This window comes from Sphingorhabdus sp. 109, from assembly GCF_902506555.1.
Classification (GTDB): Bacteria; Pseudomonadota; Alphaproteobacteria; order Sphingomonadales; family Sphingomonadaceae; genus Parasphingorhabdus.
The window spans coordinates 1,126,290-1,183,960 of the sequence record NZ_LR732707.1 but is presented as its reverse complement, the minus strand read 5'-3'; the positions used below and the strand labels follow the sequence as shown (position 1 = coordinate 1,183,960).

Sequence of the window (57,671 nt, the reverse complement as noted above, 5' to 3'; positions counted from 1 at the left end):
CGTTGAAGGCCGGCCAGCCGGTGATCCAGCCACCGACAAAACCCATGGCGTGGGTGGCGTGGAGAATATTCATGACAAAAGCGCCGCAGCTGAGTTCCTGTTCCCACAGCGGAATCTTGGTTGATTCTACCGGAGAATACATCACGACCAGCAGCGTCGGCGCGAGGCAGGCCATGGATTCCAGAGATTCCAGTTCCATCCGTCCCGCTTCCGGCCGTTCTTTCAGATAGGCGTTGTGGATCCCATTGGCGAACAGGCTGCGCTGATCGTCGCCGACTGCAACCACGCGCCACGGCGCCAGCTTGCCATGGTCCGGCGTGCGCAGGGCAATAGTGACAATCTCTTCAATCTGCGCCTTGCTGGGTCCGGGTGCGATCATGTCGCGCGGCCGTCCGGAGCGGCGGGAAGGGAGGTAGCTGGCGAGGCTGCTGAGATCGTTGAATTGCTTTTCGGTCATATTCGTCACTTCGGAAGAGATGCACGCGATTGCAAGGCGAATTTGCGGAAAACCGGTCTCGCTTGAAACAATATGCTTCACTTGCGCATTTTTATCATTAGTGTGCGGGGCAACCGGGCCGGATTATGCGGCCCAAATCTATTGCCGGGGAGTATTTATATGGCGGGAGCGTATCTGGAATCGGGTGATGCAAGAGGGACATTCCTCGGACATCCCAAGGGCCTGTTTGTTCTGTTTTTCGCAGAAATGTGGGAACGTTTTTCCTATTACGGCATGCGCGCGCTGCTTATATTTTACCTGACCAAACACTGGCTCTTTTCCGATAGCGAATCCGGGATCATTTACGGTGCCTATACGGCGCTGGTCTATATCACTCCCGTTGTCGGCGGTTATCTGGCAGACAAATATCTCGGGCAGCGAAAAGCGGTGCTGTTCGGGGCGGTATTGCTGACGTTGGGCCATTTTTTCATGGCATTCGAGGGCGATGCGGGAGTCGGTCATGTCGACAACCCGATCATCAGCATATTCTGGCTGGCGCTCGCACTGATCATCGTCGGTTCCGGTTTTCTGAAAGCCAATATCTCGGTGATCGTCGGCCAGCTTTATCCCCGCACCGATGTGCGACGCGACGGCGCCTATACAATTTTCTATATGGGCATCAATCTTGGCGCTGCTTTGGGGTCGTTGCTATGCGGCTACATCGGTGAGACTTATGGCTGGGCTTATGGTTTCGGTCTGGCCGGAATCGGCATGCTGCTTGGCCTGGTCGTCTTCATCTGGGGCAAACCCCTTCTGCTCGGCCGCGGCGAAGCCAAGGATCCGGAACTTCTGAACAAGCCTGTGGGCGGACTGAAGCTGGAATGGTGGATGTATATCATCGGGCTGGTACTGGTCGGTGTCTGCTGGCTGGCCATTCAGTTCCAAGACATGGTCGGTTACGTGCTCGGCCTGTTTGGCGGCGCGCTGGTGCTCTATGTGCTGGTCACTGCGGTCACGAAGCTGGCATCCGATGAACGCGACCGTATCTTTGCGGCGATGTTCCTGATCCTGACTTCGATCATATTTTGGGCGCTGTTCGAGCAGGCCGGTTCTTCGCTGAACCTGTTCACCGACCGGCATGTTGACCGTGCCGGTGTTCCTGCCTCGACCTTCCAGTCGATCAACGCGATCTACATCATCTTGCTGGCGCCGGTATTCGCGACGCTATGGACCGTGATGGGCCGCAAGGGAATCGAACCCTCGGCGCCGTTCAAATTCGGTCTGGGTGTTGTCCAGGTTGGTCTTGGTTTTCTGGTTCTGGTCTGGGGCGCGCAGTCTGCCGGACTTGAAAATGCAACGCCTGTGATTTTCATCTTCCTGATCTACCTGCTGCACACAACCGGTGAACTCTGCCTGTCGCCGGTCGGTCTGTCGGCGATGAACCGGCTGGCACCTGCGCATATGGCCAGCCTGATCATGGGTACATGGTTCTTCGCATCGGCAACCGGCAATTTCGCCGCGGGTCTCATCGCTTCCGCAACAGGCGCTGAAGGCGTGGGCGAGGAAGCCGGCAAGCAGGTTGTGCTGGATGTCTACTCCACCGTCGGCTGGGTAGCGATTGCCGTTGGCGTCGGGGTTCTCGTGGTATCGCCGCTGATCAGAAACCTGATGCATCTCGATACGCTGAAGGATGACAATGTCGGCGATGATCTGGAAGGCCAGCGGGAAGTGGGCGAACCACAGGCTGCTGGCGTCCATCCTTCGACCAAATCATAAGACTGAGGGGCTTTGCTATGAAATTTCGGGCTTTGCTGGCGCTGGTTGCTGGCGGATCGCTGTTGGCTGGCTGTACGGCCAATGCGGCGGATACAAAATCGGCTAGCACCACACCGCCCGTGAAATCGAGCAAACCGGCCAAGGTGGCATTTCCGTCGACCTACCGCGCCTATCCGTCAGCGCCCACCGCCATCACCGGCGTGACTATCTATGATGGTGAGGGCGGCCGGATCGAGCGGGGAACAGTGTTCATGGCGGGCGGAAAAATCTCCTTGATCGGCGGCCCCGACACGGCCATCCCGGCCGATGCGACGATTGTCGACGGTACCGGTAAATATGTCACGCCCGGCATCATCGACGTGCACAGTCATCTCGGCGACTATCCGACGCCGAGCGTATCGGCGCATGATGATGGTAACGAAGCGACCTCTCCGGTGACCCCGGAAGTCTGGGCCGAACATAGCGTCTGGCCGCAGGACCCCGGCTTCTCCCGCGCCATGGCCAATGGCGGGATCACGGCGCTGCAAATTCTGCCAGGTTCGGCCAATCTGTTCGGTGGTCGCTCGGTGACGCTGAAAAATGTGCCCTCGCGGACCGTGCAGGGGATGAAATTTCCCGGCGCACCTTATGGTATGAAAATGGCTTGCGGTGAAAATCCGAAGCGGGTTTACGGCAGCCGCAACCGCATGCCGTCGACCCGTATGGGCAATCTCGCGCTCAACCGGCAGACCTGGATCGACGCACAGGATTATCGCGAAAAGCGCAACGCCGGCAAGAGCCAGAAACGCGATCTCGGCAAGGAGACTCTGGCCGGCGTGCTCGACGGGGATATTCTCGTCCACAATCATTGCTACCGCGCCGACGAACTTGCCCAGATTATCGATATGTCGAAGGAGTTCGGCTATAAGGTTACGGCGTTCCATCACGCGGTCGAAAGCTATAAAATCGCCGACATGCTGGCGGAAGAGGGCATTTGTTCCGCCGTCTGGGCCGACTGGTGGGGTTTCAAGATGGAAGCCTATGACGCGATCCCGGAAAATGCGGCGCTGTTGCAGAAAGCCGGAGCCTGCGTCATCATCCACAGCGATGACGAAAACCAGATCCAGCGGCTCAACCAGGAAGCGGCCAAGGCGCTGGCCGATGGCCGGGCAATGGGCATAGAGATCAGCGACGCACAGGCGATCCGCTGGATCACGCTCAATCCGGCGAAAGCCATGGGCATTGATGAGATGACCGGCAGCCTGAAGCCTGGTAAGATGGCTGATCTGGTCCTGTGGAACGGCAATCCGCTGAGCGTATACGCGCGGCCCGAAAAAGTCTGGATTGACGGCGCCCTGATGTTTGACAGTGGCGATCCCGGCCGCCGTCCGGTCAGCGATTTCGAACTCGGCCAGCCCGGTGAAGGAGACGTGAAATGAAGCGTTTTTCTCTGTTGCTCGCCTCCGCTGCAGCCCTGATTGCTGCTCCGCTTGCTGCGCAGACCACTGCCATTACCGGCGGCAAGGTCGTGATCGGCGACGGCAGCGCGCCGATTGAAGGCGGCACCGTATTGATCCGCAATGACCGGGTAGTCGCTGCCGGTGCCAATGTCGCCATTCCCGCCGATGCGCGGCGGGTCGATGCCAGCGGAAAATGGGTGACGCCGGGCATTTTTGCCGGATTCAGCCGGATCGGCCTAGTCGAAGTCGGGGCGGTCAGCCAGACCAATGATATGAACGCAAGCGGGTCGCCCTTTTCGGCAGCGCTGGATGTGCAATATGCCATCAATCCATTCGCGTCTGCCGTGGCCGTAAACCGTGCCGCCGGGGTTACCCGAGCGGTTGTATCGCCGAGCACCTCCGACTCCATTTTCGGAGGTTTCGGAGCGATAGCCGATCTCGGGCAGGATGAGGATCCGATCACCCGGGCGCGTGCCTTCCAGTTTGTCGAACTGGGTGAAACCGGTCACCGACGCGCGGGGGGCAGCCGTTCCGCTTCGCATATCCACTTCCGCGCGCTGCTCGATGAGGCACGCACTTATGCGCGCAATCCTTCAGCCTTTGACAGCGATCTGCTCAAGGCTTCCGATGCCAAGGCCTTGTTGCCGGTGATCAACGGCAACACCAAGCTGCTCGTCCATGTCGAGAGCGCCAATGACATTTTGAAAGTCCTCGACTTGCGCAAGGATTTTCCGGCCCTGAAAATGGTGCTGGTTGGGGCCAATGAAGGTTGGCGGGTGGCCGATCATATCGCCGCAGCCGGCGTGCCGGTGCTGGCTTCTGCCCTTGCTGACCTGCCTTATGGTTTCGAGGATCTGGCTGCTACCCAGTCCAATATCGGTCGGATGAAGGACGCCGGTGTCAAGGTTGCCATCGGCATGATCAATGACCGGGATGCACACCAGCTCCGCTATTCGGTACAATATGCCGGCAATCTTGTTGCGCTCAATAGGGTGCCGCGCGCAACCGGGCTGAGCTGGGACGAGGCTTTTGCCGCGATCAGCTCGGGTCCTGCAGAGATTATGGACATGGGCGGGCAACTGGGCTCGCTCAAGCCCGGCCGTCAGGCCGATGTGGTTATCTGGACCGGCGATCCGCTGGAGTTGTCGACCCAGGTGGAAAAGGTGATCATCGACGGTGTCGACCAGTCGCTCAGCAATCGCCAGATGCGGCTGCGCGACCGCTATGCCGATCCGGCACCGGGGGCCTTGCCAAAGGCCTATGACCGCTAGACGCTAGAGCCGCACCATCGACATCATAGTCTCGCCATAGCGCGGACCTGCGGTGCCCCCGACCGGTGCCGCAGCTTCCAGTTCGTCGAGATCGATTGTGGTGAGTTCGATATCGACCGCTGCCATGCTGTCTTCCAGCGTGGCCCGCCGCTTCGAACCGGGAATGGGAACAATGAAGTCGCCCTGCGCCAACAGCCACGCCAGGGCAATTTGCGCGGGTGAACAGTGATGCCGGGCGGCAACCGCCTTGACCACGTCTACCAGCTTCATATTCAGCGCGAAATTTTCTTCCGAATAGCGCGGATCATTGCGGCGATAATCATCCTCCGGAAGATCGTCACGGCTGCTGATCTGGCCGGTGAGAAAACCGCGGCCCAACGGACTATAGGGCACAAAGCCGATGCCAAGATCCTGACAGACCGGCAGGATATCTTCCTCGACGCCGCGCTCCCACAGGGAATATTCGGATTGCAGAGCGGCTATCGGATGGGTCGCATGGGCCTTTTTCAGCGTGGCGGCTCCGGCTTCCGACAGGCCGAGATAGCGGACCTTGCCCTCGGTTACGAGGTCGGCCATCGCGCCGACCGTTTCCTCAATCGGCACATTGGGATCGACGCGGTGCTGGTAAAACAGATCGATGGTGTCGACACCGAGCCGCTTCAGAGACCCCTCGCAGGCCCGGCGCACATTGGCCGGCGTGGAATCAACCCCGCGTACCTGACCATCCTCGATCGCGAAACCGAATTTGCTGGCGATGATCAGGCGGTCGCGGCGACCGCTGATCGCCTGGCCCAGCAGTTCCTCGTTCAGATAGGGACCGTAGACTTCTGCGGTATCAAAAAAGGTGACGCCCAGTTCGATTGCCCGGTCGATGGTCGCCAGACTTTCGGCGCTGCTGGCCGCTCCGTACATGCTTTTGCCAATACCCGCCATCGGCATGCAGCCGAGACCGAGCGCCGACACTTCCAGTTCCGGTCCGAGTTTGCGATATTTCATGTCAAATCTCCTTCGCTTCTGGCGATTGTGGCGGTGACGCTCATATTGGTGCTGACATTGGCGACCGTCCGCATGATATCAGGAAAGGTCTCGATCGCCAAAAGCAGAACCAGTGGTTCGATGGGCAGGCCCATGGCGATACAGATGGGGGCAATGGATGTGATGAAGCTGATCGACCCCGGCAGGCTGACCGCTCCCATGGTGGTGATGGCGGCGACCACAACACCGATCGCCAGCATCGGGAAGGTTAATTCTATACCCATCAGATGGGCGATATAGATCGCCACCGCCAGATTCATACAGGGACCGGTCGCCCGGAAGAGGGCCACAGCAATCGGCAGGACGACATCGGCGGACCGTTCGCCCACACCCATCGCTTTCGCACCGCTAACCATGGCCGGTAGCGATGCAAGCGAGCTTTGCGTTGAAATCGCGACCGCCTGGGCGGGGGCCGAGGCCTTGAAAAAGGCAATGGGGCCACGTCTCCCGCCGATATAGGTGAGGACATAGCTGAATATCCAGACCACAGCGCCGACGCTGCTGACGATCAGGACATAGTGAAGCAAGGCCCCGAAAGCTGCCAGGCCGGCGGTGGCGCCGACACCCAGAGCCAGCGCGAAAACGCCGAGGGGGGCAAGCGCGAGCACCCACTGGATCAGGATCAGCAGGGCATTTGCAACCGCATTGAAAAACTGGTCGAGCATGAGCCGCTGCGCCTCCGGCAATTTGGTAATGGCAAAGGCGAATGCCAAGGCGAAGACCATCAGCGGAAGAACCGCATCCTCGGCCGCGGCCGCAATGGCATTGGTCGGGATCAGGGCGCGGAGAAATTCACTGAACGGCGGGACGTCACCCGGCGCAGCCGCGCTTCCCAGCGCGGTGCGAAGAGCCGCCGCAGCATCACCGTTAAGCGGAAACAGATCGAGCAAGGCAGGGGTAACCAACGCCGCCATGGCCGACGAACACCAGAGGATGAAGATCATGAACCCGATCGCCCGCGCGGTCATCCGTCCGGCGCGAGCCATGGATGCCGCCTTGCCAATTCCGACGATGAGCAAGGTGAATACAAGCGGGATGACCGTCATTCGTAAAGCATTGAGCCACATATTGCCGACTACATCGGCCGCTTCGACCAGCAGGACGTTTCGGGAACCGGCGTACAGGCCGGTCAAGATGCCAAGGACCAGAGCGAGCAATATGATCAGCGCTTTTTTCAATGGTTTGCCCCTTCATGGTATGGAAGCGGACCATCAACCATGGCGCGGCGGTGCTGGCAAGGGGCGATTGTTCGTAAAATTTGCTGTCATCGCCATTGTCTCTTGGTTTCCTGCCGATCCATCGGCTAGAGATAGGCGCAACGGGCGCGATCATGGCGGGACATAGTTGAATATGGCGAAGAAATTTTTTGGTACCGACGGCATTCGCGGTCTGACCAATGCACATCCAATGACAGCCGAAATCGCGATGAAGGTGGGGCAGGCCGCCGGTCGGCATTTCCAGCGGGGCAACCACCGGCACCGTGTGGTCATCGGCAAGGATACCCGGTTGTCGGGCTATATGATGGAAAATGCGCTGGTCGCCGGTTTTACCAGCGTCGGAATGGACGTTGTCCAGGTTGGTCCTATGCCAACGCCGGCAGTGGCGCTGTTGACCCGTTCGATGCGGGCCGATCTGGGCGTGATGATTTCGGCCAGCCATAATCCCTATTATGACAACGGCATAAAATTATTCGGGCCGGACGGATTCAAGCTGTCCGACGAAGATGAATTCACAATCGAATCCTATCTTGAAGAAGAGGCAAAACTTGCGCCGGCAGCGGATATCGGCCGCGCCAAAAGGTTCGAAGATGCGCGCGGCCGCTATATTCACGCCGTCAAAATGTCCTTGCCCGATCATATCCGTCTGGATGGCCTGAAGATCGTTTGCGATTGCGCCAATGGCGCGGCCTATCAGGTGGCGCCTTCTGCGCTTTGGGAACTGGGCGCCGAGGTTGTGACTCTCGGGATCAGTCCCAACGGTTTGAACATCAATGACAAATGCGGGTCGACGGATGTCGCGACCTTGCAGGAAACCGTCGTTGCTTCCGGCGCGCATATCGGTATCGCGCTGGACGGGGATGCGGACCGCTTGATCGTGGTCGACGAAAAGGGCCAGGTGGTCGACGGCGACCAGCTGATGGCTCTGCTCGGCTGGAGCTGGAGCCGGAACGGCCTGCTCCGCGGGGACGGTATCGTTGCCACGGTGATGTCCAATCTCGGGCTGGAAAGATTTCTCAACGCGCAGAATCTCGATCTCGTGCGGGCCAAGGTCGGCGACCGCTATGTTCTGGAGGAGATGAAGAAGGGCGGCTATAATGTCGGCGGCGAGCAGTCGGGGCATATGATCCTGCTCGATCACGGAACCACCGGAGACGGCACCGTTGCCGCGCTTCAGGTGCTCGGTGAACTGGTCGATAGCGGCAAACCGGCGAGCGAATTGCTGCACCTTTTTGATCCGGTCCCGCAATTGCTCAAGAATGTGCGTTACAGTGACGGCCAGCCGCTCGAGAGCGAAAAGGTCAAGGCGGTGATCGCGGAAGCGGAAAGGGAACTCGAAGGCAGCGGCCGTCTGGTGATCCGCAAATCGGGCACCGAACCGCTGATCCGGGTGATGGCCGAAGGTGACGACGAGGCTCAGGTAAATGCTGTCGTTGACCGGATTTGCGCGGTAGTAGAGGAAGTTGCGAGCTGATGCTGGGATTCCTCGACGCCATGGATGCCAGAACCATTGTGGTGATGGGACTGATCCTGCCGGTTCTCGTGACGCTGCTCGTCTATATCTTTGCGCGCGGTTTTTTCCGCCGGTTCTGGCTTCCCATCGTCCTGCTCGCCGGCGCTCTTGAATGGTTTTTAATCGTCCAGGTCGGGCCATTGTTCCTGTGACTACTCGCTGTCCGCGGATATTGTCGATTGCCGGCTCGGACAGTGGCGGTGGGGCCGGTATCCAGGCGGATATCAAGACCATTACCATGCTGGGCGGTCACGCAATGACAGCGATCACTGCGATTACCGCGCAGAACACGCTCGGCGTGCAGGCCGTCCACCAGCTGCCGACCGAAATGATCATCCAGCAAATGGAATCCGTGGTCAGCGATATTGGAGTCGATGCGGTCAAGATCGGCATGATCGGGAGCGCGGAGGCAGCGCTAGCGGTGGCGGACTATCTGCAGAAGCTGGGCATCGCCATTGTCTTCGATCCGGTGATGATCGCGACGAGCGGCAGCATCCTGGCGGACGCAGAGACAATATCGGCGTTTGGCAAGCTGATGGACGTGGCATCAGTGGTTACGCCCAATCTGCCGGAACTGGAAGCGCTGGGCGGCAAGGACGAGATTTTGGGCCATGGCTGCCATCTGGTGATCAAGGGCGGACATGGAGAGGGGGCCGTGGTCATTGACGAGCTTCATGCACCAAGCGGCCTGGTCAGACGGATTGAGGGGAAACGGATCGATAGCAGCCAAACCCATGGTACCGGCTGCACCTTCGCCAGTGCGCTCGCGGTCGGTCTCGGTCGTGGACTGGCGTTGAACGCAGCGTTCGAGCAGGCCATATCATTCACCCGTATCGCGATTTTGGAAGCACCGGGGCTCGGTGAAGGCAGCGGCCCGCTTGGCCACCAGTTTGTCACCGATTTTCAGGATGAGGAGCGGTGATCGCGGGCGTTGACGAAGTGGGCAGGGGGCCACTTGCGGGGCCCGTGGTTGCAGCCGCCGTCATCCTGCCTGACGATCACATGATCGCAGAGCTGGATGACAGCAAGAAACTGACGGCAAAAAAACGGGCGCGGCTCGAGCAGCAGATCATCGATTGTGCCCGTTTCTCGATTGCCCAATGCTGCGAGGCCGAGATTGACGAGATCAATATCTTGCAGGCAACGATGCTGGCGATGACACGCGCGGTGGAAGGGCTGGATGCCGTCCCCGATCATGTGCTGGTCGATGGCAACCGCTTGCCGAAATGGACCTATTCAGCCAAAGCGGTGATTGGCGGGGACGCGCTGCATCCCTGTATTTCGGCCGCCTCCATTCTCGCCAAGGAATTTCGCGACCGGTTGATGATCGCCGCAGCCGAACAATATCCGCAATATGGCTGGGAACGGAACAAGGGCTATGGCACGGCCGAGCATCTGGCGGCGCTCAGGCAATATGGACCGACGCCACTACACCGCAGAAGCTTCGCGCCGGTCGCCCAGATGGAAATGCTCTAGGCTTCGACTTCCGCGCGTTTTGGCGCGATCTTGCGCTCTGCCAGAACCCATTCGCCGCTCTCGCTCTTGATATATTTCGGTTGGCGGGTGACGTTCCACACCAGACCCATTTTCTCCAGCAGCAGCAGGATATAGCCAGCGATGTCGATCTCCCACCAGGCCATGCCCTGAAAGCTGGCGCGCGGATGCTTGTGGTGGTTGTTATGCCATCCCTCGCCCAGCGTCAGCAGCGAGAATATGAAGCTGTTCTTGGCAGTGCCCACACCCTTGGTATGGCGCTGTGATCCGACCACATGGGCGTAGCTGGAAATGCCGAGCGTGATCTGCAGGACGACAAATGTCCGGAAATAGCCGCCAATCAGGATAGTGCTGATTACATGGTCCCAGCCACCGAAAACAAGGCCCCAGATACCGGGGAAGATAATCAGCGAGAAAACCAGCCAGTACCAACGGGTCTTGTGCAGCCAGAGCACAACATCATTGTCGGCCAGGCCTTTGCCATAGATGCTGGTGTCGGTGACGCAATCGTCCATGAACCAGCCAAAATGGGAATGGAACATGCCCTTGAGCCTGCTGGTCGGGCGGCCGCGGCCATCGAGCCAGGGGCTGTGCACGTCTCCGATTTCATCGGTATGAGCATGATGTCGGCGGTGGTCGGTGGCCCAGCGCAAGACCGACGACTGGATTGACATCTGCGCCATACCACCCAGGATATATTGCATCGGCACCGAGGTTTCGAAGGCCTTGTGCGAATAATAGCGATGGAAACCGAGCACTATGCCGAGCATCAGTATGATATAGCCAGCGATGAAAGCCGACCATTCGACCCAGCCGGTATCATAGGTGAACATATACCAGATGGCTGCAATCGAGCCGAAAATCTTGGAGCCGAAGACAATCGCATATTCCTTGCGTTTCTCGCGTCCGGCTGCGCCGCCGACGATTACGCCGGGATGCGGACGGGGTTCGTCGCTTTCCTGGGAAATGCCATTTTCATGTTGATACTGATCGCGAAAATTGCGTGCCATCTGTTCACCGGCCCCTGGGCTGTTGCTCATCCGAGCTTTACTGGTTTTTACGTTTATAGTCCGAATGCGGCTTTTGTGAAACAAATTTGATTTTTGAAAAATTCCAGATTTTTTCCGAAGAATTTTCGCCAACGAGTCTTTTGCGCCACACCACTAGGGATTGAGTCGCGTCCGGCGGCGACGACTCCATATCTGGTGACGGACTCGTTTCGTTCTCGTCGGCAAAGTTTCCGTTAACCATTAAGATACGCCTTTAACCTATGTTAACGGCCTTGACCGCGGGCGATTTGGGACTCACCACGGGCGCGATCGAAAAAAGGAATTGAGTTTCATGGGGATTATCGAGCGCATTCAGGCGCCCAAGACACGCACCGCGCCAAGCGCTGGAACACGTACTACCAAGAAGGCGGCCGAACTGCCGCTCGGGCAGATCCTGAAGATGGACTGTATCACGGCAATGGCATCGCTTCCCGATGCATCGGTCGATATGATCTTCGCCGATCCGCCCTATAACCTGCAACTGGGGGGTGATCTTTACCGTCCGGAAGGCGGGCAGGTAGACGCTGTGGACGATGCCTGGGACCAGTTTGACAGCTTTGCTGCCTATGATGCCTTTACCAAGGCCTGGCTGGCGGAAGCGCGACGCATTCTCAAGCCCGATGGTTCCCTGTGGGTGATCGGCAGCTATCACAATATCTTCCGGGTCGGCGCTTCGCTGCAGGATCTCGGTTACTGGATCCTCAACGACATCATCTGGCGCAAGGCCAATCCAATGCCGAATTTCAAGGGCACCCGTTTTACCAATGCGCATGAAACCCTGATCTGGGCGTCGAAATCGGAAAAGTCGAAATATACGTTCAACTATCGCGCGATGAAGAATCTCAATGACGAATTGCAGATGCGCAGCGACTGGGTAATGCCGATCTGCGGCGGTCAGGAACGGCTGAAACGCAACGGGACCAAGGCGCATCCGACCCAGAAGCCGGAAGCTTTGCTTTACCGGGTGATGCTGGCGACGACCAATCCCGGAGACGTGGTGCTCGATCCGTTTTTCGGCACCGGTACGACTGGAGCGGTTGCCAAGCGTCTGGGACGGGAATGGATCGGTTGTGAAAAAGAGGACAGCTATTGCGAAGTCGCCGAACAGCGCATCGCCGAAGCCCTGCCACTTGACGAAAGCGCACTCAAAACCATGCAGTCACCCAAAGCGAAGCCGCGGGTTGCTTTCGGAACGCTAGTCGAAACCGGCTATCTGAAGCCTGGTGACGAACTGTGCAGCAAGAACCGCAAGTACAAGGTCAAGGTCCGTGCGGACGGTTCGGTAATCTGGGAAGGCCAGGAAGGCTCGATCCACAAGATCGGTGCGGCCGTGCAGGATGCTCCGAGCTGTAACGGCTGGACCTACTGGTATTACAAGGATGGCAAGGACCTGAAGCCGATCGACAATCTGCGGCAGACCTATTTGCTGGCCACCGAACCCTGATAGGGGTGACATCATGAGCCAACTGGAAGAACTGGAAGCATGTGGAGCGGATAGCAGGCTCTATCTGAAACCTGTTGGACTGGTAGATAGTCCGCAATGGAATACCGATAAAAACCAGCGTTTAAACAATAGTTTAACTTGGTTTTCTCAGATCGAATATTTGATAGTCGAGGCCGGTTGTCCAAACCGGCGAGGTCTGGTCAATATCACGCAATGGCCGGAATGGGCGCATGCGCTTCCGGAGCCGCTGGCGCAGCGCGCGCAGGAATTATTCGCCAATCTTACCCGCCAGCACCCGGCGCTAAAGTGTGGTGACCGGACGATCCGCTTTGATCAACCGCATGTCATGGGCATCCTCAATATAACGCCCGACAGTTTCTCCGACGGCGGCATGCACCAGGATGATCCGGAAAAAGCGGCCGAAGCCGGTCTGGCGATGGCGGTTGCCGGGTCCTCGATCCTCGACATTGGCGGTGAGAGCACGCGGCCCGGTGCCAATCCGGTCTGGGAAGGCGATGAAATCAAGCGCGTGGTTCCGGTCGTCGAACGACTGGCCCATTGCGGTGCTGTCCTTTCGGTCGACACGCGCAAGGCGGCGGTGATGGAGGCAGCGATCGCCGCAGGCGCGCATCTGATCAACGACGTCTCGGCCTTGCTGCACGACAAGAGGTCGCTCGAAGTGGCCGGCGTGTCCGGTCTCCCGGTGGTCTTGATGCACGCGCCCTCCAGCGGCAAGGACCCGCACAAGGGCGAGGGCTATGGCAATATCGTCACCGATACGCTCGACTGGCTGGAGCAGCGGGTCGCCGAGGTGGTCGCGGCAGGCTTCGAGCGCGACAAGATCATCATCGATCCGGGCCTCGGCTTCGGCAAGTCGCTAACCGACAATCTTGCCCTGATGAACAATATCGCGATGTTCCACGCGCTCGGCCAGCCGTTGCTGATCGGTGCCAGCCGCAAGCGGATGATCGGTGCTCTATCCAGGGAAGCGCCGGTCGACCAGCGGCTCGGCGGCTCGATCGCTTTTGCCCACCACGCCATCCAGCAAGGCGCACAGATCGTCCGGGTGCACGACGTCCCCGAAACGGTTCAGGCCATGCAGATATGGCGCGGGATGCGTGATGCCGGGGTTACCGCACCGCGCTGATTATCCGTTTGGCGAAAGGGCAATAATCGGGCAGTCTGTCCCTTGTCTTGATCAAGCAAGCATCGGGGAAACGCATTGAAAGACCGCTCCGAACAAAGCATCCGGGAGATTGTCATTGTCGGCGGCGGTACGGCGGGCTGGATGACGGCAGCTGCGCTTTCCCACAGGCTCGCAACGACCGGTACGAATATCCGTCTGATAGAATCGGCGGAAATCGGCACCGTGGGTGTCGGCGAGGCAACGCTACCGCAAATTCGCGACTTCAACCGGATGCTCGGGATCAAGGAAGCGGAATTGATGGGGCGAACCAGCGCAACCATCAAGCTTGGCATAGAGTTTCGCGACTGGGGCAAGACAGGTGATCACTATATCCACCCGTTTGGCGTGCATGGCGAACCGATCGGTCCGGCTGACTTTCATCATTACTGGGTCAAAGCGCGAGCGGAAGGCGCGGCGGAAGAATTCGGCCGCTACAGCCTGCCAATCGCGGCGGCACGGCGCCTGAAATTCAATCTGCCGCCGGGCAATCCGGACTCGCTTTTGCAGTCTTATTCCTATGCTTTCCAGTTTGATGCCAGCCTCTATGCCGTGTTTCTCGCCGAATATGCAGAGGCGCGCGGGACCCGACGGATCGAGGGCAAGGTCGTGTCGGTAAAATGCGACGGAGACAATGGTTTCATCCGCTCGCTCACGCTTGAATCCGGCGAGCAGATAACGGGCGACCTGTTCATTGACTGTTCCGGCTTTCGCGGACTGCTGATCGAACAGGAACTGCAAACCGGCTTTGCCGACTGGAGCGACTATCTGCCTTGCAACCGGGCTTTTGCCGTTCCCTGCGCGATCAGCGACCCGGTCGGTCCGTTCACCCGCTCGACTGCCCGCTCTGCCGGATGGCAGTGGCGCATTCCGCTGCAGCACCGGATCGGCAACGGTCATGTCTATTGCGACCGCTATATCCGTGATCAGGACGCGGTCGACATGCTGATGGACAATCTGGAGGGCGAGCCGATTGCAGAACCGAAACAACTGTTCTTCAAGACCGGCAAGCGCAAGAAATTGTGGAACCGTAACTGCATCGCCATCGGCCTGTCCGGCGGTTTTCTCGAACCGCTGGAATCGACCAGCATCGACCTGATCCAGAGTGGAATCATGAACCTGCTCGCATTTTTTCCCGAAAAGCAGTGCGCCGCTTCGGATGCCGACGAATATAACCGGTTGATGGATCTTGAATTTGATCGTGTGCGTGATTTTCTGATGTTGCACTATGTACTCAACCAGCGCGAGGAGCCGTTCTGGCGGGACATGCGGGAGATGGCCTGGCCTGACAGCCTGCGCGAGAAGGTCGAAGCGTTTGAACGGCGCGGACTGGTCCCGCAATATGATCAGGGTCTGTTTCAGCCAGCAAGTTGGCTGTCCGTCTTCATCGGCCAGAATCTCCTTCCCAAAACCTGGGATTTGCGGGTTGATGCCATGGCTGCTGATCGCCGTTCTGCTGCGCTTCAGCGGATCAAAGCCGCGATTGATGATAGTGCCGGGCGGATGAGCGAACATCTCGCCTTTATCGAGACTTATCGGGCTAAATTTGCTGGTTCGAATGGGGACATGCAATGAGCGGAGCAAAGCAACCCGTAAGGCGGATCGCTCTTTTCGGAAAGAGCTGCGAGCTTTGGCCGGTCGCGGCCTTGCTCGCTCATGAATTGCCGGACAATATCGCGCTGGTTCTGGTAGAAGACGCGGTCCCGGTCGAACCGGCGGCCGTTACCATCCGCCTCGATGATCCGCTGCTGGCGAGGCTTGGTGTCGGTGCCGAGGAGCTGCAAAAGACCAATAGCGCGATATTCACTCTGGGATGCGAGTTAAGGGACTGGCAGCATGGCGACAGCCGCTTTTTCCTGGCCGGGTCGGGGACCCTGCCGGCGGTCGATGATATCGCTATTCACCAGATCATGCTGCGGGCGGCGGAGCTTTACGACCAGCGAGAGCGACTGCCCTATCTCTACCAGCCCTTTCGATTGCCCGCCCGGGCCTTGGCCGCGGGCAAATTTGCTTTTCAGTCCCCCGATCCGCGTTCCCCGCTCAACATGTTGAGACCAACCGTCCAGATTGACCGGGCCGAATATGCCGCAATGTGCAAACAGCGTGTTGACCGGACGCAGGCGAAGATTGTCGAGGCCAGGCCACAGGCCGTGAATATGTGCACGGATAGTGGAACCATCCGCCGGATTTCACTCGACAACGGCGCTGTCGTGGATGCCGATTTCTTTATCGATCTGTCCGGAGACCTGAGCCGGCTGACCAATGATATCCTGAATTCGGATTGGACCTCCATCGCCGGACGGCTGCCTTTTGACCGGTTGGTATCTGCCAGCAAAGCCGGTCCATGGTGCGGGGACGACAACCATGTTGTGGCGCGGGCGATCGAGGGAGGATTGCTTATCAGCGCGCCGCTGCGCGAAAGCAACAGCGTGCAGCTCCTCTACTGGTCCGGTCTTTTGACCAGTGAAGAAGCACAAGCGCTTGTCGGCCGCGAGGGTCAGGAAAGCCGGCTGGATCCCGGCTATTGCGGGCGACCCTGGAACGGCAATCTCGTGCGACTGGGCAGTGCCTCGGCTTGTCTCGGGCCCTTTTTATCTGCCGACATGACGATGTTGCACCAGCAGGCTGTCATTCTTGCGGATCTGCTGCCCACTCGCACCGGCATGGCGGTCGAGGCCAGGGCATTCAATCGGCGGCAGCTGACCGTTGTGGAGCAGATACGTGATTTCATCCTGTTGCCCTTTGCGCTCAACGGGCGGAGCGATGGACCATGGTCAGGCTTTGCCTCGCAGCCAATGCCGGACAGCCTGGCCAGAAAAATTGATCAGTTTCGGAGCCGGGGCCGGTTCGTCGCCTTTGAAGGCGAAATATTCGACGAGCAGAGCTGGATCGACCTGATGATCGGCTTTGGCGTCGTTCCCAGGCGTGTCGATCCGATGGCGCGTTCGCTGGATATGACGACGATGCCCCGCCGGTTGAAGAATCTCACGAGTGCCTTCGACAGGGCGCTTGCCGCCCTGCCGTTGAACAGAGATGTTCCCGCTCGCCCCGGCTTCGAACCGTTCACTTGATCCGGTCTGTCCGTTCCACCTGCCGGATGTCATGGACCGTTTTATCGAGGTCGGTGGTCAGACGCTTCAGATCTGGCGCGGCATGCGCGATGCCGAGGGTACCACAACCGTTTGGACTAGGTACGCGATATCTCGAAAGCGGACGGCATTCATGGGTTCGTGGGGTGGCCGGGATTGGGTGGAGAGCAGAAATTGACATCTGCGATTTTTAACGGCGGCTTCGTTTCGAAAGCGGACATTAGGCCTGCATCATATAGATTTTTCGTTTTTGCGCTCAAGCTTGAGTTGTCGAGGTCGATAAACTTCGTGATACCACCGTATGGTTTTCGGAACCTCATCGAAAAGTTTATCAACGTCTTGCCATCTTTTTGGCCATGGAAATCGTTTGTACGAGTTCGTTGGAAAACGGATACCGGCCAGCCACAGTTTTTCGACTTTCCTCCACTGCATGATGTTGGATTTTTTCGGAGCTTTGAACGATCTACCCATCAATGCTAGCGGGGAGCTACAGTTCGGGCAGGGTGCTAAATCGTCTCGCGGTTCGATTTTGAAACTCGTGCGACAACTAAAGCAAGCATGTGCAACCAAATAACCACCTCTTCGGTAATCATTTTTGGCTGGAGGGACGATTGCTCTTGAACCAGTTTTCTTTCTGATTTCCATTCGTCGAGCTTTTTCTTGCTTTGTCGTCATGATCGCATCTCAAGATACAATATTGGCCGCTGCAATTAAGGTCTCCTTTTGCGCCCAAAGCGGACACTAGAGCCAGATATCATGAATGACCGATACTGGGGCGTTAGCCGAAGGCCCCACAAAGCGAGCGCAATGTCTGCTTTGCCGGTATCTCAGGCTAAATGCTGAAATTCCTGAGACCATTGTGGACTAACCGTGCGCACGCGCGCTCGGCTCTGTGTAACATCAGCTATCGATAGACGTCAAAAACCGGGACGATGGCCCATTGTTTCGCCGAGCCGTACCGGTCGCTCCGGCGCCCAGTCGGCGGAAAAAGCGATGGTGTTCGGACGAAACAGCATGACTACCGTAGAGCCGAGCAGGAAACGTCCCATCTCCTCGCCCTTTTTGAGCGCGATATTCTGGTCGGCATAGGTCCACTGCGTGATCTTGTTCGCGGGCTTTGGCTTGACGACGCCGTGCCACACCGTTGCCATGCTGCCGACGATGGTAGCACCGACCAGGACCATCGCGAACGTGCCATGCTCCGGTGATTCAAACACGCATATCACCCGCTCGTTTCGCGCGAAAAGGTTGGGCACGCGGCGCGCCGTGGCGGGATTAACGGAAAACAGCGCGCCCGGCACATAGGTCATGCTCTCAAGCCTGCCGTCACAAGGCATATGGATGCGATGATAATCCTTGGGCGACAGATAGACATTGGCAAAGCTGCCGTTGCGAAACTCTGCTGCCAGAGCTGTATCGCCGCCCAGCAACGCGGTGGTCGTAAACAGATGATCCTTGGCCTGAAGGATTCTCTGGTCATCAATCGCACCAAGCTGGCTGATCGCGCCGTCCACGGGGCAGGCAAAATCCGCTTCCGTAATCGGTCGCGCGCCGGCCTTGAGCGGGCGGGTGAAGAAGGCGTTGAAGCTGTTATAGCTGGCGATGTCCGGATTTCCGGCCTCGCTCATATCGACCGCATATTTGCCGACAAACCAGCGTATCAGCCGGGTCGTCAGCGCACCCCGTTCCGCCTCGGCAATGCGACCGGCCAAGCTGGTAAGGCCCCGCTTTGGCAGGATGTACTGGGACGCGACTTTCAGACGTTCGAACAATTTTTCACTCGCATCAATCGCTCAATCGGCCAGTTCTACCTGACGCACATCATAGCCGGCCTTGTTGAGATCGGCGATCAGGCCTTCGAGTTGCTCGCGGTCCTTCGCCTCGCACTCGATGTCGGTGATCAGCCCCTTGGCCGGCAGGTTGGTGAAAACCCGCTGGTGATAGACCTCGATGATATTCACCTCATGCTCGGCAAATTGCTTCACCACATTGTAGAGCGCGCCGGGCTGGTCGCGCAGATGCAGGCGGAGACGGGCGAGGCGGCCCGACCGGGCGAGATCGCGCAGCAGGACATTGGCCAGCAACCGGGTGTCGATATTGCCGCCACACAGGACGAGGCCGACTTTTTCGCCGGCGAATTTTTCCTTGTTGGCGAGCAGCGCCGCGAGACCGGCGGCGCCGGCACCCTCGACCACGGTCTTCTCGATCTGCAGCAGCAGGCTGACCGCGCCCTCGAGTTGGGCTTCGCTGACCAGCAAAATCTCGTCGATATATTTCTGGATGATTGCGGCGGTAAATTCGGAAGGATTGCGCACGGCGATACCCTCGGCCAGCGTGTCGCCGCCGGCGGTGACGGGCTTGCCGGTCAGCTTGCCATACATGCTGGGATAGAGCGCGGCCTGGACGCCGGTCATCTTGATATCCGGTTTCATGGCGCTGGCTGCGGTTGCCATGCCGGAGAATAGCCCGCCGCCGCCGATCGGGATGATCAGGCGATCGAGATCGGGAATGGCTTCCAGCATCTCGATGGCCACCGTACCTTGTCCGGCCGCCACACGCGGATCGTCGAACGCGTGGATATAGGTCTGGCCACGCTGGTCAGCGAGCTCCATGGCATGGGCGTAAGCTTCGTCATAATTGCCACCAAAGATGACGATTTCGGCCCCATGGCCGCGGGTCTGCTCGACCTTCACCATCGGTGTGGTGCTTGGCATGACGATAGTCGCCGGAATGCCAAGTTTCTTGGCGTTATAGGCCAGCCCCTGGGCATGATTGCCGGCGGATGCGGCGATGACGCCGGCCTTGCGCTTGCTTTCATCCATCAGCAACAAGGCGTTCAGCGCGCCCCGCTCCTTATAAGCGGCGGTGAACTGAAGATTCTCGAATTTGAGATAGACCTCGGCACCGCTCAGTTCGGACAGGGTAATGCTCTTCAGCGTCGGCGTATGGACGACACGATCCTTGATCCGGTCGTGCGCGGCTTTGACGTCCTCGAAATCGAAGGAAGGAAGGGCGGATTTTTGCATATCATTCATATCGCCTGTGCCCCTAACGCATCTGGTCATCGAGGGAAACAATGATTATGGCCGTGCAACAGCTTGGGGAATATTATGGCAAAAATTGCATTTATCGGGATCGGGGTGATGGGTGGCCCGATGGCCGGACATCTGGCTGCAGCCGGGCACGAACTTACCGTCTACAACCGGACCAGGGCCAAGGCCGAGACATGGGTGGCCGAACATGGCGGAAAAATCGCCGAAAGCCCCGCCGAGGCAGCGCGCGACAAGCAGATAGTGATCACCTGTGTCGGCAATGACGATGATCTTGCCTCAGTCACCATGGGACGCGATGGCGCCTTTTCGACGATGGCTTCCGCTGCCCTGTTCATCGACCACACCACGGTATCGGCACGGATTGCCCGGCAATTGTCGGTAGAAGCGGAGGGGCGCGGAATCCATGTCGTCGACGCACCGGTTTCCGGCGGTCAGGCCGGCGCGGAAAACGGCACTTTATCGATCATGTGCGGTGGCAGCGCAGAAGCCTTTGCCGCGGCCGAACTGATCATGACCGCTTATGCCGGGCGGATCGTCCATGTCGGTCGTACCGGCGCCGGCCAGACGACAAAAATGTGCAATCAGATCGCCATTGCCGGGGTACTGGAAGGCCTGTCCGAGGCGCTGCGCTTTGCCCAGGCCAGCCGGCTCGATCTCGACAAGGTTTACGCGGCAATTTCCGGCGGTGCAGCACAAAGCTGGCAAATGGACAATCGCTGGGCGACCATGGCCGAAGACAAGTTCGATTTCGGGTTTGCCGTCGACTGGATGCGCAAGGATCTGGGGCTGGCGATGGAAGAAGCCCGGACCAATGGTGCGACGATCCCGGTCGCGGCGCTGGTTGACCAATTTTATGCCGAGGTGCAGGCCGCCGGCGGCGGGCGCAATGATACGAGTTCATTGATATCCCGCCTCCCGAAACGACAATAGAGAGGGCGCAGGATATGAGCGGCAGGTTGAAGAAAACGGGCGCGATTTGCGGCGCGATAGCAGCGAGTATTTTCCTTCTGCCCGGTGCAGCACTGGCCGACAGTCTGATTGAAAATGTCAACGGCATGACGCTCGACGCCGAAGGCAAGCTGATCCGCTTTGCCGCGCTGCTGGTTGACGACGAGGGCAGGGTGAAGCAACTGCTAGACCGCAAGGGCAAGCGGCCGCGCGAGGTGGATTTCCAGTTTGACGGCAAGGGGCGCACGCTGATCCCCGGCTTTTTTGATGCGCACGGCCATGTCATGGGCGTGGGCTTTGGCGCACTGACGCTGGATCTATCCGATAGCAGGACGCTGGACGAAGCGCTCGCCAAGATCGCTCGATATGCTGCTGATAATCCGGGCAAGCCCTGGATCATCGGCAATGGCTGGAACCAGGAAATCTGGGGGCTCGGTCGTTTCCCGACGGCGGCGGAGCTGGATGGCGTGGTCCCCGACCGCCCGGTATATCTTTCCCGCGTCGACGGTCATGCGGCCTGGGTCAATGGCGCAGCGATGAAGGCCGCAGATGTCTCAAGTTCTACCAAATCACCCAGCGGCGGCTCGATCGAGAAGGTCGGTGGCAAGCCGACCGGTATTTTCGTTGATGCGGCAATGACATTGTTCGAGGCTGCGATCCCCGCGTCGCGTCCGGTGGAGCGCGATCTGGCGTTTGCCAAGGCGCAGGAAATTTTGCTGGCCAATGGCGTGACGTCGATCGCCGACATGGGCACGACGATGCAGGACTGGCAAAGCTTTCGCCGGGCAGGGGACAAGGGCCAGTTGAAGATCCGGATCATATCTTATGCCTCGGGTATCGAGGACATGGTAGCGATTGCCGGCCCGGCGCCTTCACCCTGGCTCTATGAGGATCATCTGAAACTGGCAGGGGTCAAATTGTATCTCGATGGTGCCTTGGGTTCGCGCGGCGCTCTGCTGAAACAACCCTATGCGGACAAGCCCGGCGAACGCGGGCTGGCGATGCTCGGATCAGCGCAACTCAAGAACAAAATGAGCCGCGCCGCCATGGACGGCTTCCAGACCGCGGTCCATGCAATCGGCGACAGGGCCAATGACGAGATTTTGTCGGCGGTTGAGGAATTGCGGGTCACCTACAAGGGCGATAGGCGGTGGCGGGTTGAGCATGCGCAGATCATCGACCCGGTCGATATCGGCCGTTTTGCTGCTACCGGCACGATTGCCTCGATGCAGCCGGTGCACCAGATTTCCGACCGGCTGATGGCCGAAGCGCGGCTTGGGCCGGGCCGCCTGAACGGTGCCTATGCGTGGAAATCACTGGCCGATTCCGGTGCCCGCCTAGCGTTCGGTACCGATGTTCCGGTGGAATCCCCCAATCCCTTTGCCGGGCTGGCGGCGGCGATGACCCGCGAGGATGCCGACGGTCAGCCGTTCGGCGGGTGGATGCCGGCAGAGCGGCTGAATCGCGTACAAGCCTGGCAGGCCTATACCTATGGCGCGGCCTTTGCTGCTTTTGCGGAAGACCGGCTGGGAACGCTGGAACCCGGTAAAAGGGCGGATTTTCTGATAGTCGAGCAGGATATCATGCTGGCGACACCGGCCCAGATCCGGGAAATGCAGGTCATGCAGACATGGATAGCAGGCAAGCCTGCCTATGTCCGGAAGTGATCATTCGGGCCGGATAGGGAATGGTTTTTCGATTGGCCTATCAGTTTCGCAACCTTGTTGCGACGAATCGGCAATTAGGATAAATAAGGTTTCACGGAGGCTGACTGTTTGGGAAAGCCTCCGGAATTCAACAGGGCGCATCGAAGTTCGGTTCCGGACTTTTAAATCTTACACAAGACCTGATTGGAGCATTATATGAAATTCGCTACCATGGCTGCCAGCCTTGCATCCCTCACGTTGGCCGCTTCCCCCGTTGCCGCGCAATCAAGCAACAGCGTTTCCTCTGCTATCCAGCGGACCGACGCTACGCCAGGAAATCTCGAAAAGCTGGAAGGCGAAAATGGCATTCTGATTGCGCTTCTGGCGGCTGCTGCGGTGATTGCGGGCATCATCATCATTGCCGACGGTGACGATGAGCCTACAAGCCCCTGAGCCGACAATACAAATATGTTCTGAAATGAAAACGGGGCAATTTTTGCCCCGTTTTTTTGCAATTGCCTGATCGCTATTATTGTGAACGATTGTGGTAAATCGCCTTTTCATTTTGTGTGTCGGGCTGCATATTAAGCTGGTCGATTCTCAAGAATGTAACAAAAGGCTGGCTTTGTGACTGCACCCGTTCGCTTTCCGCGATTCTTTGTAACAAACCCCAGCCCATGCCCCTATCTGCCAGGAAAAAGTGAACGCAAGGTTTTTACCGAGCTGAACGGCCCCCATACAGAAGAACTGAATGATGCGCTCGGACGGATCGGGTTCCGGCGCAGCCAGAATGTGGCCTATCGGCCCAGTTGCCTGGACTGCAAAGCCTGCGTCTCGGTTCGGGTTCTGACGGACGAATTTCGTCCCAGTGCCACGCAAAGAAAGCTGATCCGCCGCAATAATGATCTGGTGGTCGAAGCCTGTGAGCCTTGGGCCACCGACGAGCAATTTCAATTGCTGCAGAAATATCTCGCCAAGCGCCACCCAGGTGGTGGCATGGCGGAAATGGACGAGATGGACTATTCCGACATGGTCGAGCAGTCTCCGGTTAAAAGTTTTGTGATCGAATATCGCGAACCGACAGAAGACGGAAGCAAGGGCCGTCTGGTTGGAGCCTGCCTCACTGACCAACAGGGTGATGGCCTGTCGATGATATACAGTTTCTTCGACGCGGAACATGGCGAGCGCGCTGGTCTCGGCAATTATATCATCATGGATCATATCTTGCGCGCCCGGTCTGCCGGGTTGCCCTATGTCTATCTCGGCTACTGGGTCGATGGCTCGCCGCAAATGGAATATAAGGTCCGGTTCCGTCCGCTCGAACGGCTTGGTCCCGACGGATGGCAGCGTCTGGATGCGATCGCCTTTATCAAGGCGCAATGCCCCGGCTGACCGTTCGATCACGGACCAGGCTTATAAAATCATAAGGATATGAAAAGGCCTGCCAACCGGATGTGGTTGGCAGGCCTTTTTGCGTTCATGGATTGGTGGATCAATCGTACAGGCAGCGGGCCTGCTGACAACCTTTCAGCGGTACGGCCTTCGGTGCCGGTTTCCAGACTTTCTTGGCCGCCGGTTTCCAGCGCTTCTTCTGCTTCGGCTGGGAATAGACCACTTCCTCTTCGATATAGGTCGTTGTCGTTGTGGTCGTAACCGGTGCTGACTGGATGACTATCGTCGTGACCATGGGCTGTTGCGCCTGCGGATAATAATAGGCCGGGCTATATTGTCCGTTCCAGCCACTGGGATAGACTGGATGACCCTGAGGTGGCTGCGGGCGATGATGCTGTACCGGCGGATATTCGCGGCTATATTCCCGATGCCGGCTTGTTTGCTGCTGGTCATATCCATATTGCTTGAGCAGCTTGCGGCAGCGATCGGTGCCCTGATCGATTGCCGCGCCTGCAACCGCGCCTACTCCGCCGCCGATCAGCGATCCGGCCAGCCGGTTGCCTCTGCCAGCGATACGATTGCCGGCCAAGGCGCCAATCGCGCCGCCAACCAATGCTCCGCCAATGCCGCTGCTTTCTTTGCAGCGTTCAAGATAGGCCAAATCTTCCGCACGCTGGCGATCATATCCGCGCTCGTCCGGATAGGATGCATGATATCCTTCGCGGACTTCGCTCTCCGAATTCCAGTGGGGCGTCACATTGCCGTCGCCGATGAAGGTCCCGGAATATTGTCCCTGATAGACCTGTCCGTCGGCATCCCGATAGGTTCCCTGCCATTCGCCCTGATAGCTGCCGTCTTCGCGATAGGCCCCCTGCCAGTCGCCCTGATAGGTGGACTGGTCGCCGTGCCTGTAGGCGCCGGGTGTGGCAACGACCCGGTCATCACCAGCGAACACACCTGGATCATAGGCTGCATATCCGTCGCGATAGCCGTCCTGATGGCCCTGATTGTAGCGGTCCCAGTCGACATTATAGCGCGCGTCCTGGACCACGCCATAGCGGTCGGTCAGCACGGCATCGTCATAATAGCGCGACCAGCCATAGCCGTAATTCGGTTGGCTGAGACCATAATAGCCGAAGTTACCGATGAAATAGCTGGGCTGGATATAGGTTCTGGGAAGGCGAAAACCCCGGTGGGGTTTGCGGTAATTGCGGTCATAGCCCATGCGGCCGCGGCGCACATAGCTGTTTGCATGGCGATTACCCTTCACATGTCCCATATTCCCCATTTTCCGCATCTGCCGGTTGCCCATGCGTTTCATGGACTTGGTGCCTGCAGCCGGATCGGCCAGCGCTTCCGGAGAAGCAAAGGAAAGGTCGACCGGAAGCGGTGCGGCACCGTCAGGGGGCGAGTCGATAGCGGCAATCGCCGCTCCAGGTGCCAATGCAAAAACACCGGCAAGGCTGGTAAGTAACAGGGTCTTCATGGTTAACAACTCCCTAGTTTCAGACATGCGCCAAGCAGGTCCGATCGAAATCTGGTTAATGAACATTTACCAAATTTCAGGGGCTTTGACCATTAGCCGCTTGTAAAATAGAGTTGATTTAGCGTTTTGTCTCGAAATGGGGCAAGTTGGTTACCCCGTCGTTAACCAAGATTGTTGGCAATTGTCTCGATAATCCGGACCATACCGGCCTCGTCCGCTTGCCGGAAACGGTCGGGGCGGGGACTGTCGAGATCGAGGACCGCAACGACCACACCATCCTTGAAGACCGGTACGACCAGCTCGCTGCGACTGTCGGCATCGCAGGCGATATGACCGGGAAAGGCATGGACATCGGCGACCCGCTGGACCTTGCCCGTGGCTGCCGCCGCCCCGCAAACGCCGGATCCGATGGCGATTCTGATACAGGCGGTCTTTCCCTGAAACGGACCCAGCACCAGTTCACCATCCACTACCCGATAGAAGCCGGCCCAGTTGAGTTCCGGCACATATTGCCAGATCAGCGCGGCGATATTGGCCATATTGGCAATCGCATCCGGTTCCCCGTCCACAAGGGCAGCGGCAAAAGACGTCAAGTCGGCGTAAAGTTCTGCGGCCGGTTGGTCCGGATCGATTGCAATGTCCAGCATAGATGGTTCGTCTTTCGGGCTTCGTTTTGATTGGCGGCCTCTTAACCGTTTCCGATCCGACAGGCCAGCCTGTCAATCATGGGCTCAGTCAAGGACAGGCTTGCCGCGCATTTTCTTCACCGAGGATTTTTTCTTCTTTTTATCGACTCTGCGTGCCTTGGCGGCCCGGCTCGGGCGGGTCTTTATCCGCCGGGCGTCCCGTTGATGCGCCTGCTCGATCATTTCGGCCACGCGTCGTCTGGCTTCTGCCCGATTGGCTTCGCGGGTGCGAAATTCGCGCACGGTCAGCACCAGCTCTCCGCTGCTGGTCATCTTTCGACCGGCCAGGGCTTTCAGCTTGTGAAAGGCGTATGGCTGCAGACCGAGCGCATAGATATTCACCCGCATTTGTACTGCGGTGGCCACCTTGTTGACATTCTGGCCGCCGGGACCGCTGGCGGCGAGAAATGTTTCGGTTATCGCGCTTTCCGGAATTTCAACCATGTAAAGCTACTAGCGGCATATGCCGCCGGGCGACAGACCCAGTGGCCGAAGCCCGTCATTAGCGGTGAGAATACCATCAATCTTAAACATATCCGGATCAAATCCGGACTGATTTGGGCCGGATATTGATAAAATGGTGCCGGAAATGGCAAAATGTTAATTTTTTTTCGGGGAAGGGCAGGAGTCCTGAAACGACTCATTTCTGCGGGTTACAGAGTCCCTGGGCTGCTCGCGACTCGTGCTGAATCCTGCCTTAGGGAAAAATTAACCTTTTACGTTCATTCATCTTATGGTTAATAAATGATCCATCGGGTCGGCAACATGATCGATCCGGAGCGAGCAATTAAGAAAAAGGGGCTGCCTGATGCGCGTGCTGCTGATTGAAGATGAACCAACGACCGCAAAAGCAATCGAGCTGATGCTGACAACCGAAGGTTTCAACGTATATACAACGGATCTGGGCGAGGAAGGCCTCGATCTGGGCAAGCTCTATGATTATGATATCATATTGCTCGATCTTAACCTGCCGGACATGCATGGTTATGACGTACTCAAGAAGCTTCGCGTTGCGAAAGTGCAGACGCCGGTTCTTATCCTTTCCGGTATCAGCGAAATGGACAGCAAGGTTCGCAGCTTCGGCTTCGGTGCCGATGATTATGTCACCAAGCCGTTCCACCGGGACGAACTGGTAGCGCGTATCCATGCGGTTGTGCGTCGGTCCAAGGGCCATTCGCAGAGCGTCATCCGGACCGGCAAGCTGGCCGTGAACCTGGATGCCAAGACGGTTGAAGTCGATGGCAATCGTGTTCATCTGACCGGCAAGGAATACGCGATGCTCGAGCTGCTCTCCCTCCGAAAGGGAACGACGCTCACCAAGGAAATGTTCCTCAACCATCTCTATGGCGGGATGGATGAGCCGGAACTCAAGATTATCGACGTGTTTATCTGCAAGCTGCGCAAGAAACTGTCGCTGGCGTGCGGCGGCGAGAATTACATCGAGACCGTGTGGGGCAGGGGCTATGTCCTGCGCGATATGGAAGAAGAGCTCGCTCCGACCGCGCAGGTCGCCTGAACGGCTAAAATTCCATCATGAATGTCTGTGTTTCAGACTAAAACGGCGGGGCCTAGCGGTTTCCGCCGTTTCTCTATGCAGCGGTGTCGAGATACCAGCGATCCGTCCCCTGCAGGGCCAAGGCCGTCAGCTTGCCGGAATAATAAGCGCCGGTATCAATACCGATGCGGTTGCCAGCTTCCACGACCTCTTCCGATATGGTGTGACCGTAGACAATCACCTTTTCATGTGCTTCCTGTACGGTCAGGAAATCCTCGCGGATCCAGCGCAGGTCTTTCTGCCGCTGTTCGGAAATCGGCAGGCCGGGACGTATCCCGGCATGGACAAAGGCATAGTCGCCAATAGTGATATGGTCCTCGAAGCTCGCGATAAAATCGATATGCTCTTTAGGAAACAGGTTGCGTACGCGCTCTGCCAGCTGCACCATATCGAGCTCGATATATTCCTTCATGCTGATGTCATAGCTCAGGATCGTTTCGCGCCCGCCAATTCGATTGAAGAAGCGCACGGACTTTTCCTCGCCGGTCGCGGCCGCGAGATAGACTTCCTCGTGATTGCCCATCAGAAAGCGGACACTACCCAATTCTTCCCTGATCCGCATTGCCGTGTCGAGCACGCCGGCGCTGTCCGGGCCACGGTCGACCAGGTCGCCGAGAAAGATGATCTCGCTTTCGGCATTGTCCCGCTCGCTGTCATCCTTGATGATCTGGTCCAAGAGCTGGAGCAGCAGGTCGTTGCGGCCGTGGACATCGCCAATGGCATAAACCCGACGACCGTCGGGAATGGTCGCCTGGTCAATCGGGCTGGGAGCCTTTTTTCTGCGAAGAAGACGATTCAGCATGATGCTAATAAATTTGTCCTGAAATACGGAGTTTCAAGGTCGAGACACGAAATTTCCGTAACACGCAACTAATTAACAGAGACTGTCCGGACAGCCACGGTTCGCCGTCAGCTTTCGACGACGAAGCTCAGACCGGCCTTGGCTTCCAGGCGTTTGACCAGTTGCCTGCCCATCAGCGCGCCCGGTGTCCAGACGCCGCCGCCTTTCGCAATCTTGTCCTGGGCCAAACAGAGCGCGGATTCCGCGATCATCTTGGATGTCGAACCATAGCCGGGATCCTTGTCGCCCTTGACGCACAAGGTGGCGGCTTCGCCATCTTCGGTCTCGCCGAGAAACAGGATGTCATAAAATCCATTTTCACGCTGTTCCTTGGTTGGGCCTTCGCCTGGCTTGGGCGCATCGTCACCGCCGAAAGGATTGGCTTTTGCCACCATTTCCGCAGCCTGTTTGCCGAGATCGCCGGGGCTCGTCACGACCATTTCGTCATATTTGAAATCTTCTCCGAACGGGAAATCGAGAAGGAAATTGGTCCGGTGGACATTTTTCGTGTTGATCGCCGCCATGATGAAGGGGGCCACCCAGCTGTCGATGGTCTTGTCATATTTCGGGATCAGCATATTGGGCTGATCCGGCCCTTCGAAACCGGGGGTCAGACCGAAGCTGCTCGACAGAATTTTCACCAGACCGGGATTTTTGCCAATCGCCTTCATAGTTTCTTTCAGGCTGGCAGCAGTGCCGCCGGAAAATGTGCCTTCCATCGCGCGCACCCGGCCTTTTACGCGGGCTGCCGGCTTGCCGAAACGCTTTTTTATTTCCTTCTGCAGCATCAACACGCCGAGATCGAACGGTATCGAGTCAAAACCGCAGGAGAAACAGATCTGCGCTCCGGACTTTTCCGCCGCTTCCTGATGCTGGTCGATCATCGCCCGCATCCAGCCCGGTTCGCCGCACAGATCGACATAATGGGTGCCGTTCTTGACGCAGGCGGCGACGAGCTCGTCGCCGTAAAGTTGATAGGGGCCGACGGTGGTCAGCACCACCTTGGTGCGGCTGGCCATCATGTCGATCGACGCGGCATCATCGGAATCGGCGACGACCAGCGGTGTGTCTTTTGGCGCGCCGATAAGATCGCGGACTTCCTCGAGCTTTTCCAGACTCCGTCCGGCCATCGCCCATTTCGGAGCGTCTTCGCCAATGCCATATTGCTGCGCCATATATTCGGCAACCAGACGGCCGGTATAGCCGGTGGAACCATAGATGATGACGTCGAATTCTTTTGCTACGGACATGACCGGCTCTCCTGCAGATTGTTTGATCGTTGAATTGATTTTGCCCGCTATGGCCTAGAGCTTGGCCAGAGTCACACCCTTTTGCCGCATATATTTACCCGAACGGTCGGCATAGCTGACGTCGCAAGGCTCGTTTCCTTTCAGAAACAGGAACTGGCAGGCACCCTCATTGGCGTAGATTTTGGCGGGCAGGGGGCTGGTGTTGGAAAATTCCAGAGTGACATGACCTTCCCATTCCGGTTCCAGCGGTGTCACATTGACGATGATCCCGCAGCGCGCATAGGTCGATTTGCCGAGACAGATGACCAGCACATCACGCGGAATACGGAAATATTCGACCGTGCGGGCGAGGGCGAAACTGTTCGGCGGTATGATGCAGCAGTCGGTCTTGCGGTCGACAAAGCTGTTCTCGTTAAAATTCTTCGGATCGACCACCGCATTGTCGACATTGGTGAAAATCTTGAACTCGTCCGATACCCGGGCATCATAGCCGTAGGAGGACAGGCCGTAGCTGATACAACCTTCCTTTTTCTGGCCCTCGACAAACGGCTCGATCATGCCGGAATGTTTGGCTTCGTTACGGATCCAGCGGTCGGATAAAATGCTCATATCGGATTCCTGTTAATGATCAAGGACGCACTACGTTCCAGTTTATCGGGCCGTCAACCCCGCTGATCCGGCGCATGTCGGAGGCACGCCACATCACCCAGGGTTTGGTGGCATAATCGGGCGGGAAAAAATTCGATTCGAGCCAGAAGGTCCGGTCGATACCGCTGCTGATGTTGTAAAGCTCCTCGAATTCCTGCGAAACTGCGATGATGGCCGGTTTCTCGCTGTGGGATTCGATCTGGTTGAGAAATGTATTGAGCTCGCTCAGCACCAGGGCCCGGCCTGGGCGGTCGCCGCAACCATTGTCGAAGGCGAGGCGAATGGCAGGCGGCAACATATTTTCGCCGCGCGGTACAGTGGTTACAAAGCTGGTCGCCTGATCGGTTGCGAGACGACAGAGCGAATAGTTATGGAGCGCGCCATAGCGGATGCCGGCTTCCCGCGCGCCTTCGATATTCGCTGCGAAATTCGCGTCGCGCTTGTCCGCGCCGTCTGTGGCCTGGATATAGGCAAAGTCGACTCCGGTCGCGCCCGCCACGTGCCATGTAATGGTGCCGTGGCTTTCGTCTACCGAGATTCCCTGCACTGCATATTGGTCGCGGGGCGGTGCCCAGCTGATCGCGACATTGCGCAGTATCAAGGCTATGACCAGCAGAACCACGACGATAGCAGCAAGGCTGAACAGATTTTTTCTCATGTCTCTAATGGTCACCCTGGTTCCCTGATACGCAGCGGAAGTATCACTCAATTCTTGATATGCAACACACAGATCAATGTGAAGAGACGGCGGGCGGTCTTGAAATCCACATCGATCTTGCCTTCGAGACGTTCGACCAGCAGTTCCGCGCCCTGATCATGCACCCCGCGTCGCGCCATGTCGATCGTCTCGATTTCCGCTGCGCTGGCTTTGCGGATCGCCTGATAATAGCTGTCGCAAATGGCAAAATAGTCTCGGATCGGACGCCGGAACCGGCCCAGCGCCAGAATCAGGGTCTCCAGCGGCTCGCCGTTTTCGCGGCCGATGGATATCACCAGCCGGCCTTCCTGAACGCTCAGTTGCAGTTGATAGGGGCCGGCATAGCCGTCATCATGCTGCTTGAGCGGCTTGAAATAATTATCCTCGATCAGATCAAAGATCGCGATGCGGCGCTCCTGCTCGATATCGGCGTTGCGCCACAGAATCGTGGCCTCGTCGAGTTCAACAGAAATGATGCGCGGATCGGACATTGCGCCCTGTTGCCGCAGCGCCGGTCTCAGGACAAGGGTTTTTGCCGCGCAGCACGACAAGTTGGATCTTTCCACAGAATTGTCCCCGGCCCTGTGCCGATATTTTTCTCTGCCGCCCCCTTGCCGAGAATCGATTCAGGGTGGATGAGGAGCCATGGCCGAATTGATGCGTTTCGAAAATGATGAACCCGAAGAACAGCGCCTGCCGCGCAATGTCGAGGCAGAGGCGACCTTTCTCGGTGCGTTGTTAATCGACAACCGGGTCGCTGAAGATGTGCAGACCCGCCTGCGGCCGGAACATTTTTACGAACCGTTGCACGGCCGGATTTACGAGCAGGCGCTGAAGCTGCTCGACAAGAATATGGTGGTGACGCCGGTCACCCTGAAGCCCTATTTCGAGTCGGACGAGGCGATGAAGGCGCTGGGTGGCCCTTCCTATCTGGCCAAGTTGACCGGCGATGGCGCCGGCCTGATCGGGGCCCGGGATTTTGCGAACCAGATTTATGATCTGGCATTGCTCCGCGAACTGGTCAGCGTTGGCCGGACGCTTGTCGACAGCGCGCTCGACACCAGCGAAAAAGTCGATCCCAAGGAACAGATCGAGGAAGCGGAAACCGCTTTGTACCGCGTGTCCGAAGGCGAAGCGCAAGAAGGCGGCGTGCGATCGTTTCTGCAAGCTTCAACCGAAGCGCTGAGCAATGTCGAGCGGGCGTTCAACAGCGGCGGAAAAGTGTCCGGCATCACCACCGGCCTGACCGATGTGAACGCGAAAATGGGCGGCCTGCACCGAAGTGATTTGCTCATTCTTGCCGGACGTCCGGGCATGGGCAAGACCTCGCTTGCCACCAATATCGCCTTCAATGCCGCCAATCGCTATATGCGCGACATGGCCGACGGGATCGCGCCGGAAGATTCGCTCGGCGCCAAAACCGCTTTCTTCAGTCTGGAAATGTCGGCCGACCAGCTGGCCACCAGGATCCTATCGGAACAGGCCGAGATCAGCTCGGAAAAACTGCGTATGGGCTCGATCAGCCGGGAGGAGATGCATCGGCTCGCCATGGCATCCCGGGAATTGCAGGATCTCCCGCTGTTCATCGATGACACGCCTGGGCTGACTATTGCCGCGTTACGGACGCGGGCGCGGCGCCTGCAACGGCGTCAGGGCATCGGCATGATCGTGGTCGATTATCTGCAACTGCTACAGGGTTCCGGCCGCGCCAGCGACAATCGGGTGAATGAAATTTCGGAAATCAGCCGCGGTTTGAAAACGTTGGCCAAGGAACTGCAAGTGCCGGTGATGGCCCTGTCGCAGCTGAGCCGTCAAGTCGAAAGCCGCGAGGACAAGCGTCCGCAGCTCTCCGATCTGCGGGAATCCGGTTCGATCGAGCAGGACGCCGATATTGTGATGTTCATCTTCCGCGAGGAATATTATCATATGGCAGTCAAGCCCGATGTTCCCGACGGTAATTCCACTCCGGAGCAGATCAAGAAATATGAGGATTGGGAACGCGACCATGTCCAGGCCGAGGGCAAGGCGACCGTTATCGTCGCAAAGAACCGCCAGGGCTCGACCGGCAATATCCAGCTGAGCTTCATCAGCGAATTCACGAAGTTCGGTGACCTGGCTTACGGCGAAAGCCCCGACGACTATTAGCCACAATGGCGTTCCCCGGGGCGGTCTAGTTCGTGACTAGAAAATCGGATCGTTGACCCCGTCCTTGCCGTTATCCGGCAGAGGAGTCACATCCTCGTGGATGCCGCATTCGGATTTATCCCATCCACGCCAGCGTCCGGCACGGGGGTCTTCGCCCGGCAGGACCTTCGATGTGCAGGGCGCGCAGCCGACCGACAGGTAGCCTTCCGCCTCCAGCGGGTGACGCGGCAGATCATGTTTTTCGAAATAGGCTTCCAGATCGTCCTTGATCCAGTCGCCGAGCGGATTGATCTTCAGCCGGCCATCGTCAATTTCGAAACGCGGAATATTGTTGCGGGTCACCGACTGGAATGCCTTGCGGCCCGATATCCAGCTGTTGAGACCGGCCTTGGCGCGGGCCAGCGGCTCGACCTTGCGGATTTCGCAGCAGCCGTCCGGGTCATAGGACCAGCGCAATCCGTTCTCGTCCTTTTCCGCCAGCACGGCCGCCTCTGGAGCGACGATATTGGCGTTCTTGATGCCGAGAAGGCTGATCAGCGTGTCGCGATATTCCAGCGTTTCCGGAAACATCTTGAGCGTATCGACGAAGGTCACGGGAATGGTGGGGTCAACCGCTGCAACCAGATGCAGCAGGACCGCGCTTTCGGTTCCGAAAGACGAGACCACGGCGACTTCACCGAGTTGTCGTTCATCGAAAAGGGCCTTCAGCATGGTCGTGGTGTCGACACCCTCGAACCGCTGGTTCAGGGCGTCGGCGTCGGCCTGCGTAAAGTCGGGGCGAACATCGATCGTGTCGACCTTGCGTGCGGCTTCAGCCATGACGGAGCCTCCAGATCGGAGTGCGTTGGTCAGACGTTGCCTGATAGACATGGTCATAGCGGCTGATGGCTTCTTTCATTAGCGCGGGATTGATCGGGGAATCCGGTGCGAAGGCATCGAAACCGCAGCGCCGCATATGACTGACCTGATCGAGCAGGACATCCCCGCTGGCACGCAATTCGCCGGCATAACCGGACTCGCGCAATATCTGCGCGGCCGAATAGCCGCGACCGTCGCCAAAGGCCGGGAAATCGATCTCGACCAGCGACAGGCGGTCGAGATAGGGCAGCAACAGGCGCGCGTCCTCGCCCGCTTCGATGCGGACGGCGGTGGCATTCGACTGGTCCAGAAAGGAATCGAGCGACACCGCCGGTTCTTCGTGGACCTCGTCATCGCGTAAACGGATTGCTTCAACCATAGATAGCCTCCTTGAACCGGGCCATGCCGACACGGCGATAGGTGTCGATGAACCGCTCTCCCTCCTCGCGCTGTTCGAGATAGAGGTCGGTTACTGTTTCGATCGCGTCGATCACGCCGTCTTCGGTGAATCCCGGACCGGTAATCTTTGCCAGACTGGCATCTTCCGCACCGGAACCGCCCAGCAGCAGCTGGTAGTTTTCCGTGCCCTTCCTGTCGACACCCAATATGCCGATATGACCGGCATGATGGTGCCCGCAGGCGTTGATGCAGCCGGAGATCTTGAGCTTCAGCTCGCCCAGTTCCCGCTGCCGGCCAAGGTCCGCGAAACGCTTGCTGATTTTCTGGGCGAGGGGGATGGAACGGGCATTGGCAAGGCTGCAATAATCGAGACCGGGGCAGGCGATGCTGTCGGTGATCAGGTCGAGATTGGCCGGAGCCAGGCCGGCTTCGTCCAGCTTCTGCCAGATCGCGTAGAGATCGCTCTTTTTGACATGCGGCAGCACGATATTCTGGCTGTGCGTGACCCGCAGTTCGTCAAAACTATATTGCTCGGCCAGATCGGCCATCAGGTCGATCTGGGCGGATGATGCGTCGCCCGGAATGCCGCCGCGCGGCTTCAAGCTGATCGTCGCAATCGCATAGCCGGGCTGTTTGTGCGCAGAGTTATTCTGATCGACCCAGACAGCGAAATCCGGATCGGACAGGTCCAGATCATCGCTTGCCTGCTTGTCAAACGGCGGGTCCTGAAAAAATTCACTGATCCGCGCCAGTTCTTCAACCGGTGGGTTGAGGCCCAAGGTTTTCATATGGGCGAATTCTTCCTCGACCTGCCGGCTATATTCTTCCGGGCCGAGTTCGTGGACAAGGATTTTGATCCGCGCCTTATATTTATTGTCGCGGCGTCCGTAGCGGTTGTAGACGCGCAGGCAGGCCTCCGCATAGCTGATCAACTCGTCTGCGGGGACAAAGTCGCGGATTTCCGGTGCCACCATCGGAGTCCGGCCCATGCCGCCGCCGACGAAGAATTTTGCACCCAGTTCGCCCGCTTCATTATGCACCAGCTGGATGCCGATATCGTGCAGACGCATGGCAGCACGATCGGTGTCGCTGGCGATCACGGCAAATTTGAATTTGCGTGGCAGATAAGAGAATTCGGGGTGGAAGCTCGACCATTGCCGCAGGATTTCGGCCCAGGGGCGCGGATCGGCAATCTCGTCGGCGGTTGCACCGGCGAACTGGTCCGAGGAGATATTGCGGATGCAATTGCCGCTGGTCTGGATCGCGTGCATTTCTACCGATGCGAGATCGGCCAGAATGTCCGGTGCATCTTCCAGCTTGATCCAGTTATACTGGATATTCTGCCGGGTGGTGAAATGGCCGTAGTCCCGATCATATTTGCGCGCGATATGACCGAGCATGCGCATCTGCTTGCTGTTCAGTGTGCCGTAGGGAACGGCAACGCGCAGCATATAGGCGTGGAGTTGCAGATAGAGGCCGTTCATCAGCCGCAGCGGTTTGAACTGGTCCTCGGTCAGATCGCCAGCGAGACGGCGCTTCACCTGGTCGCGGAATTCCTCAACCCGTGTGTCGACCATTTTCTGGTCATATTCGTCATATTGATACATGTCAGATCACCCATAAGCCGGCATCGGGATCGGCCGGTTTCAATGTCAGGTCGGGACGGACGGTCGGCCCGAGTGCGCGCACCCGGTCCTTGATGTGACCCGGGCGGGGGCCGTCATCGGTCTGTTCGGCTTCGATAATATACGGGGAGTTTACCCGGCGGGCGGCTTCCTCGCGCTGCAGGATTGCCTCGCCCTGATCGCCGACATCGGTCGCGTCTTTGACAAAGCGAGACCAGTCGAGTCCGGTCCACCAGATAACGTCACCGGTTTTAAGATCATTTCCGGTCAGGATTTTCATGCGACCACTCCCGCCATTTGCGCATATTCTCTAAATTTCTCGTCAGCATCGCCATAGCGTGCGACTTCGCCGACCACGAGCAGAGCCGGGCTCCGGACATTTTCCCGCCGGACCATGTCGCCAAGGTCGGTCAGAAGCGTGCGGAGCGCACGAAAATCGCTGCGCGTGCCGTTTTCAAGCACCGCGACCGGAAGATCCGGTGCTGCGCCGTCGGCGATCAGTTTTTCAACAATCGCCTCGGCATTGGCTACGCCCATATAGATAACCAGCGTACGACCCTTGCCAGCAAGGCCCGACCAATTCTGGTCGGACAGGCCCTTGCACTGGCCTGCAACGAAAGAAACGGCGCTGGATGCATCGCGATGGGTGAGGGGCATGCGCGCCTGTGCGGCACAACCGAGTGCCGCGCTGATACCGGGTACAACCTCGACCGCGACACCGGCAGCGACGCAGTCATCGGCCTCTTCGCCACCCCGTCCGAAAATGAACGGATCACCACCCTTGAGCCGCACGACCAGATGGCCCTTGCCGGCTTCTTCGATCAGAATGTTGTTGATCTGGTCCTGCGCGACGCTGTGCAGCGAGCGTTTCTTCGCGACCGAGATATAGCGAGCGGTCGGCGATGCCAGATCCAGGATATCGCGGCTGACCAGCCCGTCGTGGACGATCACATCGGCGCGTTGCAGCAATCTTGCCGCCTTCAATGTCAGCAGTTCGGGGTCACCCGGACCAGCGCCGACCAGATAGACCTTGCCTGCAGCGGTCGTCTTGCTTCTTGTCTTTTCCATGGGTGCGATATGCGCGCATCACGCAGAATGTTCAAAACAGAAGATTTTGGGGGCACCTAAGCTCAGCTATTTTGCGGCTGGCGAACCATCTTCTTCGCCGTTGATATCATCCTTCAGTCCAATGCCAATCCGGGCCCGTGCTTTTTCCGCTTCCATCGACACAACCGGATAGGCGCAATAATCTGCGGCATAATATGCGCTGGGTCGATGATTGCCGGACAGACCGATGCCACCAAACGGCGCTTCGGATGACGCACCGACGGTCATCTTGTTCCAGTTAACGATGCCGGCGCGGCTGCTCGACCAGAATTGGTCATAATGTTTTGCCGTTCCGCCGATGAGCGCAGCGGACAGGCCGTAGCGGGTGTTGTTTGCTTCGGCGATCGCTTCTTCGAAGTCGGCGACGCGGACAACCTGCAGAATCGGTCCGAACAGCTCGATGTCCGGCCGTTCTTCCAGTTGCGTCACATCAATGATGCCGGGTGTCAGAAAGGGGAGCTCCGCAACCGGTCTGGCCATATGCTTGATCGGTTTTCCCCCGTGGCTCATCAGCGCGAGAAAGCTTTCGGTCAGGCCGTCTGCCGTCTCGTTATCGATCACCGGTCCCATGAAAGGAGCGGGCGATGCAAAGGGCTCGTCGATGATCAGCCGGTCAGTGATCCGCTTCACCTCCTTGATAATGCGCTCATAAAGATCATCCTTCACGATCAACCGGCTCGCGGCAGAACAGCGCTGCCCGGCGCTCAAAAACGCTGACTGCACGATCAGGACGGCGGCGCTGTGGATATCGCTGGTATCCCAGGCGATGATCGGATTGTTGCCGCCCATTTCGAGCGCCAGAATCTTGTCGGGTCGGGATGCAAACTGACGATTGAGCGCTATGCCGGTGTGCGCCGATCCGGTGAAGAGGACGCCGTCAAGCTCGTCGTTGGCGGTCAGCTGTTTGCCGATTGCGGGACCGCCGTGCACGATATTGACGACGCCGGCAGGCATTCCGGCCTTGTCGAACGCATCCATCAGATATTGGCCTACCGCAGGAGTTTTTTCTGATGGCTTGAAGACAATCGTATTGCCGGCAATCAGCGCCGGAACGATATGGCCGTTCGGCAGATGGGCTGGGAAATTATAGGGGCCGAGCACGGCGAGAACACCATGCGGCTTGTGTCGCAGGGCAGCGCGCGTATCGGGCTGGCTGGGCAACTGTCGCTGCGGGGTGCGATCGGCAAAGGCGCGCACCGAGATATCAACCTTGTTGACGACGGATTCGACCTCCGTGCGGGCCTCCCATAGCGGCTTTCCGGTTTCGCGCGAGATCAGTTCGGCCAGTTCTTCGCTGCCGGTCCGGATGCGGTTGGCATAGCGCCGCACCGCTTCAATCCGTTTGACCAGCGCAGTAGCTGCCCAGCCGGGCCAGGCTGCGCGCGCACTCGCGACCGCAGCATCCGGATTGCCGCTGGTGCCAGTCCAAAGGGTAGCCCCGGTTGCCGGTTCGATAGATATCAGGTCGCTCAAATTGGCCTCAATGTTCTAAACATGGGTTGCTCGATGAATCATATATGGCACATCTCCCGCGATAGACCATAGGACATAAAGACTTAGCGCCATGATGATGAATTTTTTCCGAACATGCTGTCGCTTTGCCAGATATGTTAGCCGTTGCGCAGAGCGACGCCCATCGCACGAATTTCATTGATCTTTTTCATAAGTGGTGCCCAATTGTCGTCGTGGGCAATCGCGTCCCATATCCACTCGACTTCTTCTATATGCATCGAACAGGGTTCGGGATTTCCCCAATAGTCGCTCACCGGCTGGCGGAAGCGCTCGCGTTCGGCGATCAGTGCCCGAAACTCGGCAAACTCCCTTGTTTTGTCATCCGGGCAAGACAGGCTTTCGCATTTTCCCCAGTCGAAGAAGAACTGGTCAATCCCGACGCTTTTCTGTGCCAGCCCTTTCTCGGCCGCAACCACCAGATCGCGGTCTTTCTCGAAACCCTCGGATATGACGCCGAGCCGCCAGCAGAAATGCTCGGTAAAGGCGACGCCATAGGCTTTCGGAAAATCGTCCAGCGTCGCGACCAGCGGCTCGCTATCCGAAATCAGCCGCAAGGCGCTGGCAAATTGCGCCAGATTCCAGTGCAGCGCCTCGGGTTGCCGCCCGAAACAATAAAGCCCTTCATGATCGAAATAGGCGGCGGTGAAGCCGGGCTCCCAATACGGCGTGAACCGCCATGGACCATAGTCAAAGCTTTCACCGGTGATATTTATATTATCGGTGTTGAGCACGCCATGAACGAAACCGGCGGTCATATAGGCGCCGGCAAGCCTTGCCACTTCCTGCGCGGTCCGGGCAAATAATTCCGTGGCCGGATCGTCCGTTTGCGCCCCGCTGAAATAATATTCGAGGCAATAAGCGACCAGCTCTCGCATCAGCTCTTCGTTTTTTTCATAGGCAATGCGCTGGAAAGCGCCGATGCGGATATGGCTGTGGCTCAACCGGGTCAACACAGCCGAGCGGGTGGGGGAGGGTTCGTCCCCGCGCATCAGTTTCTCGCCGGTTTCAACCACCGAAAAAGTCTTCGAGGTGTTAACGCCCAGCGCTTCCAGCATTTCCGTTGCCAGAATTTCACGCACCGCACCCTTCAAGGTCAAACGGCCATCGCCGGTCCGGCTCCACGGCGTTGTGCCCGATCCCTTGGTGCCGAGATCCATCAACCGGTTCTCGTGATCGCGCAGTTGCGCGAACAGAAAGCCACGGCCGTCACCGATGTCGGGATTATAATTGCGGAACTGGTGGCCATGATAACGCAGTGCCAGCGGCGGATCGAGATTGTCGGGTAACGGCTCGAACTTGCCGAAATGGTCGACCCATTGCTGCTCGTTCAGCATGTCCAGTCCCACGCTGCGGTCCCACCGGTCATTTCTGAATCGCAAAATATGTCCGGGGAAAGTGGCAGCGGCAACCGGATCACCGATCTTGTCTCCCAATCGGGTGATCTGGACATCCGCCTTATAGTCGGTCTTTCCGGGTTCTGCTTGCGGTTTATATGGCATTTTCCCACAGTGGCGGCTAATCGGTTGCGCAGCAAGTGGCAAGACGGGGCGAAGGACAGGATGAGCGAAGAAAATTCCGGTCAGCATATCTACTGGGAATCCGATGACGGGCTGAAACTGCACGCCCGCGACTTTCCCTCGGACAGCGGCAAGATACCGGTTATCTGCATTCCCGGCCTGACCCGCAATGCTCGCGACTTCGAGCATCTGGGCACGGTTTTCGACGGCCACAGACGGGTCATCATGCTCGACCTGCGCGGACGTGGGCTGAGCGAATATGCCAATGATAGTAACACCTACAATCCGAAACAATATGTCTCTGATATCATCATGCTGATGGACGAACTGCAGATTCCCGAAGCGGTATTTTTCGGAACGTCGCTGGGTGGTGTGATCACCATGGTCATGGCAAAAATGTACACCGCGCGGGTCGCCGGGGCGCTGCTGAACGACATTGGTCCCGAACTCGACCAGAAAGGGCTCGACCGGATTGCCGAACATGTCGGGCAGGGAAGAAGCTTTGATACCTGGGCGCATGCGGGGCGCGACATGGCGGAAAGCAGCAGCGACATCTTCCCGGACTTCACGCTGAAGGACTGGATTGCCTTTGCCAAGAAAGTCTACCGGATGAACAGTTCCGGTCGGATCAAGCTGGACTATGACATGAAGATTGCCGAACCCTTCGACAGCAAGGGCGGCGGCAGCGGAGCGCTGTGGAACGCGCTGGAACATATGAAGGATATTCCTACCCTGATATTGCGCGGCGAACTATCCGATCTGTTCAGTGAAACGGTGGCCAGAAAGATGCTGGACAAGCTCGACAAGGCCGATCTCGTCACGATACCGCGCGTAGGCCATTGTCCAACGCTCGAAGAGCCGGCCTCGCTTGACGCGATCAATCAATTGCTCCACCGCATCGACTGATTGAATCCAGACAGCCGGGCAACAACACCGCATGAAACCAGCCAAGATATTGCATCTGCACAGCACCTTCGATCTGGGGGGCAAGGAAGCGCGCGCCGTGAGGTTGATGAACCATTTCGGCAGCATAGCGGATCATGTGATCCTGTCGGCTCAGCCCGGCAACCTGTCAGCCCGCGATGCGATTGATCCGGCGATAAAGGTGAGCTTCCCGTCCGACGCACCATCGCTGGCAGGAAAGCCGTCACTGAAACGCTATCGCGAGTTCGTTACCTATTTCCGCCAGTTCGATCTGATCTTGTCCTATAACTGGGGTTCGATGGACGGCGTCATGGCGCGGACCCTGTTCTCGCGGGTCGAAGGCCTGCCGCCGCTGATCCATCATGAAGACGGGTTCAACGAGGACGAGCAGGTCAAGCTCAACTGGAAACGCAATCTGTTCCGTAAATTCGCCCTCGGTGCGGCCCGGGCGCTGGTCGTGCCGTCAGAGAATCTCGTCGGCATCGCCAAAAATGTCTGGAAACAGCCGGAGCAGCGAATTCACCGGATTCCCAATGGCATTGACGTGAAGCGCTTCGAGAAAAAACCGCAACGTGGATCGCTGCCCGGTTTCACCAGGCACAAAGGTGAAGTCGTGGTCGGGACCGTGGCCGGACTGCGGGCAATCAAGAATCTGCCAAGACTGGTGCGGGCCTCTGCCGCGGCAGGCGACAATGTCCGGCTGGTGATTGTCGGCGAGGGTCCGGACCGAGAAAGGATCTTGGCGGAAGCGCAGCGCGCCGGTCTTGGCGACCGTTTGCTGATGCCGGGATTCCTGCCAGACCCGGCGCGGTATATCGGACTGTTCGATATTTTTGCCCTGTCATCGGACAGCGAGCAATTTCCGATTTCGCTGATCGAGGCGATGGCGGCAGGGTTGCCGGTAGCCGCGACCGACGTCGGCGATATCAAAACGATGGTGTCGCAGGCCAATCAGGGTTTTATCAAACCTCTCGGTGACGAAAGCAAATTTCGCGAATCGCTGACAACTCTTGTGCAGCACCAGCAGTTGCGCGAAGACCTCGGGATGCAGAACCGGCTCAAGGCGCAGGCGGAATATAATGAAGGCAAGATGCTGGCCCGCTACGCGCTGCTCTACGGACAGGCGCTGGGACGCGCGGATTTCGGCCCGGGCCAATAGCGATTTAGGCAGCACAGTTTTTTCGAGCATTTTTAGTTGCCGGTGTCTATATCGGCCTTTGGGGAAAATAGGAGATTTCATTGTTCAAGGGCTTAAAACCCATTCAGTATAACGGTCAGGAAGTATGGCCGTTGATCGAGGGTGGAAAAGGCGTCGCAGCCACCAATCACGCGAGTTCGGGTGCCTGGGCGGCTGCCGGCGGCATCGGCACAGTATCCGCAGTCAATGCGGACAGCTATGACGAGCATGGCAATGTCATCCCGCAAATCTATCATGGCCGGAAGCGCGAAGAGCGCCATCAGGAACTGATCGACTATGCGATCGACGGTGCGGTGACGCAGGTCAAGCAGGCTTATGAAATTTCCGAGGGCAGGGGCGCGATCAACATCAACGTCCTGTGGGAAATGGGCGGCGCGCAGCAAGTGCTGGAAGGCGTGCTCGAACAGACCAAGGGTATGGTCGCAGGCGTCACCTGCGGTGCCGGCATGCCCTACAAGCTGTCCGAAATTGCCCAGCAATATGGCGTGAACTATCTGCCGATCATCAGCTCCGCCCGTGCTTTTCGCGCGCTGTGGAAGCGGGCCTACAAGAAGGTTCCGGACCTGATGGCTGCGGTGGTCTACGAAGACCCCTGGCTGGCGGGCGGTCATAACGGCCTGTCCAATGCCGAAGATCCGCGCAAACCGGAAGATCCCTATCCGCGGGTCAAGGCGCTGCGCGAGACAATGCGCGCCGAGGGCATAGCCGACAACGTGCCGATCATCATGGCCGGCGGTGTCTGGCACCTGCGCGACTGGCAGGACTGGATCGACAGCGAAGAACTCGGCCAGATCGCCTTCCAGTTTGGCACCCGACCCTTGCTGACCAAGGAAAGCCCGATCCCGGAAAGCTGGAAGAGCGAGCTGACCAAGATCAAGGAAGGCGATATCCTTCTGCACAAATTCTCGCCGACCGGTTTCTACAGTTCTGCGGTGCGCAACGAATTTTTGCGCAGTCTTGAAGCGCGATCGGAACGGCAGATTCCCTATTCGACCGAGAAAGCCGGCGAGCATACGCACCAGCTGGATGTCGGGGTCAAGGGCAAGAATTTCTGGGTCACACGCAATGATCTGCTCCGCGCGCGCGAATGGGACGGCCTCGGCTTTACCATGGCGATGAAAACGCCGGACAACACATTGATCTTTGCCACGCCCGAAGAGTCGAAGATGATCCGCAAGGATCAGGCGGATTGTATGGGCTGCCTGTCCCATTGCGGTTTTTCCGCCTGGAAGGACCATGACAATTTCAGCACCGGGCGGCTTGCCGATCCGCGCAGCTTCTGTATCCAGAAAAGCCTGCAGGAAATCGTCCATGGCGCTCCGGTCGAGGAACATCTTATGTTCGCCGGCCATGGCGCGTATAATTTCGGCACCGATCCCTTCTACTCCAACGGCTTTGTACCGACGGTGAAGCAACTGGTGGATCGCATCCTCACGGGCGACTGAGTTGGAAATCCGGCTCGATGATCTGAGCGGCCAGCAGGTTCAGGACCTGCTGGCATCGCATCTCGCCGGCATGCAGGAAAATTCGCCGCCGGAAAGCGTTTATGCCCTCGATCTTGCGAGTCTGCGTACCTCCGATGTCTCGGTCTGGACGGCATGGGAAGGCAGAGACCTGTGCGGCGTTGGTGCGCTCAAGCAGCTGTCACCATCGAACGGCGAGATCAAGTCGATGCGCACCGATAACCGACATTTGCGCAAGGGTGTTGGTCAAGCCCTGCTTGATCATATTATCGCTGTGGCGCAGGAACGCGGCTACCGACGAATAAGCCTGGAAACCGGTTCGGGCACGGAATTTGAGGCCGCGCTGAGCCTCTACCGGAAGCGTGGGTTTACCAATGGCGAACCGTTCGGCGACTATGCGCCGACCGACTTCAACCAGTTTCTCCATCTGGAATTGTGACCTGTCGACAGATTGCCGATGGGGTCAAAATTTCCGGCTGGATGAAGCTGTAGCAATCAATCCAGATCCCAGGCCCGTTCGCCATGGTTGGAAATATCCAGACCATCGCGCTCGTCATCCTCGCTAACCCGCATCGGCAGGATATAGCTGATGCCGAAGCCAATGATCGCGGTGGCGACTGCCGACCAGATAGCGACGGCACCGACGCCGATCAACTGGGCAACAAACTGGCTGCCAAAGGCCATGTTTTCGCCATAACCGGTGCCGCCAAAACTTTCGGAGATGAACAGCGCGAGCAGCAGGCTGCCCAATATGCCGCCAACTCCGTGGACCGCAAAAACGTCGAGGCTGTCGTCAATCTTGAAGCCGTTCTTCACCAGGCCCACAGCAAAGAAACAGACGATTGCAGCGGCCGTTCCAATGAGGATCGAGGCGCCGGGGCCGACAAACCCCGCGGCCGGGGTGATCGTTGCCAGACCGGCAATGGCACCCGTTGCGACGCCAACCGCAGTTGATTTGCCGACCTTGAATTTCTCGATCAGTATCCAGACCAGCGCGGCCATGGAGGCGGCGATATGGGTGTTGATGATGGCCGCTGAGGCATCGTCGGTCGCTGTCAGCGCGGAGCCGCCATTGAATCCGAACCAGCCGACCCAGAGCATCGCAGCACCGGCGACGGTCAGGGCAGGGCTATGCGGCAGCATGAGCGTCTTGGGCCAGCCCATGCGCTTGCCGAGCATGATTGCGACAACCAGCGCGGAGACGCCGGCGGTGGTATGAACGACGATACCACCGGCAAAGTCGAGCACGCCGAGATTGCTCAGCCAGCCGCCACCCCAGACCCAATGGGTCACCGGCGCATAGACCACCAGCAGCCAGAGCGCACAAAAAGCCACGACCCAGCCAAAGCGGGCGCGTTCGACCCAGGCGCCGATCATCAGAGCCGGCGTTATCACTGCGAAGGTCAGCTGAAACATGGCAAATGCGGATTCAGGAACCGCGGTAGCCTCGCGGACGTTACCGAGATTATTCAGCATCGCATTGAAACCATTACCGAGAAAACCGTTGGTTACCGGACCGAATGCCAGCGAATATCCGATGACAACCCACAAGATCGAACAGATGCCAACCACCGCCATGCACTGGATCAGGACCGAAAGAAAATTCTTCGAGCGAACCAGACCACCATAGAACAGCGCCAGACCGGGAAGGGTCATCAGCAGAACCAGCGCGCTGGATGTCATGATCCAGGCCGTGTCTCCGCTATTTGCAACATCAGCGGCAATCGCGGGATCAATCGCCAATTGCGCATGAAGCGGAGAAGACGCCAACCCGGCCGCCAGCAAGGAGCCGATGGATTTAACTGGATATTTCATGATGATCCCCGCTGCTATAATTTTATTATCGCTGTTCGCGCTCGCGAATCAGATTGCGACGAATTCCTAGTCCAGACCGGGAGGGGACTCAACGGAAAGCTTAAATCCAGCCATCGAGCACCTGATCAGGGGGCCGGTGGCCATCTGCCCAGACGCGGATATTGGTGATTACCCGTTCGCCGGATGCTTCACGCCCCTCGAAGGTCGCGCTTCCCATATGCGGCAGCAGGACCGTATTCTTCAGCGCCAGAAAACGCGGGTCGATAGCCGGTTCGTTCTGGTAGACATCCAGTCCAGCCCCGCCGATCCTCTCATTCTGTAAAGCATCGATCAGGGCATCTTCGTTGACCAGATCACCGCGCGCGGTGTTGATCAAATAGGTGGAGGGTTTCATCATGCCGATCCGTTCCGCATTGATCATCTCGTGCGTTTCCGCCGTATGCGGACAATGAAGAGTGATAATGTCACATTCGCGCACCAGTTCGTCGAGGTCGGCGACAAAATTGGCGCGCAGCGATTCCTCAACCGCTGGCGGCAACTGTCGGCGATTATGATAGAAGATCGAGAGGCCGAAACCCGAAGCGCGGCGAGCGACGGCCTGTCCGATGCGGCCCATGCCGATGATGCCAAGCTTTTTGCCGCCGATGCAATGGCCGAGCATGCCGGACGGCTTCCAGCCTTCCCACTCACCGGATCGCACCAGTTTCTCGCCTTCCGAAAGCCGCCGCGGAACCGAGAGGATCAGTGCCATGGTCATGTCTGCTGTATCTTCGGTGAAAACGCCGGGTGTATTGGTCACCAGGATTTTTTTCGCGCGGGCAGCGGCCAGATCAATATGGTCCACACCCGCCCCGAAACTGGCGATCAGGCGCAGCCGGTCGGGCGCATTGGCAATCATTTCGGCATCGATATGATCGGTCACGGTCGGCACGAGAACATCGCAATCCGCCATGGCCGCGATAAGGTCGTCGCGCGAAAAGGCCTTGTCGCTATAATTGGGCACGGCATCGAAGAGCTCGCACATGCGGTTCTGATTGGAATCCGCCAATTCGCGGGTGATGATGACACGGGGTTTCGAGATCGCTGGTGAGTCTGGCATAGACCCGTTGCTATGCCCGAATTTCGGTTCAGGTCAAGCAGCTGGCTCTTGAAGCAGGTCCGTCTTTCGGGCTATGCCTTGATCAATTGGGGAAGAGTAAACAATCATCATGCGTATTCCGGCTTTCATGCTCGTCGCGATCTTGGGTGTGTTCCCGCTATCGCCCGCTGCGGCGCAACAGCAGCCGCCCTATTGGGCCTCGATCGACGAACCCGAGGCGCGGATGCGGACCGGCCCGAGTACCGAATATCCGACGATGTGGATATACAAGCGCGAGAAATTGCCGATCAAGATTCTGGCGCGCTACAAGGCCTGGCGCAAAGTCGAGGACCATGAAGGAACCCAAGGCTGGATGCACGCGCGCCTGCTCAGCGCGTCCCGCACCGGGCTGGTGCTGGCGACCAATGGCAAGCCGGTCGCGATGCGGGCCTTGCCCGATCCGGACGCCAAAATAGTCTGGCGGGCCGAACCGGGCGTTGTGGGCAGTCTGACCCTGTGCGAAAAAGGCTGGTGCCTGTTCGACGTCACCGGCCGTCGCGGTTATATCAGCATGTCGGACATCTGGGGCGACGAACCGCTGAAATAATCAGTCGACCAGTTCAACCGCTACTGCGGTTGCTTCGCCACCACCGATACATAGCGCCGCGACGCCTTTTTTCAGGCCGCGTTTTTTCAGGGCCGCAACCAGCGTCACCATGATCCGCGCGCCGCTGGCACCGATCGGATGGCCGAGAGCGGTGGCGCCACCGTTGACGTTCAGCTTGTCACGGCTGATGCCGATATCCTGCATCGCGAACATGGCAACGCAGGCGAAGGCCTCGTTCACTTCCCAGAGATCGACATCCGCAACGGACCAGCCGGTCTTGTCGAGCAACTTCTGGATCGCGCTGACCGGAGCCGTGGTGAATTTTGACGGTGCATGGGCATGGGCGGCATGGCCGACAATCCGGGCCACCGGTTTCAGGCCCTTGGCATTTGCCACGCTTTCGCGGGTTAGCACCATGGCGGCGGCACCGTCCGAAATGGAAGAGGCATTGGCTGCGGTGATCGTGCCGTCCTTGGCAAAGGCAGGGCGGAGCTGGGGGATTTTGTCCGGATTGCCTTTCAGCGGCTGTTCGTCCTTGTCGACGGTAACGCTGCCCTTGCGGCTTTTGACTTCTACCGCAACGACTTCGTCATCAAAAGCATCGCCTTCGACGGCGCTCTTGGCGCGAGCTAGCGATTCGATAGAATATTCGTCCTGTGCTTCGCGGCTCAACTGATATTCGCCTACGGTTTCTTCGGCAAAGCTGCCCATTGCCCGGCCCGGTTCATAGGCATCTTCAAGACCGTCGAGGAACATATGGTCCTTTGCTTCGGTATGGCCGAGACGCGCGCCGCTGCGCATCTTGGGCAGCAGATAGGGCGCGTTGGTCATGCTTTCCATGCCGCCTGCGACGATCATATCGATCGAACCGGCCGCCAGGGCTTCCGCACCCATGATCGCAGCCTGCATGCCGGAACCACACATCTTGTTGACCGTGGTCGCTTCAACCGACTGCGGCAGTCCGGCGAAAATGGCGGCCTGACGGGCAGGGGCCTGGCCCTGACCGGCAGAGAGCACATTGCCCATATAGATACGCTCTACATCCGCGCCTTCGACTCCGGCGCGTTCGACGGCTGCCCTGACCGCAACCGCTCCCAGATCGGACGCACTGACTTCGCCAAGCGCTCCCTGCATGCCGCCCATCGGGGTACGGGCATAGGAAAGAATGACGATCGGATCGGAATTGGACATGGAGGAGCCTTTCTGGGTTTGATGCGACGCTTCGGGCGTGAGCGATTCTTGCAAACCACATAGGCGCGAACCTCCGCTTTTTCAATTGCGGCATTGAATGCCGCGCATGACCGTGCCAATCGACCGGGATATTCCTGTTTGGAGCCTGTGTTGCCAGCCCATTTTGTACCTTTGTTCGCCATTTTACTCGGCCTGATCGTCGGCAGCTTTCTGGCGACGCTGATCCTCAGATGGCCGGAGGGCCGTTCGGTCGTGGCCGGGCGATCGGCCTGTGACCATTGCGGGCATGAATTGCGCGCCCGGGAACTGGTTCCCGTGCTGAGTTTTTGCCTGCAGGCGGGAAAGTGCCGACGATGCGGGACGGTGATCGCACCGGATCATCTGGCGATCGAACTCGCTGCGGCACTGATCGCAGGGCTTGCGCTATATGCGTCGCCCGGTCCGGATGGGGTGGCCGGGGCACTGTTCGGCTGGTTCCTGCTGACCCTCGCGGCGCTGGACGCAAAGCATCACTGGCTGCCTGACGGCCTGACGGGGGCGCTGGCACTGACCGGCCTGGCCACCGGTCTGCTGTCGATTCCACCATCGCTGGTCGACCGGCTGATCGGCGGCGTTGCCGGTTTCGCCTCTTTGGCCATCATTGCGATCATTTACAAAGGCATTAGAAAGCGTGATGGCCTCGGCGGCGGTGATCCGAAAATGCTGGGCGCAATCGGCTGCTGGCTGGGCTGGCAAATGCTGCCACTCGTGCTTCTGGGAGCCAGTCTGGTCGGCCTATTGGTCGCGATATCCTGGCGGCTGCGTGGCCGAACCGTCGACGCCGGAACGACGATGCCCCTCGGCAGCCTGATGGCGATCGCCGCCTTTCCCTTATGGCTGGTGCAGGCCAGCGTGGTCGATATAGCATATTGATTTTCCGATGTCCGCGCAGACAGCGGAAAAAGCCGTTGCCAGCGCTGGGCCGGTTCGCTAACAGAGCCTCGATTTCGCTGTACGACATTTGATACAGCCGGAGCCCCTGTGGTGGAATTGGTAGACGCGCTGCACTCAAAATGCAGTTCCGCAAGGAGTGCCCGTTCGAGTCGGGCCAGGGGCACCATCACCTGATTTTGATGGACAATCGCTGTTTTTTTTCCAGCACCGTCAGCAACTGACTTCAGTTAACCGCAAGCGTCCAATGGGTCGGGAAATGGCCGTCGGACAAAGATCCGACATATCAATTGTCAGCTCGATGGATTTGTCTTGTCTCGATTGTCCAGTTCGAACCGGTTATCGCTATACCTCTAAGCATTCCGCCAGTTCAAACGGATCTGTTCAATGGTCATCGGACAAACGGGTTGCGGGACATCGGTGGCAGATTTCACAAATTTTGCGAGCCGCGCAAATGAATTATGTTCATCGAGTACAATGCGTTTCGCTTCCAACACCGCATCGCGGTTTTTCTGCCAGCGATCCGAACTGGCAGCATCCTTGATAATCTTGAATACATCAGGATCCTCTGGGTCAATCAACACCATACTCTCGGCCGGAAAAAAATCCGTAATGATCTTGCTGCCATAATAGATCGGCATGGTTTCGGCGACGAAGCAATCGGTCAGTTTCTCGGTAAAATAATAGTCAGACCGGGAATTCTCAAATGCGATGCTGTAACGATAGGGAGCCAGCGCATCCCATTTGTCTTTGATCGGATTGAATCCGTGGCCAAAATGGTCGAACGCGACTTCCCGCTTCAGTTTCTCGAGAAAGCGCAATCGATAGCGATGACTGGCCATAACCGCCTGGTTACTGCACACCCAGGATAATGTTCTGGGCTTGTGATCGATCGAATTGGCTTTGAGAAAGTCATAGTCTTTCATAACACTCCAGCTCGGAGTCAAAGACGCGGTGGTGATATAGCGACGCTGCGCATCGGATTTTTCTTCCAGACTTGCATCGCAGGTCAGAACAATCGTGCCGTCTCCCTGTGCTTCATGCCACGGGCGATGTGTGTGTGTTGGCGGCTCGCAAACAGCGAAGATAGTGCGGTTGGGGCTGCCCCGAAATCGGATTTTCTGCCGGTGCCAGTCAATGCTGTTCAAAATGATGTGCCAGTCAGGTTCCGGCGTTTCGCCCCTTGTGAATGCGACACCATCCCATATTCCCCGCCCGCCCGGGGTCGACAAACGAACGGCGAGCAAGAAACAGTCCCAGATATCTTCGCTATCGGAGTTGCCGGTTCGGTCCGAGCCTCGCCAATTATCATAGCAGCTGACAATAATTTCCGCTGCTTCTACATCTTCCGGAGATACCGAGGGGTGCTGAATATACTGCTGCGGGGTAAATAAGTCCGTTATATAGGCTCTGCCCAAGTTGCGAACATGTCCCCTCACGTATCTCAGAATGCTGATCACCCTGTCTGCTATTGTGACGGGAAGTGCTACCGTCCCCGACTGATCAACTTGTTTTCTCATCAAGATATAGCCTTCGCGCCTTGGTGGCCAGAATCACGCAGGTTCCGCACAAAACGGTAAACCCCTCTTATACCTTTCGCCGCGAGATAGATCGAAAGCAGAAAATGATAGTATAACCGCCGGTTGGGCATCGCCAGGATATCAACGAAATTCGGTTTGCGGTCAGGGTCATTCATGATGCAGACATATAGTCTCTTCGCATGATCTTTGGACTCCCAGTCGCCCGCACAACCGAAGCGGATGGCCATGCCAACTATTGCGATACGATAACGCATGTCGGTTTTCTCGATTTCCAGATTTTCTGAATTCGCCCATTCGCGAAAAGCCAGTCGCGCCTGCAGAGAGCTTTTTGTGCACTCGTGGTCGGTCCGGTTAAAACTCAGGTGGCCAAAAGAATGTTGCCGTCTCAATCCGATATATTTCGATGTCGAGGAACCTGATCCGGTTTTGGCAACCACCCGCCACACAAACTCGGTATCTTCACCGACGACAAGGGAATTGTTATATATTCCGGATTCTAACAGCGTCGACCTCCTATATAATGCAGCATGGGTCATCCAACTGTTGGAGAGAATATTCTGTTCCGACGATCTTGATATCCCCGACTTGTCTGCGGCCAATATTCTGCCGTTTTCATCCGAACTGTGAATATTCGCGATCGCATAAGGGAAATTCCCTGCCGATAGCAATTGCACCAGCGTCTCCAGGGCATCAGGAAAGACAAGATCATCGGAGTCCAGCATGTAGAGGAATTCTCCTCTTGCGTGCGCCAGGCCGTTGTTTCGCGCGGATGCGACACCCGCATTGTCCTGATGCAGCACGGTGAATGCAATTTCGGGATTGTCCCGCTGCCAGCGTGTCAATCGTTCAAACGTGCCGTCGGTTGAACCGTCGTCGACGACAATGATCTCAATATCAGGCCAGGTTTGCGCGACGACGGACGCCAAGGCTTCCTGTACGAGTTGTTTCCGGTTGAAGGTTGGAATGATTACCGAAACCAGACCGCTGACATATTCCGTATTTATCATCGGCACCGACGATGTCTTTTCAGACTGGTCACTGTGGCTATCAGATTTTATCATCCCGCTTTGGGCCTCGTCGAGAATAGAATTCAAGTCAAGAAATATTGCAACCGCATCAACGCCTTGCCTGCGCTTCATCGATTGAGTTGTTCGGGCCGTTTCTCGAAACGTCCGATGGTTGTTGACGAGCACATTTTCATATGCTCCTGTTCGGCCGATGGAAGCCTTGAAAAAACACCCTACCGATAGCCTGTCGGTGATTGGTTTGGGCAAGGTCGGTTTGCCGCTTGCCGCAAATCTGGCATCTGCCGGATCACCAGTATTTGGTTATGATCCGGATCCGGTCAGGCGGGATCTGTTAAGTAGCCACGATCCTCAGCAAGACGAAATTTTTTATGAAAACGGGTTGTCTCATGCCTTGAAGGAAGGCGCGGTCAATTTGACAGCGGTCGACAATATGGCGGAAGCAATTCTTGCCTCTGCCATATCATTTGTCATCGTTCCCACTCCTTCGTTACAAAACGGAAGCTTTTCACTTTCCTTTGTCGAGAGTGTCTGCAGTGAAATCGGAAAGACCTTGCGTAGCAAGGCCGAAGACCATTTGATTGTTCTGGTAAGTACAGTTTCGCCCGCGTCAGTGGCTGACACTATCGTTCCGGTGCTGGAGCGTGCGTCGGGAAAGACTTGCGGCAAGGGCTTCAGCTTTTGTTATTCACCGGCACTGATCGCCTTGGGCGATGTCATAAAAGGTTTTGCGGAACCCGATTTTGCATTTGTCGGAGAGGTTGACGAAAATGGCGCTGACCAACTGAATGCTTTTTATTCTGACCGATTGCCGCCCGAAACGCCAATACATCGAATGAGCGCCGAGAGCGTGGAAATTGCGAAACTGGCGCTGAACAATTTTCTGACAATGAAAATCGGTTTTTCAAACCTGATCGGTCATTTGTGCGATCGAACCCCGAACGCGGATGTGCACGACGTACTCGGTGCACTGGGGAATGACACGAGAATAGGGGGGAAATTCCTCAATGCCGGAATGGGATTCGGTGGCCCTTGTTTGCCGCGGGACAATGCTGCGCTGTCGGCCAGCTTGTCGTCGGTGGATCTGGAGCCGTATTTACCCGAAGCCATCGCGCGTAGCAACATGGACCACACAACCCGGCTGGCAATGATCGCGGATCCTCACCGGAACGTCGGTGTTATCGGACTTGGTTATAAAGCCGCCAGCCCGGTAACCCTGGATTCCGCTGCTATTGCCCTGTGTAACATTCTGATCGAGCGTGGCCGCAATGTCTATGCATTTGATCCCCTTGCAGACAAGATGGATTTCGGTTCGTTACACGAGCAGGTCATATTGGTCTCGTCGCTCTCCAAACTATTCGAGCTGGTCGAAATGGCCTTTCTCACAGCCGACCTGCAGTCCTCAGGAGAATTCGCTGAAAATTTTCCCGACGAGGTCATGCTGATCGACGTAAGCAGCCGACTGGCAAATGATGAGAGACATTCGCACGTTCGCATATTTGGCAAGTCTTAGCTCGCCAGTCAGACATGGTTTTTAATCGCCACCTGGCTCGCTATCCATTGATAGGTCGTTGCGAGCCCCTGAATCAGCGGTTGTTCCGGTTTCCACCCCAGAACTTCAGCAATAAGCCTGTTGTCCGAATTCCTTCCGCGGACACCCTGCGGACCTTCAACCGATTGGATTTTCAGTTGTTTTCCCGATAATTTGATGATGGCCTCTGCGAGATCTGCTATGCTGATCATTTCCTCGGATCCGATATTGACCGGATCGCTATAGTCAGAACGCATCAACCGGACGGTGCCTTCGATACATTCGTCAATATAGAGAAAAGACCGTGTTTGCCGTCCATCACCCCATATTTCCATCTCCGTCCCGTCGGTTGCTTCTGCGATTTTCCTGCACAATGCAGCCGGCGCTTTTTCCCGCCCGCCCTGCCAGGTTCCCAGCGGCCCGAATATGTTGTGATATCTAGCTATTCTGACATTGATCCCATGGTTGCGATGAAACGCCTGGTAGAGCCGTTCGCTGAACAGTTTCTCCCATCCATAATCGCTCTCCGGGTCAGCGGGATAGGCCGACTTTTCCCCACAAACCGGATTATCAGGATCGGTCTGGTTATAGGCTGGATAAATACAGGCAGACGATGTGAAGAATAGCCGCCCGGCCTTGTCAGCGGTGCAATATTTCGCCGTGTTCAGATTGACTTGAGCCGAATTGAAAATCACGTCTGCATCATTCTCGCCGGTGAACAGATAGCCTGCTCCACCCATATCAGCAGCCAGTTGATAGACTTCGTCAAAGTCCCGAAAGAAAAGGCTTTCCACGACTTTTGCATCCCGAAGGTCGCCGATAATGAAATCATCGGCTTTGGTCTGGCCAAATTCCGGATATTTGACGTCCACGCCGCGAACCCAGAAACCTTCGCTTTTCAATCGATTTACCAGATGGTTCCCAATAAAACCGCCGGCTCCAAAAACCATTGCTTTGTTCAATTGTCTCTCGCCATCCATCAGGTGTCGCGGACAAATCTGATTATTTGACCCAGCCTTTTTCCGGCGTAGTAAAGCCAACAGCATGTTTCAAATAAAAAGAAATTGAGTCTGCTGCTTGCGACTGATATTTCGGCCATTCACAATGCGTAATCCACCAAAGCTCATGTCAGGAAATAATCGATCCGGGATTTTGCCAGTAAAACTGCATTCCCGGAAACGGCTGAGCGCACCACATTCCGACGGCATATTATTCCTTGTTTATTCGCAAGACGTATAAAATGTCCACGCCCTTCAGGAAGAGAAACATATGACCAGCCCGGTAAAATTGCATCTGGGCTGCGGGCCCGTATATATCCCGGGCTTCATTCATATTGATGCAAATCCACATAGCCATGTCGACCATGTTTGCAGCGTTGATCAACTCGATCAAATAGCCGACGACAGCGTCGATTTAGTCTATGCTTGCCACGTCCTCGAGCATTTTGGCCGAAACGAATATCAAGCGGTTCTGACAGAATGGTACCGCGTGCTCAAACCGCGCGGAATCCTGAGACTTTCTGTTCCGGATTTTGCAAAAACTGTGAAAATTTATGTTGAGAGAAATCTTCTGGTTGACGGTATGATGACGATAATGGGATCTCTGGTGGGTGGACAGCGTGATGAATTTGATTATCACAAAATTGTATTCGACCGGAAACTGCTCGATCAGGCCCTTGGAAATGCGGGCTTTACATCAACCCGCCTTTGGGATTGGCGGGACACGGAGCACGCGCATATTGACGATCATTCTCAGGCCTATCTTCCGCATATGGACAAGGAAAACGGGATATTGATGAGTTTGAACATGGAGGCGGTAAAAGGATCCGATTGAACCGTGATCGAACAATTGGCGGCAAGCATGCCGAACCTATCCGGGGAACAATGATTTGACCATATTGGAAGAAGTGCGGGTCTTGATCAGGCTGATGTCACCGGCACTGCGGCTTCGAATGGTTATGACATTATTGTTGATGCTTCTCGGCATTTTCGCCGAAATGCTGACGATCGGAGCGGTGCTTCCGTTCATTGCTTTTGCAACCAATCCGGAGTCCGAAATGATCGGGCCTCAAGCAAGGGCCTGGTTCAATTGGATCCATGACGACCCGCTGATTGCAGCATCCATTGTGTTGGGGGGGGCAGCCATTTGCTCGACGGGTGTACGATTGTTCCTTTCTTGGGCCAGTCAGAAATTCATTGTCAATTTTGGTGCCGAACTTTCCAGAGAGATTTTCGGCCGGATTATCCGGCAGCCATATGCCGAACAGGTGAGAAGAAACTCCAGCGAGATAATGTCGGGAATTTCCAAGGTAAACGATGTTGTTTACGGATTTGTCCAGCCCTTGATGCAGGCGCTGATTTCACTGACTATGGTAATATGCATTTCCGTGCTTCTTTTTGCCATCAGCCCATTTGCGGCGGGTGTCGCCGGGTCAATAATAGTGACCGCTTATGCTTTGGTCGCGCGATTGAGCATCCACCGCTTGCAGCATAATTCGGAAATCATCGCCACGCAGATGACCCGCCGGACCAGGATATTGCAGGACAGCCTCGGCGGAATTCGTGATATTATTCTGGAACGATCACAAGATGTTTTTGAAAGCAAGTTCGCCGATGCCGACCAACGAAACCGCGCTGCAGTCGGGATGAACAATGTGATCGCAACCACTCCCCGATATATAGTGGAAGCAGCCGGTATTCTGGCCATTATCTTTGTTACGGCCAAGATGAGCGCCGGCACGGAGGGCTTCACCGGAGCCATTCCCACTCTCGGCGCTATCTCTTTTGGCGCGCTCAGGCTCTTGCCTCTGGTCCAATCCACCTGGAACGGTCTGAGTGCCGCAATGGGTAATCGCGAGTTGCTGGCAGATGTTTTGACATATTCAGAACTCCCGGTACCGGATCAGCACCCGAAAACCGGCAGGATTACGCTCGACAGGCAACTTGCCTTCAAAAATGTCTCCTTCCGCTATACCGATGGCAGTCCGACGCTCAGCAAGGTTTCGATAGAGATAAACCAAGGGGAGCATATTGGTATATCCGGGATTACCGGTAGCGGTAAATCAACATTTCTCGATCTGGTCTCGGGATTGCTTGTTCCCGACGAAGGCCAGATCAGCGTAGATGGCGTCCCGCTGCGGGATGAGAATATCGGCGCATGGCAAGCCTCGATTGCCCACGTGCCACAGTCGATTTTTCTCGTCGATGATACGATTTCTGCCAATATTATATTCGGGTCCGGGCGCGAAACCATCGATGAATCAAAATTGCGACGCGCCGCAACGGTTGCACAGCTCGATCCGTTTCTGGAAAGCTTGCCACTTGCATTCGACACATGTGTCGGAGAACGCGGCGTGAGATTGTCAGGCGGTCAACGGCAGCGCATTGGTATTGCCCGGGCGATCTATCGACAAGCTTCAGTCCTGATCCTGGACGAGGCCACAAGCGCGCTGGACGGTGTTACCGAAGCAAATATCATGACTGAAATTTCGAAGCTGTCTGACGAGTTTACCGTGATAACAGTTGCCCACCGACAATCCACGCTGGCCTATTGCGACCGGATTTTGAACGTGGCGGATGGCCAGCTCCATTGGCGCTGAACCACGGCAAGGTCAGCAAAATAGCAGTCGCTCGATAGGTCCTGTGGCCATCTCTATGCTGGGTTTTGAACGTTGTCAGCTGCGACCGGCGATCTTCCGCTTCCGGATCGATCCAGACGGGCAGAGCTTCCGGATATCAGGATCAATTCGGCAACATTCTTAGATCCTTCAGGAGATTGCCGTTGCGATTTGCCGGGAGGCACTTTCCGAAAACCCCCGAAAATTGTGGCCAAGTTGCAACGAATCCGCCGATTTCGTTAATATTGCGACTATCTGACGGGAAAATCGCGCTTATAATCTGGACTATTTTCCGTGTTTGCATCAATTCCCCGGCCAAGATGGGTAGTTGGACCCATTCCAAAATAGACTCACGGACCGGAAAGGTCGGAGCGCAGGAGAAATTGATGAAAATTGCTAAATTTTTGGCCGCTACTGCACTTGGTGGCGTTGTTACCCTAT

General features: G+C 57.2%; 54 protein-coding genes and 1 tRNA gene (2 of these 55 cut by a window edge). 28 read left to right on the top strand and 27 right to left on the bottom strand.

Annotated elements, in window-relative coordinates; genetic code table 11:
* A protein-coding gene (locus tag BOSE62_RS05695; RefSeq protein ID WP_159643163.1) for a nitroreductase family protein crosses the window boundary here: on the bottom strand, positions 1-457 show its 5' portion. The gene continues 146 nt to the left of window position 1, outside the view; the window shows 457 of its 603 coding nt (coding positions 1-457); it begins with the start codon at positions 455-457; its stop codon lies off the left edge, out of view.
* Positions 458-616: 159 nt separating this feature from the next.
* Between BOSE62_RS05695 and BOSE62_RS05690 the strand changes: the two genes are divergently transcribed.
* Genes BOSE62_RS05690 through BOSE62_RS05680 form a run of 3 tightly spaced genes read left to right on the top strand, consistent with a single transcriptional unit; the run spans position 617 to position 4,922 of the window.
* Positions 617-2,212: a peptide MFS transporter gene (locus tag BOSE62_RS05690; RefSeq protein WP_159643161.1), complete on the top strand. Its 1,596-nt coding sequence runs from the start codon at positions 617-619 to the stop codon at positions 2,210-2,212.
* Positions 2,213-2,229: 17 nt separating this feature from the next.
* Positions 2,230-3,630, top strand: coding sequence for an amidohydrolase (locus BOSE62_RS05685; RefSeq protein WP_159643159.1), 1,401 nt, complete (start codon positions 2,230-2,232; stop codon positions 3,628-3,630).
* Positions 3,627-4,922 (top strand): amidohydrolase family protein, encoded by a 1,296-nt coding sequence (locus tag BOSE62_RS05680; protein WP_159643157.1) that lies wholly within the window; start codon positions 3,627-3,629, stop codon positions 4,920-4,922. Before BOSE62_RS05685 ends, BOSE62_RS05680 begins: the two co-directional genes overlap by 4 nt.
* Before the next feature lie 3 nt (positions 4,923-4,925).
* Here BOSE62_RS05680 and BOSE62_RS05675 read toward each other — a convergent pair whose 3' ends face one another.
* Together BOSE62_RS05675 and BOSE62_RS05670 are read right to left on the bottom strand one after the other, a co-directional pair.
* Complete coding sequence (locus tag BOSE62_RS05675; RefSeq protein ID WP_159643155.1) at positions 4,926-5,918, bottom strand: aldo/keto reductase; 993 nt, start codon at positions 5,916-5,918, stop codon at positions 4,926-4,928.
* Entirely contained in the window at positions 5,915-7,135 is a 1,221-nt protein-coding gene (locus tag BOSE62_RS05670) for a dicarboxylate/amino acid:cation symporter (RefSeq protein WP_159643153.1), read from the bottom strand. The genes BOSE62_RS05675 and BOSE62_RS05670 overlap by 4 nt, the downstream gene beginning before the upstream one ends.
* A 172-nt stretch (positions 7,136-7,307) precedes the next feature.
* Between BOSE62_RS05670 and glmM the strand changes: the two genes are divergently transcribed.
* From glmM to BOSE62_RS05650, 4 genes are read left to right on the top strand one after another with little or no spacing between them, the layout of a single operon-like run.
* Positions 7,308-8,648, top strand: a complete 1,341-nt coding sequence (gene glmM, locus BOSE62_RS05665; protein WP_159643151.1) for a phosphoglucosamine mutase — start codon at positions 7,308-7,310, stop codon at positions 8,646-8,648.
* Positions 8,648-8,839, top strand: coding sequence for a hypothetical protein (locus BOSE62_RS05660; RefSeq protein WP_159643149.1), 192 nt, complete (start codon positions 8,648-8,650; stop codon positions 8,837-8,839). Before glmM ends, BOSE62_RS05660 begins: the two co-directional genes overlap by 1 nt.
* Positions 8,836-9,609, top strand: a complete 774-nt coding sequence (gene thiD / locus BOSE62_RS05655) for a bifunctional hydroxymethylpyrimidine kinase/phosphomethylpyrimidine kinase (protein WP_236553858.1) — start codon at positions 8,836-8,838, stop codon at positions 9,607-9,609. The genes BOSE62_RS05660 and thiD overlap by 4 nt, the downstream gene beginning before the upstream one ends.
* Positions 9,606-10,163 carry a ribonuclease HII gene (locus tag BOSE62_RS05650; protein WP_159643145.1) on the top strand — a complete coding sequence of 186 codons (558 nt, stop codon included), beginning with the start codon at positions 9,606-9,608 and terminating at the stop codon, positions 10,161-10,163. Before thiD ends, BOSE62_RS05650 begins: the two co-directional genes overlap by 4 nt.
* Here the strand turns inward: BOSE62_RS05650 and BOSE62_RS05645 are convergent.
* The gene (locus BOSE62_RS05645) at positions 10,160-11,221 is read right to left on the bottom strand and encodes an acyl-CoA desaturase (RefSeq protein ID WP_159643143.1); all 1,062 of its coding nucleotides are present in this window, start codon (positions 11,219-11,221) and stop codon (positions 10,160-10,162) included. The two genes, BOSE62_RS05650 and BOSE62_RS05645, sit on opposite strands and share 4 nt — an antisense overlap.
* Positions 11,222-11,522: 301 nt before the next feature.
* On the opposite strand from BOSE62_RS05645, the gene BOSE62_RS05640 reads away from it, so the two are divergent.
* The 4 genes from BOSE62_RS05640 to BOSE62_RS05625 all read left to right on the top strand — a co-directional run bounded on the left by BOSE62_RS05640 (position 11,523) and on the right by BOSE62_RS05625 (position 16,928).
* Positions 11,523-12,674: a site-specific DNA-methyltransferase gene (locus BOSE62_RS05640; RefSeq protein WP_159643141.1), complete on the top strand. Its 1,152-nt coding sequence runs from the start codon at positions 11,523-11,525 to the stop codon at positions 12,672-12,674.
* Between the two features lie 13 nt (positions 12,675-12,687).
* Positions 12,688-13,821, top strand: coding sequence for a dihydropteroate synthase (gene folP / locus BOSE62_RS05635; protein ID WP_159643139.1), 1,134 nt, complete (start codon positions 12,688-12,690; stop codon positions 13,819-13,821).
* Between the two features lie 75 nt (positions 13,822-13,896).
* A complete protein-coding gene (locus tag BOSE62_RS05630; protein ID WP_236553857.1) occupies positions 13,897-15,432 on the top strand; it encodes a tryptophan halogenase family protein in 1,536 nt (511 codons plus the stop codon).
* Positions 15,429-16,928 (top strand): tryptophan 7-halogenase, encoded by a 1,500-nt coding sequence (locus tag BOSE62_RS05625; protein WP_159643137.1) that lies wholly within the window; start codon positions 15,429-15,431, stop codon positions 16,926-16,928. Before BOSE62_RS05630 ends, BOSE62_RS05625 begins: the two co-directional genes overlap by 4 nt.
* A 935-nt stretch (positions 16,929-17,863) precedes the next feature.
* On the opposite strand, the gene asd is transcribed toward BOSE62_RS05625, so the two are convergent.
* Positions 17,864-18,718, bottom strand: coding sequence for an archaetidylserine decarboxylase (asd, locus tag BOSE62_RS05620; protein WP_159643135.1), 855 nt, complete (start codon positions 18,716-18,718; stop codon positions 17,864-17,866).
* Between the two features lie 21 nt (positions 18,719-18,739).
* Positions 18,740-19,981: a threonine ammonia-lyase gene (locus tag BOSE62_RS05615; protein WP_159643133.1), complete on the bottom strand. Its 1,242-nt coding sequence runs from the start codon at positions 19,979-19,981 to the stop codon at positions 18,740-18,742.
* A gap of 75 nt (positions 19,982-20,056) precedes the next feature.
* On the opposite strand from BOSE62_RS05615, the gene BOSE62_RS05610 reads away from it, so the two are divergent.
* From BOSE62_RS05610 to BOSE62_RS05595, 4 genes are all read left to right on the top strand, one after another.
* Positions 20,057-20,929 (top strand): NAD(P)-dependent oxidoreductase, encoded by an 873-nt coding sequence (locus BOSE62_RS05610; protein WP_159643131.1) that lies wholly within the window; start codon positions 20,057-20,059, stop codon positions 20,927-20,929.
* A 14-nt stretch (positions 20,930-20,943) separates the two neighbouring features.
* Positions 20,944-22,614 (top strand): amidohydrolase, encoded by a 1,671-nt coding sequence (locus BOSE62_RS05605; protein WP_159643129.1) that lies wholly within the window; start codon positions 20,944-20,946, stop codon positions 22,612-22,614.
* Positions 22,615-22,809: 195 nt separating this feature from the next.
* Entirely contained in the window at positions 22,810-23,046 is a 237-nt protein-coding gene (locus BOSE62_RS05600) for a hypothetical protein (RefSeq protein ID WP_159643127.1), read from the top strand.
* Positions 23,047-23,220: 174 nt separating this feature from the next.
* Entirely contained in the window at positions 23,221-23,985 is a 765-nt protein-coding gene (locus tag BOSE62_RS05595; protein ID WP_159643125.1) for an arginyltransferase, read from the top strand.
* A gap of 100 nt (positions 23,986-24,085) precedes the next feature.
* Here BOSE62_RS05595 and BOSE62_RS17355 read toward each other — a convergent pair whose 3' ends face one another.
* The 3 genes from BOSE62_RS17355 to arfB form a co-directional block, all read right to left on the bottom strand.
* Positions 24,086-25,471 (bottom strand): RcnB family protein, encoded by a 1,386-nt coding sequence (locus BOSE62_RS17355; protein WP_236553856.1) that lies wholly within the window; start codon positions 25,469-25,471, stop codon positions 24,086-24,088.
* A 161-nt stretch (positions 25,472-25,632) separates the two neighbouring features.
* Positions 25,633-26,118 carry a GAF domain-containing protein gene (locus BOSE62_RS05580; protein WP_159643123.1) on the bottom strand — a complete coding sequence of 162 codons (486 nt, stop codon included), beginning with the start codon at positions 26,116-26,118 and terminating at the stop codon, positions 25,633-25,635.
* Between the two features lie 84 nt (positions 26,119-26,202).
* Positions 26,203-26,601, bottom strand: coding sequence for an alternative ribosome rescue aminoacyl-tRNA hydrolase ArfB (gene arfB, locus BOSE62_RS05575; RefSeq protein WP_159643121.1), 399 nt, complete (start codon positions 26,599-26,601; stop codon positions 26,203-26,205).
* Between the two features lie 364 nt (positions 26,602-26,965).
* Between arfB and ctrA the strand changes: the two genes are divergently transcribed.
* On the top strand, positions 26,966-27,673 hold the full coding sequence (gene ctrA, locus BOSE62_RS05570; protein ID WP_100094627.1) for a response regulator transcription factor CtrA: 708 nt from the start codon (positions 26,966-26,968) through the stop codon (positions 27,671-27,673).
* 73 nt (positions 27,674-27,746) lie between these two features.
* On the opposite strand, the gene BOSE62_RS05565 is transcribed toward ctrA, so the two are convergent.
* From BOSE62_RS05565 to BOSE62_RS05545, 5 genes are all read right to left on the bottom strand, one after another.
* Complete coding sequence (locus BOSE62_RS05565; RefSeq protein WP_159643119.1) at positions 27,747-28,514, bottom strand: metallophosphoesterase family protein; 768 nt, start codon at positions 28,512-28,514, stop codon at positions 27,747-27,749.
* Between the two features lie 107 nt (positions 28,515-28,621).
* Complete coding sequence (locus BOSE62_RS05560) at positions 28,622-29,803, bottom strand: saccharopine dehydrogenase family protein (RefSeq protein ID WP_159643117.1); 1,182 nt, start codon at positions 29,801-29,803, stop codon at positions 28,622-28,624.
* Between the two features lie 54 nt (positions 29,804-29,857).
* Positions 29,858-30,412, bottom strand: coding sequence for a dCTP deaminase (dcd, locus tag BOSE62_RS05555; protein ID WP_159643115.1), 555 nt, complete (start codon positions 30,410-30,412; stop codon positions 29,858-29,860).
* Positions 30,413-30,431: 19 nt separating this feature from the next.
* Entirely contained in the window at positions 30,432-31,109 is a 678-nt protein-coding gene (locus BOSE62_RS05550) for a glycoside hydrolase family 25 protein (protein ID WP_159643113.1), read from the bottom strand.
* 47 nt (positions 31,110-31,156) lie between these two features.
* A complete protein-coding gene (locus BOSE62_RS05545) occupies positions 31,157-31,639 on the bottom strand; it encodes a UPF0262 family protein (RefSeq protein ID WP_089134646.1) in 483 nt (160 codons plus the stop codon).
* Between the two features lie 154 nt (positions 31,640-31,793).
* Here BOSE62_RS05545 and BOSE62_RS05540 point away from each other — a divergent pair, with 154 nt between their 5' ends.
* On the top strand, positions 31,794-33,293 hold the full coding sequence (locus tag BOSE62_RS05540) for a replicative DNA helicase (protein WP_159643111.1): 1,500 nt from the start codon (positions 31,794-31,796) through the stop codon (positions 33,291-33,293).
* A 36-nt stretch (positions 33,294-33,329) separates the two neighbouring features.
* On the opposite strand, the gene BOSE62_RS05535 is transcribed toward BOSE62_RS05540, so the two are convergent.
* The 7 genes from BOSE62_RS05535 to BOSE62_RS05505 all read right to left on the bottom strand — a co-directional run bounded on the left by BOSE62_RS05535 (position 33,330) and on the right by BOSE62_RS05505 (position 40,293).
* Positions 33,330-34,112 (bottom strand): phosphoadenylyl-sulfate reductase, encoded by a 783-nt coding sequence (locus BOSE62_RS05535; RefSeq protein WP_159643109.1) that lies wholly within the window; start codon positions 34,110-34,112, stop codon positions 33,330-33,332.
* The gene (locus tag BOSE62_RS05530) at positions 34,105-34,530 is read right to left on the bottom strand and encodes a DUF934 domain-containing protein (RefSeq protein ID WP_159643107.1); all 426 of its coding nucleotides are present in this window, start codon (positions 34,528-34,530) and stop codon (positions 34,105-34,107) included. Before BOSE62_RS05530 ends, BOSE62_RS05535 begins: the two co-directional genes overlap by 8 nt.
* Entirely contained in the window at positions 34,523-36,157 is a 1,635-nt protein-coding gene (locus tag BOSE62_RS05525; RefSeq protein WP_159643105.1) for a nitrite/sulfite reductase, read from the bottom strand. The genes BOSE62_RS05530 and BOSE62_RS05525 overlap by 8 nt, the downstream gene beginning before the upstream one ends.
* A gap of 1 nt (position 36,158) precedes the next feature.
* Positions 36,159-36,455 carry a DUF2849 domain-containing protein gene (locus BOSE62_RS05520; RefSeq protein WP_159643103.1) on the bottom strand — a complete coding sequence of 99 codons (297 nt, stop codon included), beginning with the start codon at positions 36,453-36,455 and terminating at the stop codon, positions 36,159-36,161.
* Positions 36,452-37,243 carry a uroporphyrinogen-III C-methyltransferase gene (cobA, locus tag BOSE62_RS05515; RefSeq protein ID WP_159643101.1) on the bottom strand — a complete coding sequence of 264 codons (792 nt, stop codon included), beginning with the start codon at positions 37,241-37,243 and terminating at the stop codon, positions 36,452-36,454. The genes BOSE62_RS05520 and cobA overlap by 4 nt, the downstream gene beginning before the upstream one ends.
* 66 nt (positions 37,244-37,309) lie before the next feature.
* Positions 37,310-38,755: a succinylglutamate-semialdehyde dehydrogenase gene (astD, locus tag BOSE62_RS05510; protein WP_159643099.1), complete on the bottom strand. Its 1,446-nt coding sequence runs from the start codon at positions 38,753-38,755 to the stop codon at positions 37,310-37,312.
* A 137-nt stretch (positions 38,756-38,892) separates the two neighbouring features.
* Complete coding sequence (locus BOSE62_RS05505; protein WP_159643097.1) at positions 38,893-40,293, bottom strand: protein adenylyltransferase SelO family protein; 1,401 nt, start codon at positions 40,291-40,293, stop codon at positions 38,893-38,895.
* 60 nt (positions 40,294-40,353) lie between these two features.
* Between BOSE62_RS05505 and BOSE62_RS05500 the strand changes: the two genes are divergently transcribed.
* The 4 genes from BOSE62_RS05500 to BOSE62_RS05485 all read left to right on the top strand — a co-directional run bounded on the left by BOSE62_RS05500 (position 40,354) and on the right by BOSE62_RS05485 (position 44,335).
* Positions 40,354-41,217, top strand: a complete 864-nt coding sequence (locus BOSE62_RS05500) for an alpha/beta fold hydrolase (RefSeq protein WP_159643095.1) — start codon at positions 40,354-40,356, stop codon at positions 41,215-41,217.
* A gap of 31 nt (positions 41,218-41,248) precedes the next feature.
* Positions 41,249-42,394: a glycosyltransferase gene (locus BOSE62_RS05495; RefSeq protein ID WP_159643093.1), complete on the top strand. Its 1,146-nt coding sequence runs from the start codon at positions 41,249-41,251 to the stop codon at positions 42,392-42,394.
* Between the two features lie 80 nt (positions 42,395-42,474).
* Positions 42,475-43,878, top strand: coding sequence for an NAD(P)H-dependent flavin oxidoreductase (locus tag BOSE62_RS05490; protein WP_159643091.1), 1,404 nt, complete (start codon positions 42,475-42,477; stop codon positions 43,876-43,878).
* Between the two features lies 1 nt (position 43,879).
* A complete protein-coding gene (locus BOSE62_RS05485) occupies positions 43,880-44,335 on the top strand; it encodes a GNAT family N-acetyltransferase (RefSeq protein WP_236553855.1) in 456 nt (151 codons plus the stop codon).
* Positions 44,336-44,391: 56 nt separating this feature from the next.
* On the opposite strand, the gene BOSE62_RS05480 is transcribed toward BOSE62_RS05485, so the two are convergent.
* Positions 44,392-45,711 (bottom strand): ammonium transporter, encoded by a 1,320-nt coding sequence (locus tag BOSE62_RS05480; protein WP_159643089.1) that lies wholly within the window; start codon positions 45,709-45,711, stop codon positions 44,392-44,394.
* 100 nt (positions 45,712-45,811) lie between these two features.
* Positions 45,812-46,810 carry a 2-hydroxyacid dehydrogenase gene (locus BOSE62_RS05475; RefSeq protein WP_159643087.1) on the bottom strand — a complete coding sequence of 333 codons (999 nt, stop codon included), beginning with the start codon at positions 46,808-46,810 and terminating at the stop codon, positions 45,812-45,814.
* A 109-nt stretch (positions 46,811-46,919) separates the two neighbouring features.
* On the opposite strand from BOSE62_RS05475, the gene BOSE62_RS05470 reads away from it, so the two are divergent.
* Positions 46,920-47,396, top strand: coding sequence for an SH3 domain-containing protein (locus BOSE62_RS05470; RefSeq protein ID WP_159643085.1), 477 nt, complete (start codon positions 46,920-46,922; stop codon positions 47,394-47,396).
* Here the strand turns inward: BOSE62_RS05470 and BOSE62_RS05465 are convergent, their stop codons facing one another.
* Positions 47,397-48,587 (bottom strand): acetyl-CoA C-acyltransferase, encoded by a 1,191-nt coding sequence (locus BOSE62_RS05465; protein WP_159643083.1) that lies wholly within the window; start codon positions 48,585-48,587, stop codon positions 47,397-47,399.
* A 150-nt stretch (positions 48,588-48,737) separates the two neighbouring features.
* On the opposite strand from BOSE62_RS05465, the gene BOSE62_RS05460 reads away from it, so the two are divergent.
* Both BOSE62_RS05460 and BOSE62_RS05455 read left to right on the top strand, forming a co-directional pair.
* Positions 48,738-49,499, top strand: coding sequence for a prepilin peptidase (locus BOSE62_RS05460; protein ID WP_159643081.1), 762 nt, complete (start codon positions 48,738-48,740; stop codon positions 49,497-49,499).
* 102 nt (positions 49,500-49,601) lie between these two features.
* Positions 49,602-49,686 (top strand) — tRNA-Leu (locus tag BOSE62_RS05455).
* A 184-nt stretch (positions 49,687-49,870) separates the two neighbouring features.
* Here BOSE62_RS05455 and BOSE62_RS05450 read toward each other — a convergent pair.
* Both BOSE62_RS05450 and BOSE62_RS05445 read right to left on the bottom strand, forming a co-directional pair.
* A complete protein-coding gene (locus BOSE62_RS05450) occupies positions 49,871-50,665 on the bottom strand; it encodes a glycosyltransferase family 10 domain-containing protein (protein WP_159643080.1) in 795 nt (264 codons plus the stop codon).
* A 371-nt stretch (positions 50,666-51,036) separates the two neighbouring features.
* Positions 51,037-52,119, bottom strand: a complete 1,083-nt coding sequence (locus BOSE62_RS05445) for a glycosyltransferase family 2 protein (RefSeq protein ID WP_159643078.1) — start codon at positions 52,117-52,119, stop codon at positions 51,037-51,039.
* 166 nt (positions 52,120-52,285) lie between these two features.
* On the opposite strand from BOSE62_RS05445, the gene BOSE62_RS05440 reads away from it, so the two are divergent.
* On the top strand, positions 52,286-53,596 hold the full coding sequence (locus BOSE62_RS05440; RefSeq protein WP_159643076.1) for a nucleotide sugar dehydrogenase: 1,311 nt from the start codon (positions 52,286-52,288) through the stop codon (positions 53,594-53,596).
* A gap of 8 nt (positions 53,597-53,604) precedes the next feature.
* On the opposite strand, the gene BOSE62_RS05435 is transcribed toward BOSE62_RS05440, so the two are convergent.
* Positions 53,605-54,564, bottom strand: coding sequence for an NAD-dependent epimerase/dehydratase family protein (locus BOSE62_RS05435; RefSeq protein WP_268893916.1), 960 nt, complete (start codon positions 54,562-54,564; stop codon positions 53,605-53,607).
* Between the two features lie 319 nt (positions 54,565-54,883).
* Here BOSE62_RS05435 and BOSE62_RS05430 point away from each other — a divergent pair, with 319 nt between their 5' ends.
* The 3 genes from BOSE62_RS05430 to BOSE62_RS05420 all read left to right on the top strand — a co-directional run.
* Positions 54,884-55,447: a class I SAM-dependent methyltransferase gene (locus BOSE62_RS05430; RefSeq protein WP_159643072.1), complete on the top strand. Its 564-nt coding sequence runs from the start codon at positions 54,884-54,886 to the stop codon at positions 55,445-55,447.
* Between the two features lie 55 nt (positions 55,448-55,502).
* Positions 55,503-57,212: an ABC transporter ATP-binding protein gene (locus tag BOSE62_RS05425; RefSeq protein WP_159643070.1), complete on the top strand. Its 1,710-nt coding sequence runs from the start codon at positions 55,503-55,505 to the stop codon at positions 57,210-57,212.
* A 404-nt stretch (positions 57,213-57,616) separates the two neighbouring features.
* Positions 57,617-57,671, top strand: the beginning of a protein-coding gene (locus tag BOSE62_RS05420; protein WP_159643068.1) for a TonB-dependent receptor. 2,504 nt of this gene lie beyond the right edge of the window; the window shows 55 of its 2,559 coding nt (coding positions 1-55); its start codon is at positions 57,617-57,619; the stop codon falls past the right edge of the window.

Bases quoted from the DNA above. Each gene is read 5' to 3' on its own strand.
- BOSE62_RS05500 (WP_159643095.1), top strand. From the start codon at position 40,354: ATGAGCGAAGAAAATTCCGGTCAGCATATCTACTGGGAATCCGATGAC.
- folP (WP_159643139.1), top strand. From the start codon at position 12,688: ATGAGCCAACTGGAAGAACTGGAAGCATGTGGAGCGGATAGCAGGCTC.
- arfB (WP_159643121.1), bottom strand. From the start codon at position 26,601: ATGGTTGAAATTCCGGAAAGCGCGATAACCGAAACATTTCTCGCCGCC.
- BOSE62_RS05615 (WP_159643133.1), bottom strand. From the start codon at position 19,981: ATGAATGATATGCAAAAATCCGCCCTTCCTTCCTTCGATTTCGAGGAC.
- BOSE62_RS05520 (WP_159643103.1), bottom strand. From the start codon at position 36,455: ATGAAAATCCTGACCGGAAATGATCTTAAAACCGGTGACGTTATCTGG.
- BOSE62_RS05445 (WP_159643078.1), bottom strand. From the start codon at position 52,119: ATGATAAAATCTGATAGCCACAGTGACCAGTCTGAAAAGACATCGTCG.
- BOSE62_RS05625 (WP_159643137.1), top strand. From the start codon at position 15,429: ATGAGCGGAGCAAAGCAACCCGTAAGGCGGATCGCTCTTTTCGGAAAG.
- BOSE62_RS05600 (WP_159643127.1), top strand. From the start codon at position 22,810: ATGAAATTCGCTACCATGGCTGCCAGCCTTGCATCCCTCACGTTGGCC.
- ctrA (WP_100094627.1), top strand. From the start codon at position 26,966: ATGCGCGTGCTGCTGATTGAAGATGAACCAACGACCGCAAAAGCAATC.
- cobA (WP_159643101.1), bottom strand. From the start codon at position 37,243: ATGGAAAAGACAAGAAGCAAGACGACCGCTGCAGGCAAGGTCTATCTG.
- BOSE62_RS05610 (WP_159643131.1), top strand. From the start codon at position 20,057: ATGGCAAAAATTGCATTTATCGGGATCGGGGTGATGGGTGGCCCGATG.
- BOSE62_RS05550 (WP_159643113.1), bottom strand. From the start codon at position 31,109: ATGAGAAAAAATCTGTTCAGCCTTGCTGCTATCGTCGTGGTTCTGCTG.
- BOSE62_RS05505 (WP_159643097.1), bottom strand. From the start codon at position 40,293: ATGCCATATAAACCGCAAGCAGAACCCGGAAAGACCGACTATAAGGCG.
- BOSE62_RS05675 (WP_159643155.1), bottom strand. From the start codon at position 5,918: ATGAAATATCGCAAACTCGGACCGGAACTGGAAGTGTCGGCGCTCGGT.
- BOSE62_RS05690 (WP_159643161.1), top strand. From the start codon at position 617: ATGGCGGGAGCGTATCTGGAATCGGGTGATGCAAGAGGGACATTCCTC.
- BOSE62_RS05685 (WP_159643159.1), top strand. From the start codon at position 2,230: ATGAAATTTCGGGCTTTGCTGGCGCTGGTTGCTGGCGGATCGCTGTTG.
- BOSE62_RS05435 (WP_268893916.1), bottom strand. From the start codon at position 54,564: ATGGTTTTTGGAGCCGGCGGTTTTATTGGGAACCATCTGGTAAATCGA.
- BOSE62_RS05560 (WP_159643117.1), bottom strand. From the start codon at position 29,803: ATGTCCGTAGCAAAAGAATTCGACGTCATCATCTATGGTTCCACCGGC.
- glmM (WP_159643151.1), top strand. From the start codon at position 7,308: ATGGCGAAGAAATTTTTTGGTACCGACGGCATTCGCGGTCTGACCAAT.
- BOSE62_RS05525 (WP_159643105.1), bottom strand. From the start codon at position 36,157: ATGTATCAATATGACGAATATGACCAGAAAATGGTCGACACACGGGTT.
- BOSE62_RS05640 (WP_159643141.1), top strand. From the start codon at position 11,523: ATGGGGATTATCGAGCGCATTCAGGCGCCCAAGACACGCACCGCGCCA.
- BOSE62_RS05495 (WP_159643093.1), top strand. From the start codon at position 41,249: ATGAAACCAGCCAAGATATTGCATCTGCACAGCACCTTCGATCTGGGG.
- BOSE62_RS05475 (WP_159643087.1), bottom strand. From the start codon at position 46,810: ATGCCAGACTCACCAGCGATCTCGAAACCCCGTGTCATCATCACCCGC.
- BOSE62_RS05535 (WP_159643109.1), bottom strand. From the start codon at position 34,112: ATGGCTGAAGCCGCACGCAAGGTCGACACGATCGATGTTCGCCCCGAC.
- BOSE62_RS05430 (WP_159643072.1), top strand. From the start codon at position 54,884: ATGACCAGCCCGGTAAAATTGCATCTGGGCTGCGGGCCCGTATATATC.
- BOSE62_RS17355 (WP_236553856.1), bottom strand. From the start codon at position 25,471: ATGAAGACCCTGTTACTTACCAGCCTTGCCGGTGTTTTTGCATTGGCA.
- BOSE62_RS05580 (WP_159643123.1), bottom strand. From the start codon at position 26,118: ATGCTGGACATTGCAATCGATCCGGACCAACCGGCCGCAGAACTTTAC.
- BOSE62_RS05480 (WP_159643089.1), bottom strand. From the start codon at position 45,711: ATGAAATATCCAGTTAAATCCATCGGCTCCTTGCTGGCGGCCGGGTTG.
- BOSE62_RS05465 (WP_159643083.1), bottom strand. From the start codon at position 48,587: ATGTCCAATTCCGATCCGATCGTCATTCTTTCCTATGCCCGTACCCCG.
- BOSE62_RS05645 (WP_159643143.1), bottom strand. From the start codon at position 11,221: ATGAGCAACAGCCCAGGGGCCGGTGAACAGATGGCACGCAATTTTCGC.
- dcd (WP_159643115.1), bottom strand. From the start codon at position 30,412: ATGAGCATTTTATCCGACCGCTGGATCCGTAACGAAGCCAAACATTCC.
- BOSE62_RS05530 (WP_159643107.1), bottom strand. From the start codon at position 34,530: ATGGTTGAAGCAATCCGTTTACGCGATGACGAGGTCCACGAAGAACCG.
- BOSE62_RS05540 (WP_159643111.1), top strand. From the start codon at position 31,794: ATGGCCGAATTGATGCGTTTCGAAAATGATGAACCCGAAGAACAGCGC.
- BOSE62_RS05565 (WP_159643119.1), bottom strand. From the start codon at position 28,514: ATGCTGAATCGTCTTCTTCGCAGAAAAAAGGCTCCCAGCCCGATTGAC.
- BOSE62_RS05605 (WP_159643129.1), top strand. From the start codon at position 20,944: ATGAGCGGCAGGTTGAAGAAAACGGGCGCGATTTGCGGCGCGATAGCA.
- BOSE62_RS05545 (WP_089134646.1), bottom strand. From the start codon at position 31,639: ATGTCCGATCCGCGCATCATTTCTGTTGAACTCGACGAGGCCACGATT.
- BOSE62_RS05470 (WP_159643085.1), top strand. From the start codon at position 46,920: ATGCGTATTCCGGCTTTCATGCTCGTCGCGATCTTGGGTGTGTTCCCG.
- BOSE62_RS05680 (WP_159643157.1), top strand. From the start codon at position 3,627: ATGAAGCGTTTTTCTCTGTTGCTCGCCTCCGCTGCAGCCCTGATTGCT.
- BOSE62_RS05660 (WP_159643149.1), top strand. From the start codon at position 8,648: ATGCTGGGATTCCTCGACGCCATGGATGCCAGAACCATTGTGGTGATG.